Here is a 56,914-nt window from a genome sequence, read left to right on the forward strand (position 1 = left end):
CGACATCTACATCGACGCCTATGCCGGCTGGTATTCGGTGCGCGACGAGGCCTATTACGCCGAGGACGAGACCACGGTCGGCGAGGACAGTGTGCGCCGCGGGCCGCAGGGCACGCCGGTCGAATGGGTCGAGGAGAAGAGCTATTTCTTCCGGCTCTCGGCCTATCAGGACAGGCTGCTCGCGCTCTATGAGAGCCAGCCCGATTTCATCGGGCCGGACGCGCGCCGCAATGAGGTGATGAGCTTCGTCAGGCGCGGCCTGAAGGATCTCTCGATCTCGCGCACCACCTTCGATTGGGGCGTCAAGGTGCCCAACGACCCCGAGCATGTGATGTATGTCTGGGTCGATGCACTCACCAACTACATCACCGGCGTCGGTTTTCCCGACGAGGGCGATCCGAACTGGCATTACTGGCCGGCCGATCTGCACATCATCGGCAAGGACATCATCCGCTTCCACGCCGTGTTCTGGCCGGCCTTCCTGATGTCGGCAGGCATCGCGCTGCCGAAGCGCGTCTACGCCCACGGCTTCCTGTTCAACCGCGGCGAGAAGATGTCGAAGTCGGTCGGCAATGTCGTCGATCCCTTCAATCTCGCCGATCAGTACGGCGTCGACCAGATCCGCTATTTCTTCCTGCGCGAGGTGGCGTTCGGCCAGGACGGCAGCTACAACCACGAGGCCATCGTCGCCCGCATCAATGCCGACCTCGCCAACGACCTCGGCAACCTCGCGCAACGCTCGCTGTCGATGATCGCGAAGCAGTTCGGCGGCGTGCTGCCGGAGCCCGGCGCGTTCTCGGACAATGACAAGACGATCCTCGCGCAGGCCGACGGCATGATCGCGATCGCCCGCGAGGCGATGGCGACGCAGCAGATCCATCAATGGCTGAACGCGGTATGGGCCGTGGTGGCGGAAGCCAATCGATACTTCGCGGGCGAGGCACCCTGGGCGCTCGCCAAGACCGACCCGCCGCGACAGAAGACGGTGCTCTACGTGACGGCCGAGGTCATCAGGCAGATCGCGATCCTGGCCCAGCCGGCGATGCCGGCGGCGGCGGCGAAGCTGCTCGACGCACTCGGCATTGAGGAGGGCGCGGCACGGCAGTTCGACCAGCTCGGCGGCGCGGGGCGGATTGCGCCGGGCACCGTGCTGCCGGCGCCGCAGGCGGTATTTCCGCGCTATATCGAGCCGACCGCGGCCGAGTGAGCCGACGACCATGCTTGTCGACAGTCACTGCCATCTGGATTTTCCCGATTTCGCCGCCGATATCGACGGCGTCGTGGCACGGGCGGCGGCCGCAGGCGTCGATCGTCTCGTGACGATCTCGACGCGGGTCAAGCGGCTCGGAGAATTGCTTGCGATCGCCGAGCGCTTTCCGAACGTCTATTGCTCGGTCGGCACCCATCCGCATCACGCCGACGAAGAGGATGGCATCTCGCCCGACGAGCTGATCGCCCTGACGAAGCATCCGAAGGTCGTGGCGCTGGGCGAGGCCGGGCTTGACTATTTCTACGACAACGGTTCGCCGCAGGCCCAGGCGCGCGGTTTTCGGGCGCATATCGCAGCCGCACGGGCGACCGGCCTGCCGCTCGTGATCCATACCCGCGAGGCCGATGAGGATTGCGGCCGCATCCTCGAGGAGGAGGTGGCGAAGGGGGCATTCCGCGCCGTGCTGCATTGCTACACCGGCGGGCGCGAGCTGGCGATGAAGGCGATCGATCTCGGGCTGTCGATCTCGTTCACCGGCATCCTGACCTTCAAGAAGTCGGAGGCGCTGCGGGCGCTGGCGGCAGAGCTGCCGGGCGATCGCATCATGGTGGAGACCGACGCGCCGTATCTTGCGCCGGGCAAGTTCCGGGGCAAGCGAAACGAGCCGGCCTATGTGGTCGAGGTTGCCAAGGTGCTGGCGGACGCGCGCGGTGTTTCGCTGGAGGAGATTTCGCGCCAGACCACGGAAAACTTCTTCCGCCTGTTCTCCAAAGTGCCGGTGGCGAAGGCCTGATGACGCTGACCCTGACCATCCTGGGGTGTGGCTCCTCGGCCGGCGTGCCGCGCCCCGCGCTGGGCTGGGGCAGGTGCGATCCCGCCAACCCGAGGAACCGGCGGCGGCGCTGTTCGCTGCTGGTCGAGCGCACCTCGGAGCACGGCACCACGCGCGTGGTGATCGACACCTCGCCCGACCTGCGCGAGCAGCTCATCGACGCCGATGTCGACCATATCGACGCGGTGTTCCTCACCCATGAGCATGCCGACCAGACCCACGGGATCGACGATCTGCGTTCGGTGGTGCTGCATCAGCGGCGCCGGATTCCGACCTATTTCAACCAGTCGACGGCCAAGGACATGATGGCGCGGTTCTCCTACTGCTTCATCTCGCCTGAGGGCAGCGACTATCCGCCGATCCTGACCCGGCATGGGATCGAGGCCGGCGAGAGCCACACGATCGAAGGCAAGGGCGGCGCGGTGACGCTGAAGGCGTTCATCATGCAGCACGGCAAGATTCCCGCGCTCGGCTACCGGATCGCTGATGCGGCCTATACGCCCGATGTCAGCGACATCCCGCCCGAAAGCTGGCCGGCGTTGGAAAATCTCGATCTCTGGATCATCGATGGCTTGCGCTACGCGGCGCATTCCAGCCATTTCAGCGTCGATGACGCGCTGTCCTGGATCGATCGCTTCAAGCCGAAGCGCGCCGTCATCACCAACATGCATTCCGACCTCGACTATGAGGTGCTGCGGCAGAGCCTGCCCGAGGGCGTCGTGCCGGCCTATGACGGCATGCGGCTCGTGGTAGGGTAGGCGGGTCAGATATCGCTGGAAGGGAACACGGAGCCGGTTCGATGATGTCCTTGTTCTTCGAAGTCGAGATCCGCCCGGGACGCAAGGATCAGTATCTGAATCTTGCGGCGTCGCTGAAGCCGTCGCTGGAAGCGATGGGCGGCTGCCTGTTCCTCGATCGCTTCAGGAGTCTTTCGCGGGACAATTTGATCCTGTCCTACCAGATCTGGCAGGACGACGGCGCCATGACGGCCTGGCGCGTCGATGGAAAGCATCACGATGTCCAGACGCTTGGCCGGACCAAGGTCTTCTCCGACTACCGTCTGCGCATCGCGCAGGTGATCTGCGAAATGAAGCCGGGCCAGCCGGTCTGGCGCGCCGAGCAGCGCTCGTCCTACAACGATCCCGCGCGGCGGCCGCCGACCTATGTGCTGGTCACGGAATCCAGGCGCGCGCAGCTTGCCGTGCCAACGGAATGGCGAAGCGACGCGTTCGAAAGCGTCTATCGCGAAGGCCAGTTCGCGCATCTGGTCGACCTGCCGGACGATCGGTCCGGGCTTGCCTTCGGCGAGCGGCTGTTGGCCGAGCCGACCACCGAATACGTCAGGATCGTCGAGGTCGTCCGCGACTACGGCATGTATGACCGGACCGAAGCGCCGCAATATTACCCGCCGGTGAGCAGAGACCCGTAGCCACCGCGATAACGGAGTGCCTAGAACTCCGCATGAAAGCGACCCGCGACGACCGACACCGGTCCACGGTCGGCGTTGTAGGCGGGGTTGGTGATGAGCTGGTAGTCGAGCGTGAACGTCGTCCATTGGTTCAGGCTGTAGGCATAGTAGGCCTCGAACACCTTCTCGTTCGCATAGTTGAGCTTGCCGTCCCCGATCAGGATGCCGAGGCCGCCGGCGGCGAAATAGGCGCGCGCCTGCGCCGACAGGCCTTCGATCACCCCGCCGATCCCGATCCGGTCGTCGGGACGGCCCCATGAGGTCCCCCGCAGCACGGCGCCGAGCGACAGGCTCGCGTCGCAATCGGTCCAGCCGATCTTCTCGGTCTGGCCGGCGTCCCAGCTCGCCCGGGAAAACATGCCGAGATCTTCGGTGATGGCCTGTTCGAGATTGACGACGAATCCGTAGTTGGTGCGCCCCTTGCGCGTAAGGGTGATATCGGGAGCGCTCGCCGAGGACTGCGCCAGCGCGACCGCTTCGGCATAGCTGCCGGCATTGGCGCGGTTCGCCCATCCCATCAGGCGCAGCTTGCCCGGCTGCGAGAGCAGCGCATAGCGCAGCTCGACCTCGCCGATATATTCGCCGCGGTCGGGGATGCGGGTGTCGAAGGTGTTGACGTTAGACTCGGTCGGAACCAGGAAGTAGCCGAAGCGGACCGCCCAGTGCTTCTGGTTGAGCTCGGCCAGCGCGCCCCAGGTGTAGCTGATCTTGTCCATCGTGAAGTCGTACGAGCCGCAGCAATACATGTTCCAGTTCAGGAAATCGCGGCGCGGATCGTGCGCGTAGGCGTTGCCGTCGAAGAAATCGATCACCGACAATTTGCCGGCGGTGACGGTGATACGCGAGATGTCCTGCTTGCCGCCGAGCTGGTTCGGACCGTCCGCAATCGCCTCCTGTTCGCCGCCGAGACCGAAGGTCTGCCGCACATAGGCGCGCGCAATGTTGACCCGCGGAATCGGGAAATCCGATTTCTGCGCCTCGCCGTTCGGAAAGCCCGCGACGCCATAGGTGTCGGCCAGGCCAAAGCCCTGCATCAGCTCCGGATTGACGTAGATCTCGCCGCCTTCCCACGGCCGGACGCCGACGAAGGCGGTCGCGCTCGTCGTGTTCTTCAACTGGCTCGCGCCGGAAAGGCTCTGTGGACCTTCATAGGGCGAGCGAAACGACGGATAGCCCTGGCCGATCAGGGTGAACTGCCCATGGACGTTCCAGTCGTTCGACGCGATCGGCCAGCGATCGGCAGAAGCAACCCTGGCGCCTGACAGCTCGCGCCCGCCATGGTCCAGCTTGTAGTTGAGCCCGAGGCGCAGCAGGTGCAAGTCAACCGCCGCACTGTGGCGCGTGCCGGAAGGAAAGGCGGCGCTCACGCTGCCGAAGCGATCGTAGAGATATTCGAGCCGCGCCGTCCAATCCGGCGCAAGCGCGACCTCGCTCCCGATGCCGGCGACCCAGCCGATGCGGCTCGGCAGAGCCTTGTCCTGGTCGGCGCCGATGCCTGGTGACTCCGTCAGACGCGCCAGCGACCATGCCCATCCGCCGGTGCCATAGACCATCCAGCGATTGAAGGCGTAGCCGATGCGGCCGCGAAAGCTGGCGACATGCTCGATCCGATCGGCGACGGACGTGCCCCTCACAGTTGCGCGCTGTGCGGCGAGCCCATCTTCCAGAAAGTTGGGGAAGGAAACGTCCGCCTCCGCACCCAGCAGCAGCCGTGAGGGGAGGAGGTAGTTGTAGCCGGCCTGCAGGCCGGCTGAGAGGCTGCCGAAGGAGTTTCCGGTTGGCCGAAAACCATCGAGCGTGCCTGTGAGACTCCCGCGCCCGTAGGCGAGGTGCCCTCCGACATAGGCTCCCGACCAGTCGAAAGCAGAAACTTCCGCCGCAGCCGCCGGCATGCCGATCGTCCCCCAGAACAAGCCCGAAACAAGCACCCCCAGCAAACGCACGCCGTCGCCCCCATGAAATCAATCGCGAAATCAATCGCGCCATCTGGGTGACCTTATGCAAATGCAAATCATTCGCAACAGACCAATGGTCGCAGCCCCGGGCGGGTCAGGGGATGGGGCCTCCTGAATTTCGTGAAACCGAGCTGCGCTTCGCCACAGGCCTCGGCGATGCACGAGCTAGGCCGGGCAGCGCGGGATTTCGTCGACGATCGCGCGTCCCGGCACCAGCGAGCGCAGATCGACGTCGCGGGTGAGGGCGACGTAGTCGCCGGTCTCAGCGGTTCGCAGATAGGTGGTCAGGTAGACCGGACCATCGGCGAGGTCGGCGGTCTTGCAGCCACGGGTGTGAACCGCGATCGAGATCGATCCGCCGGGGCTGCCTGCGCCTTTCCTCGCGATCAGTTCGGAGCGGAAAGCGAGCAGGCGCGGCAGATCGGCTTCATCGATGCGGTAGGCGAAGACATGCGTGCCGGCGCCGGCTTCGGACGCCAACTCCGGGGGCGTCGGCAGTTCGCGCAGCATGAATTCGCGCATGTCTTCCGGGGAGCGACCGACCTTCACGGCGATCCGCAGCACCACGCCTTGCGGCAGTGGCTTGACGGCAAGCGGCAATTTCACCGCGGCGCGCAATTGCGCGGGATCGGTGCTCTCGAAATCGACACGCGCGAGTTTTGCCAGCGACATCACCGGCATATGACCGCATCCTGCGGCGAGCAAGCAGAGCGCGAGCCACAGCGCGCGCGAGGACAGGAGAGGGGACCGCATCGGGTGAATGGATATTGACGATGATTATTTATCGTATTACGATAATTAAATCTTGTGTCAATAGGATCTTCCCATGACCGCTCCCAATCCGTCGATCCGCCTGCGCCGCCTCTGCCGCGCGATGAAGACCCTCACCACGTCCGGCATGCTGTTCATCGCCATCGGCATGGTCGCGATCTTCTGTGTTCCCGACTGGACGCGGAATCTGCTGGTGGCCCGGCTCGGGCTCATGGGTGACGTGCTGCCGCTCGCGCCCGCGCGCGTGATTGCTGGTGCTGCGATCGCCGCGGTGCCGGTCGGCGTGCTGCTCTATGGCCTGTGGCAGGCACGGCAATTGTTCGCCGATTTCGCTGACGGCTTCGTGTTCATGTCGAGCAGCGCCCGGCGCTTGCGCGATTTTGCGCTGGCGATCCTGGCACAGGCTGTGCTGCAGCCGATCGCGGCGACCGCCATGCTGCTGGTTTTCACCTACGACAACCCGCCGGGCAACCGGCAGCTCGTCATCGCGCTGTCGTCCAACGACTATCTCGCGCTCATCATTGGCGGCATGCTGCTGGCGATCGCCTGGGTGCTGGTCGAGGCAACCCGCATCGCGGACGAACATGCAAGCTTCGTCTGAGGGGAGGCGGGCATGCCAATCATCGTCAACCTCGACGTCATGCTGGCGCGGCGCAAGATGCGCTCAAAGGAGCTTGCCGAGCGCATCGGCATCACCGAGCAGAACGTCTCGCTACTGAAATCCGGCAAGGTGAAGGGCGTGCGCTTCGACACGCTGGCCCTCATCTGCGAGACACTCGCCTGCCAGCCCGGCGATATCCTCGAATATCGCCCCGACGTCGAGGCGATCCCGCTGCGCCGAGCGCGCGCTTAGCGTCTATGCCGAGATCGCCTTCGCCGATTCCACCTGGTTGCGCAGCAGGAACTTCTGGATCTTGCCGGTCGAGGTCTTCGGGATCGGCCCGAACACGACAGCTTTGGGCGTCTTGAAGCCGGACATGTGGCTGCGGCAGAAGCTGATGATGTCGGCCTCGGTCGCCTGCGCGCCGTCCTTCAATTCGATGAACGCGCAGGGCACTTCGCCCCATTTCTTGTCGGGCTTTGCCACCACGGCCGCGAACAGCACGGCCGGATGCTTGTAGAGGATGTCCTCGACCTCGACGGAGGAGATGTTCTCGCCACCGGAGATGATGATGTCCTTGGAGCGGTCCTTGATAATGACATAGCCATGCTCGTCGAGCACGCCGAGATCGCCGGTGTGGAACCAGCCACCTTCGAAGGCCTCCTTCGTCGCCTTCTCGTTCTTCAGATAACCCTTCATCACGATGTTGCCGCGGAACATCACTTCGCCGATCGTCTCGCCGTCGCGCGGTACCTCGCGCATCGTCTCGGGATCCATCACGGTGATGGCTTCCTCGAGTGGGTAGGACACGCCTTGGCGGCGCTTCATCTGCGCGCGCTGGTCGGCCGGCAGATCGCTCCAGCCCGGCTGCTCCGCACAGACGGAGGCGGGGCCGTAGGTCTCGGTCAAGCCGTAGACATGGGTCAGCCGGATGCCGATGCTCTCCGCGCCTTCGAGCACGGCGACCGGGGGTGCCGCGCCCGCGATCAACCCCACCACGCTCCGCGCCGCCTTGCCTTTGGGCGCATCGGGCGCGTTGATCAGGGTGTTGTAGACGATCGGCGCGCCGCACATGTGGGTAACGCCGTGCTCCGCAATCAACGCGAAGATCTTGGCGGGATCGACCTTGCGCAGGCAGACATTGACGCCTGCGGCCGCGGCCATGGTCCAGGGGAAGCACCAGCCGTTGCAGTGGAACATCGGCAACGTCCAGAGATAGACCGGATGCTGGCCGAGCCCACCGGCAAGGATGTTGCTGACGGCGTTGAGGTAGGCGCCGCGGTGATGGGTCACCACGCCCTTCGGATTGCCCGTCGTTCCCGACGTGTAGGAGAGCGCGATCGCATCCCACTCGTCCGCGGGCTTCTTCGGCACGAAGGCCGGATCGCCTTGCGCCACCGCAGCCTCATATTCGATCGTGCCGATCCGTTTTCCCCCGGCGAACGCGGCATCATCGACATCGAGCACGTCGGGCTTCGGCCCCTGCATCAGGGTGAGTGCTTCCGCAATTACGCCGGAAAATTCCGGATCGACCAGGATGATGCGGGCGGCGCCGTGGTCGAGCTGAAAGGCGATGGAAGCCGCATCGAGGCGGATATTCAGCGTGTTCAGCACGGCGCCCGCCATCGGCACGGCGAAATGCAACTCGTTCATCGCGGGCACGTTGGGCAGCATCGCCGCCACCGTGTTGCCTTCGCCGATGCCCCGGCCTGCCAGATAGGACGCAAAGCGCCGGCAGCGCGCATAGGTTTCCGACCAGGTGAAGCGGCGGCCCTCATAGACCGCGCTGACATGATCCGGATAGACCGCGGCGGTGCGCGTGATGAAGCTCACCGGCGTCAACGGCACGTAATTGGCGCCCGTCTTGTCCAGACCGAGATCGTATTGATTCTGCTTGCCACTCATCGGTCATCTCCCGTCAAAGGAACCCGATCGAGATCCATGGAAATATCGCAACGATAATCAATCCGATCAGAAGCGCCAGCATATAGCCCCAGATCGGCCGGATCCCTTGCGCCGGATCAACCCGGCCGATGGCGCAGGCGGCGTAATAGCCGACCCCGAATGGCGGGGCGAACAGGCCGATGCCCATGGCGAGGATGATGATCATCGCATAGTGCACCTCGTGGACGCCGACGGCGCGCGCGATCGGGAACAGAAGCGGCCCGAACAGCACGATCGCCGGAATCCCTTCGAGCACGCTGCCGAGGATCGTGAAGGCCGCGATCGAGACCGCGATGAAGGCGGCGCGGCCGCCGGGCAGGCCGGTCATGGCGGTGGCGAGCGCCCGGGAAAAGCCCGACTGCGTCAGCCCCCAGGCCATCCCGGTGGCGGTGCCGATGATCAAGAGGATCGCCCCCGACAGGCAGGCGGTCTCGATCAGCATCGGCATCAGCCGCCGCCAGTCGAAGCGGCGATAGATCAAAAGCCCCACGATCAGGCTGTAGACGATGCCGATGGTGGAGACCTCGGTCGCGGTGGCGATGCCTTCGACCACGGCGTAGCGGATCACGAAGGGCAGGGCGAGCGCGGGCAGGGCGATGACGAAGGCGCGGGCAATCTCGCCGGCATCGGCCCGCTGCACGTCGCTGAGGTCCTCGCGCCGGTAGCGCCACCACACCAGCGCCGACAGCGTGATCGCGAGCACGACGCCGGGCAGCAGCCCGCCGGTGAACAGCGCCGAGATCGACACGCCCGTCACCGAGCCGATCGTGATCAGCACCAGGCTCGGCGGGATGGTTTCGGTCTGCGCGCCGGTGGCCGCGAGCAGGGCGACGAGATCGCCCGGCTTGGCGCCGCGCTGCTTCATCTCCGGAAACAATACCGGGGCGACGGCGGCCATGTCGGCCGCCTTCGAGCCCGAGATGCCCGACACCAGGTACATGGCGCCGACCAGCACATAGTGCAGCCCGCCCCTGACATGGCCAAGCAGGCTCGCCAGGAAACCCACCATGGCCCGCGCCATGCCGGTCATTTCAATCAGGAGCCCCAGGAACACGAACAGCGGCACCGAGAGCAGGATCAGATGGCTCATGCCCTCGTCCATGCGGCCGACCAGCACCATCAGCGGCGTGCGCGTGGTCAGCGCGAGGTAGCCGAAGATGGCCAATCCGAAGCCGAATGCGATCGGCACGCCCGCGAACACGCAGAAGCCGGCGACGCCGACGAAGAAGATCACGAGGTTGAGGTTGCCGAGCGGCCTGAGCCACGGCTGCGCCAGCCAGAACAGGGCGATCACGAGGGCCACGGAGGCCGCCGCGGCCAGCACCGTGCGCATGTCGCCGAAACGGATCAGCCGCAGCACCGCGAACAGCGCCATCAGGCAGACCCCGACCGGCAGCGCGGCGGCGCGCCAAGTATTGGAGATCTGCAGCGCCGGCGTGGTGATGAAGCTCTCCTCATAGGCGTATTCGTAGGATGGCTTCACCACGAGCACGAGGAAGGCCAGCGCCGCGCAGGTCGCGACCAGGTCGAGATAGGCGCGCGTCCGGGCCTGCGCGCCCGCCACCACCGCCGTCATCCGCATGTGCTCGGAGCGCCGGAATGCCACCGCGGCGCCCAGCATCGCGAGCCACAGGAACAGCATCGACGCCAGCTCGTCCGACCAGATCAGCGGCGAATGCAGCCCGTAGCGCGACACCACGCCGGCAAACAGGATCACGATTTCGGCGACGACCAGGATCGCCGCCGGAATCTCGACCAGCATGCCGAGGCCCGCTTCGAGCGCCTCGACCAGGGAGCGGCGGCGAGGGGGCTCGACCGCCCCCTGCACCACCTCGACCACCGTCACCTCTGTTATGTGAGCCATGACGGCCCTCTGCGCTTGAGGCTTTGTGCGCTACGACAGCTTGCCGACAGCCTTCTCGAGCAGCTCCCAGGCGTGCTCGCCGTACTTGCCCTTCCATTCGGCATAGAAGCCCGCCGCGCGCAGCTTCTCGCGGAACGGCGCCACGTCGGGCTGGTTGAAGATCAGCCCCTTGCCGGCGAGTTCCTCCTTCACGGTGGCGTTAAGCTTTTCGGTGTCGGCGCGCTCCTTGACCGCTGCGGCATTGATGTTCTTCGCGACGATCGTGCGGATATCGTCCGGCAGCGCGGCCCAGGCGCGGCGGTTCATCAGGAACCAGAAGCCGTCCCACATGTGGTTGGTCATCGAGCAGTATTTCTGCACCTCGTAGAGCTTGGCTGCCGAGATCAGCGCCAGCGGATTTTCCTGGCCCTCGACCACCTTGGTCTGAAGCGCGGAATAGACCTCGCTGAAATTGATCGAGGCGGGCGAGGCGTCGAAGGCCTTGAACATCGAGGTCCACAGCGGCGACACCGGCACGCGGATCTTGAAGCCCTTGAAGTCGTCGGGTCCGTTGATCGGCTTGGTCGACGACGTGGTCTGGCGAAAGCCGTTGTCCCAGATCTTATCCAGGACCTCGAGGCCAGCCTTGTTGATCTCGCCGCGCACATAGGCGCCGAGTTCGCCGTCCATGGTCTTCCAGACCGTCGGGTAATCAGGGAATGCGAAGCCGATGCCGTTGATCGAGGCCGCCGGCACCAGGGTTGCCAGGATCAGCCCGGACAGCGTGAAGAACTCGACGCCGCCCGAACGCACCTGGCTCAGCATATCCGTATCGGAACCGAGCTGGCTGTTCGGAAAGATCTGCAGGTCGAAGCGGCCATTGGTTTCGGTCTTGATCGCGGCCGCCATTTCCCGGGCGCGCGCGACAAACGGATGCGATTCCGGAAGGTTATTGGCAAACTTGTAGGTAAATTCCGCACTCTGCGCACGTGCCACATGCGGCGCGCCGATGCCGCCCAGAACCGCCGATGCAGCGGAAGCCTTCAACAGCGCGCGTCGGGAAAAATGCATTCGATCTTCTCCTTGGGTTCTTCTTGTTGTCGGCCGCAATCCTATACGGACCGGACGGCGCCCGGTCATCTACGATCTCGCGCGCAACGCTGCTTATGGCAGCGCCGATGGAGGGCCGGCAATATCGGCTTTCGGACAGCAGGTAGCGGGACCGCGACAGCCGGTCTTGGTGCCATTCCCAAGCCGGCTCACGAAAGACCGCTCAGCGCCTTTGCTAAGGCCGTGCAGCAGGAATTTGCGCTAAATATCTGATCTAACTGTACATATAGATATTCCATAATATACCTTATGCGAATCACAGATAGCCGGATAAGGGATGCCGCTGGTGTCTCGGCCGAGCTGCCTGCACCCCAGCAAGCCCTGCAGCGAACCCTACCCGTTGCGCGCAATCAGCTTGTCGAGGACGGCGCCCAGGCTGACAGCCTCGCGGTCGGTGATTGCGCCGCCGACCGCCTCATTGATCACGCGCGCATAGACCGGCCACATGCGCTTACGCAGCGCGCGGCCCTTGTCGGTGATGACGATGAGCTGGCCGCGGCCGTCTTCCTCACGGGCACGCCTGATGACGCAGCCCGCCTCCTCCAGGCGGTCGATCAATCTGGAGATGTTCGACTGCGCGATCAGCATCCGCTGCTGGATCTCGCCCGGCTTCAGGCCCGCATCGCCCACCTGGTCGAGCTCCCACAGCGCGTCGTACCAGGTGTAAGGCGGCAGCTCCGCCTCACGCAGCGCCCGCTCGACCTTGAGCAGCGCGGCCTGCTGGGCTCGGACCAGCCGGATCCAGGCGCCGACGATGGGCTTGCTCGGTTCGTTCTGCATGCCGCCACGACATCACATCCATGCGATCGCATCAAGTCTTGACGCAAAAATATGCGATCGCATATAAATACATGCGAACGCATGAAATGGAGGTTTCGGTCATGGCAAGGCTCCTGGTTGTGGAGGCATCACCCCGCCGCTCAGGCTCACGGTCGACGGACGGCTGCCAGGTGTTTTTGGACGCACTGGCGCGCCAGCGCAGCGACCTCGTGATCGACTGGCTCGACCTTTGGGCGGCTGGTCTGCCCGAATTCGAGCACGCCACCATCGCGGCGAAATATGCCAGGCTCGCCGGCCGCCCCTTCGATGCGGCAGAAGAGAAAGCCTGGGACACGATCGGCGCCATCGTCGGTCAGCTCAAGGCAGCCGACGCGGTCGTGATCGCGACCCCGATGTGGAATTTTGGCATTCCCTACAAGCTGAAGCACTGGATCGACCTGATCACCCAGCCCGGCCTCACCTTCTCGTTCTCGCCCGACATCGGCTACCGGCCGCTGCTGTCAGCCAGGCCGACGCTCGTCATTCTGGCCAGCGCCGGCGATTATTCTGATGGCCCGAGTTTTGGGCGGCCGGATCTCGCGACGCCATACCTGAAGGCCGCGCTCGGCTTCATCGGCTTGGCCGATCCGATCTTTGTACCTATTGGCCCGACCATCGGCGCGGCCGACAAAGTCGAGGCCGGTCGCGAACGCGCCTTGGCGCCTCTCGCAGCGCTGGCGCAGACCTTCATGGGCCGGCGTGCGGCATGAGCGCAACGCTGGGATGGCTGTGCCTGGTGGCCTCGGGCCTGACCGACGTCGCCTGGGCGATCGCGATGAAGAAGGCGGCGGGCTCGGCCCATCATGGCTGGACGTTCGCCTCGCTGGTGCTGCTGGCGCTCTTTGTGCTGTTGCTGACGAAAGCGCTGCAGGTGCTGCCGCTCGGCACCGCCTATGCCGTCTGGACCGGGATCGGCGCCATCGGCACGGTCGGCGCCGGCATCATCCTGTTCGGCGAGCCGGCGACTGCCGCGCGGCTCTGCTTCATCGGCCTCGTGCTCGCGGGGATCGTCGGCCTGAAGCTGACCTGACCGTCATGCCCCTTCCCTGCGCCTTTCACCTCGAAACAGCATGTAGAGCGCCGGGAGCACCAGCAGCGTCAGCACGGTGGAGGAGATGATGCCGCCGATCACGACGGTCGCGAGCGGGCGCTGCACCTCGGCGCCCGCGCCTGACGCGATCGCCATCGGCACGAACCCAAGAGAAGCGACCAGGGCCGTCATCAGCACCGGCCGCAGCCGCGTCGCCGCGCCCTCGCGCACGGCATCGATCACGCTTTTACCGTCGCGACGCAGCCGCTCGATGAAGGCGATGATGACGAGGCCGTTGAGCACGGCGACACCGGAGAGCGCTATGAAGCCGACGCCGGCGCTGATCGACAGCGGAATGCCGCGCAGAAGCAATGCGGCGATGCCACCGGTTAGCGCCAGCGGCACGCCGCTGAAGACGAGCAGCGCGTCGGGCGCCGACCCCAGGCTCATGAACAGCAGCAGGAACACCAAAAGCAGCGCGACCGGCACCACGATGGCCAGCCGGTGCGTCGCCGAGACGAGCTGCTCGAACTGCCCGCCCCAGCCGATCCAGTAGCCCGGGGGCAGCTTGACCTTCTGCGCCACCGCGGCCTGCGCCTCCGCCACGAAGGAGGACAGGTCGCGCTCGCGGACATTGGCGGTCACCACGATCCGCCGCTTGCCGTTCTCGCGGCTGATCTGGTTGGGGCCTGGCCCCGCCTCCACCGTCGCGACCGAGGACAGCGGAACCGATCGCAGCGGCGCGGCCGGCGCGCCGGTCCAGGCCGCCTTGGCCAGATCAGCGGACGCCCCTCCTTCCACAGCAGGCAGCGGGATCGGCAGCGCGCGGATCGCTTCCAGGCTACCGCGCAGGGGTTCGGGAAGCCGGACCACGATGTCGAAACGCCGGTCGCCCTCGAACAGCTTGCCGGCGCTCTTGCCGCCGATCGCGATCTCCACCACGTTCTGCACCTCGGCGACGCTGAGGCCATAGCGGGACAGCGCCTGGCGATCGAGCTTCACGGTCAGGATCGGCAGGCCGGCGACCTGCTCGATCTTGACGTCGGTCGCGCCGCGGATCCTGCGGATCGCCGCCTCGACCTGCACGGCGCCACCTTGCAGGATGTCGAGGTCGTCGCCAAAAATCTTGATGCCGACGTCGCTGCGCACCCCCGAGATCAGCTCGTTGACGCGCAGCTGGATCGGCTGCGAAATCTCGTAATTGCTGCCGGGAATTTCATCGGCGGCCCGCTCGATCGCCTCGACGACTTCCGATTTCGGCTTGCCGGGGTCGGGCCATTCGCTGCGCGGCTTCAACATGATGTAGCCGTCGGTCTGCCCCGGCCCCATCGGGTCGGTCGCGACCTCCGCGGTCCCGATCCGGGTGAAGAACTCCCGCACCTCGGGGATTTCCAACACCCGCCGCTCCAGCGCTTTCTGCAGATTGAGCGACTGGGTCAGGCTCGTGCCGGGAATCCGGATCGCGGCAAGCGCCACGTCGCCCTCGTCGAGGCTCGGGATGAACTCACCGCCCATCCGCGTTGCCGCGACACCGCTCGCCAGCACGATCACCGCGGCGGCAGCGACGACGCTGCGGCGATAGGTGATGGCGCGATCGAGCAGCGGCAGATAGGCGCGCCGCGCCGCCCGCATGAAGATGTTTTCCTTTTCAGCGACGCGCCCCCGCACGACGATGGCGACGGCGGCCGGCACGAAAGTGACCGAGAGCAATGCAGCGCCCGACAGCGCCATCAGCACGGTCGCCGCCATCGGCGTGAACATCTTGCCCTCGACGCCGGACAGCGTGAGGATCGGCAGATACACCACCGCGATGATCAGGGTGCCGAACAGGCTCGGGCCGACCACCTCGGCCGCGCCGCGGCGGATCGTCTGCAGGCGCTCGTCGAGCGACAACGGCCCTCCCCGCGCCCGCTGCGCCTCGGCGAGCAGCCGCAGGCAGTTCTCGACGATGATGACCGCGCCGTCGACGATGATGCCGAAGTCGATCGCGCCCAGCGACATCAGGTTGGCGCTGACGCGGGCTTCGACCATCCCGGTGATCGTGAGCAGCATCGAGAGCGGAATGACGCAGGCGACCGCGATCGCCGCGCGGATGTTGCCGAGGATGAGAAACAGCACGGCGATGACGAGAGCCGCGCCCTCCAGCAGGTTGTTCTGGACGGTGCGGATGGTAGCCTCGACCAGCCGGGTGCGGTCGTAGACGGTGCGCGTGAACACGCCCTCGGGGAGCGATTTCGCGATTTCCGCAAGCCTTGTTGCGACGCGGCGGGCGACGGTGCGGCTGTTCTCGCCCATCAGCAGCATGGCGGTTCCGAGCACGGTCTCCTCGCCGTTCCGCGTCGCGGCGCCCGTGCGCAGGTCCTCGCCCTCGCGGACCTCGGCAACGTCCTTGATGCGGACCGGCACACCGCTGCGCGAACCGATCACGATCGACTGGATTTCGGCGATGCTCGCGACCTGTCCCGGCGCGCGCACCAGATACTGCTCGCCATTGCGCTCGATATAGCCTGCGCCGACATTGGCGTTGTTGCTGGCGAGCGCCGTCATCACGTCGCGGAAGCCGAGCCGATAGGCCATCAGCTTGCCCGGGTCGGGCAGTACGTGGAACTGGCGCTCGAAGCCACCGATGGTGTTGACCTCGACCAGCCCGGGCACGTTGCGAAGCTGTGGTCTGACGATCCAGTCCTGGATCGTGCGCAGGTCGCTCAGTGAAAAGTCCGCACCGTCGGGCGTCTTCGCGCCCGCCTTGGCCTCGACGGTGTACATGTAGATCTCGCCGAGACCAGTCGAGATCGGTCCCATCGCGACCTCGACGCCGGCCGGAAGCTGGTCCTTCGCCTGCTGAATGCGTTCGTTGACGAGCTGGCGGGCGAAATAGATGTCAGTGCCGTCTTCGAAGACGGCCGTGACCTGGCTCAGCCCGTAGCGAGACAGCGAACGCGTATGGTCGAGTTTCGGCAAGCCACCCATCGCGGTTTCCAGCGGAAAGGTGATGCGCTGCTCGGTCTCGAGCGGCGAATAGCCCGGCGCGCGGGCATTGATCTGCACCTGGACGTTGGTGATATCAGGCACGGCGTCGATCGGCAGGCGGGTGAAATTCCACCCGCCGAGCAAGGCGAGGCCGAGCACGACAAGCATCACCAGATAGCGCTGGCGAAGCGCGAAGGAGAGCACGGCGTCAGTCATGCTCCGCCTCGCCCTTGCCCATCTCGGCCTTCACGACAAAGCTGTTTTCCGCCACATAGCGCTCGCCGGCGGAAAGGCCGGCGCGGATCTCGACAAAATGGCTGTCGGCTTCGCCGAGCTCGACCGGCCGGGCCTCGAGCTTGTCGGAACCTTCGCGCACGAAGACGACGGTCTTGTTTTCCAAGGTCTGAACGGCACCCGAGCGCACCGCGACCGGCACGCTGCGCTTGGCGAGCACGAGGCGCGCGGTGACGAACAGGCCCGGACGAAGCCGACCGTCGGGATTGGCGACGACGACGCGCGCGAGCGCGGTCTGGGTTTCGCTGGCACCGACCGGCGCGAGGTAGGAGATGTTGGCCCTTATGTCGCCTGCACCATCGTCCGGATCGATCAGGACCTCGTCGCCGATGCGTACCCGCTTCAGGTCCTGCCGATAGATCGAGAGGTCGACCCAGATCGTCGAGAGGTCGGCGACGACGAAGGCCGGCTTCTGCTCGGAGGCATATTCGCCGAGCGAGATCTGCCGGTCGATCACAGTGCCGCTGATCGGCGCTTTGAGGTCATAGGCGGTGAGACTCTGGTTGCTCTCGATCGAAGCGAGCTGGTCGTCCTTGACGACCGCGTCGCCGATCCGCTTCCTGATCGCGCGCACGATGCCGTTGAAGCGCGGTGTGACCTGGACCACGGCCTCCTGGTTGGCGCGCAGCACACCGTTGAACGACAGCGTGTCGCTCAAGGTCGCCGCCGCGGCCTCCGCGAACACCGCGCCGGCGGCCGCGAGCTTGACGTCACTGATCAGGATGCGCTCGGCGCCATGCTCGTCCTGCTCGACATGCGTGTTCGGCTGCCGATCCTCCTTCTTGTCGACGCGCTCGGGCGCCTCGACAGGCGCGGGCGCGAGCAGGCGCTGCCCATAGGCCCCTGCCGCCAGCGCAACCAGCACCGCGATGATCGTGTTGGACGTCTTCATCGGGAACCCTCCCGAGTGAGAGAAAAGGGATTGCCGACCAGCCCCTCGATGGTGGCGACCGCGACATGGAAATTCTGCTGCGCTTCCTGCTCGCGCAGCCGCGCTTGCGCGACACTGGCCTGCGCGTCCAGCACCTCGAGCAGCGAAAAGCGCCCCTGCCCGTAACCCTCAGCGATCGCATCCGCCGCCTGGCGTGATTTCGGAATTGCCTGCTCGCGCAGAACCTTGAGTTCGCGCAGCGAACCCTGCAGCGCGTCATAGGCGCGGCCCGCGAGCACGATCAGCGCATTGCGGTTCGTCTCGCGTTCGGCGCGCGTCCTGGCGAGGCTTTCCTGTGCGGCGGCTATATTGCCCTGGTTCTGGTCGAAGATCGGGATTGGCACCGAGACCGACAGCCGCACGGCATCGTCGCGCGTCTCGCTGAAATGCCGCCATCCGGCGCCGATCCTCACGTCCGGATAGGGTTTCAGCCGCGCCAGCAGCAGTTCGGCATTGCGCTGGGCATAGACCGCGGTCCAGCGCGCGAGTTGCGGATTGGCGTCGATCGCAGCCACCACGGTTGCGAACGAGGACGGACGCCCGGTCGCATCGAGCAGTCCGCCGACGGAAGCGAATTTCGGCTGCGCGTCGCCCATCAGCACCGCGAGCTCGCGCCGCGCGCTGGCGAGCGCCGCGCGGCTGCGTTCGAGGTCCGCCTTCACCAGCGCCGAGGCCACCTCGGCCCGTCCGGTCTCGGCGGGCGACGACGCGCCGGCATCGACACGCCGCTGCAACAGCGGCGTCAGGCGATCGATGGCGGCGACCTGCTCCTCCAGGATCTGGATCCGCCGCTGCGTGCCGAGCACGCCGACGAAGGCGATGGCGGTTTCCGACAGCACTTCGAGCCGCACCGCCTGGCGCTGGATCGCGGCCGCCTCGACACCGGCTTCGCCGGCCGCAATTCGCGCGTCGCGCTTGCCGAACAGCTCGACCACCTGGCTGATCTGCAGTGTGGTCTCGGCCGCGCGGGTGCCGCGATGGATGCCGGAGCCGAAGGAATTGTCCTGTTCGTATGATAGTTCGGGGTTGATGAGCGCGCCGGCCTGCCGGCGTTGGCCGGACGCGACGCCGATATCGCGCTCGGCGGCGCTAAGCCGCGGGCTGGCCGCGAGCGCGCGCGTGAGCGCCGTTTTCAGCGTCAGGGTTTGCGCATGCGAGGTACCCGCCATGTGCGGGGCCGCCAGCACGGCCAGCACGCACGCCATGCGCGCGGCAAAGCCTTTGACAGTCATGATGGACCTGAAGTTCGAAAGCGTTCGGGCGCATTCGCGCCCGGCGGATCAAATCAGGTCAGGTGTTTTGGCGGGGGCGTATCGATCCCCACCGCATGCTCGCCCTGTTGCGCGCGCGGCTGCGGCAGCATCACTGCGTCAGGCTCGACCAGGGCCGCTGCCACAACCGGCGCCGGCATCGTCACCTGGAAGCAGCCGTGACAGTGATGCTCGGCGGCCAGCCCCCTGGCGCCATGGTCCGCATCCTTGACGGGTGACATTGCTACCGCGGCGCTGCCCAACGGACTGCTTACGTCGATCTCGCAGACGCCATGCAGCGCGCCGGCGAAAAGATACATGACCATCACGAATCCAGCCGCAATCCGGCGCAATGGGCGCAGGTGGCGGGCGCGGAATATGGTGGCGAACGGCGTCACGACGGCCCGACTAGCATGGTCCGGCGCCGCAAGTCGATGCGCAATAATGTAACATCAACAGGCCACTACAGCGTGGTGGCACTAAGTCGAATCGCTATCGCGCTTTAGCTCGTTGTTTGCGCATGATCTTTTCGGAAAGCCGCTGCGCACTTTTCCGGATCATGCGCTAGCGTCCCCTGAAGCGCGCCTTGCGCTTGCCGAGAAAGGCTTCCACGGCTTCCCTGTGATCATCGGTCTGGCTTGCGAGTGCGAACTGATCGACATCCATGTGGCTGGCCAGATCGTCGAGCGCGTGCGCGATCCGGTTGACGGTCAACTTCGTCATCGCGACCGAGATCGGCGGCTGTCGCGCCACCTTTTCCGCCAGCAGCATCGCCGCCGCGAAGGCCCCGCCGGGTTCCGCGACTTCCTCGACCAGGCCCCAGTCATGAGCCTGCTCGGCCGAAATGCGCTCATCGGCGAGGATGACCGCCTGTTTCGTCCGCGCCGGTCCCATCAAGTGCAGCATGCGCGGCACGCTCTGCCAGCTCATGTTCATGCCGAGCCCGATCTCGGGCACGCGCAAATGTGCGTTGCGCGCCATCACGCGGAAATCGAGCGCGACCGCAAGCGCGACGCCACCGCCGATGCAGAAGCCCTCGATCGCGCCGATCGTGACCTGCTCCATCTCCTGCCAGGCTCGCGTCAGCCGCGGCCCGAGCTTCAAATGCCGGCGCAAGGAGCCGATATCCATGGTCCGGCGCGAGCGGCCCTCGGGGTCCTTCAGGTCGAAGCCGGCGGAAAACGCCTTGGCGTTGCCGGCGAGCACGACCACCGAGGTGTCGCCGTCATCCTCGAAGCTGCGCGCGGCCGTGGTGAGCTGCCGCATCGCCTCCGGCGACAGCGCGTTGATGCCGTCGCCGCGGTCGAACCGCGCCACCGCGATCCGTCCCTCCGGGCCAAGCCCCTTTTCGATCGTCACGAAATCCGGCATCGGCCGCCTCCCCTGCTTTTTTCGAACGTTAGCGCACAAAGCCCGTCGCGAACATGTGTCGTGCCATGCATGGAGCGCGCCTCGACATCAGCCTGCCGTTCCGCCTATTCTTTCCAGCCATGACCGGGCACGACCACGACCATCACCACCACGACCATTCCGAACTGTCGGAGACCGAGCTTCGCGTGCGCGCGCTGGAAAGCGTGCTCACCGAAAAGGGCTATGTCGATCCGGCCTCGCTCGATCTTCTGATCGAGCTCTACGAGAAGAAGATCGGCCCGCGCAATGGCATCCGTGTCGTTGCAAAAGCCTGGTCCGATCCGGCCTATCAGGCGCGTCTCCTCAAGGACGCCACGGCCGCGATGGCCGAGCTCGACTATGCCGGCCGCCAGGGCGAGCACATGGTCGTGGTCGAGAATACGCCCGAGGTGCACAACATGGTCGTGTGCACGCTGTGCTCCTGCTATCCGCATCCGGTGCTGGGGCTGCCGCCGGTCTGGTACAAATCCGCGCCCTACCGTTCGCGCGCCGTGTCCGATCCGCGCGGCGTGCTGAAGGATTTTGGCGTGACCCTGCCCGCGACGACGAAAATCCGCGTCTGGGATTCCACCGCCGAAGTCCGCTACCTCGTGCTGCCGATGCGCCCGAACGGCACGGAAGGCTGGACCGCCGAACAGCTCGCCGAGCTCGTCACGCGCGACAGCATGATCGGCACGGGCTTGCCGAAACAGCCGGGCGAGGTCAGCTAGATGGACGGCGCGCATGACATGGGCGGCGTCAAGGGTTTTGGCCCCGTCGTGCCCGAGCCGAATGAGCCGGTGTTCCATGCCGATTGGGAACGCCGTGCCTTCGCGCTGACGGTCGCGATGGCGCGTCCCGGCGGCTGGAATATCGACATGTCGCGCTTTGCGCGCGAGAACCGGCCGCCCGCGGATTATCTCGGCAAGAGCTATTACGAGATCTGGCTCGCGGGGCTGGAGACCCTGACGCTCGAGCGTGGCCTCGTGACGCGTGAGGAGATCGAGGCCGGCAAGGTATTGGTGGCCGCAAAGTCCGGTGTGAAACCGATCGCGCCGCAGGAAGTTTCGCCGGCAATCCGCAAGGGCGGCCCGACCGAGCGCGCGCCGGGCGCCCCTGCCCTGTTTGCGGTCGGCGACACCGTGCGGATGAAGGATATCCACCCGAAGACGCACACCCGCCTGCCGCATTATGTCCGCGGCCACCTCGGGACCATCGAGCACAATCACGGCTGCCATGTGTTTCCCGATCTCAATTCGCAGGGCAAGGGCGAGAACCCGCAATGGCTCTACACCGTGCGCTTCGATGGGCCGGAGCTGTGGGGGGCGGACAGCGATCCGACGCTGAGCGTCTCGGTCGATGCCTGGGAATCCTACCTGGAGCGTCCCTGATGGCTCTCACGCCGCAACAGGCGATGCGCGCCGCCGTCGCGGTGCCCGGCGTGCCGCGCGACGCCGACGGCCCCGTGTTCAGAGAACCGTGGGAGGCACGCGCCTTTGCGATGGCGCTCACGCTGCATGAAGCGGGCGTTTTCACGTGGAAGGAATGGGCCGAGGCGCTCGGCGCTGAGATCAAGCGCGCGCAGGCCGGGGGCGACCCCGACACCGGCGAGACCTATTACAGCCATTGGCTCGCGACACTGGAGCGGCTGGTTGCGGCCAAGGGCGTCGCGACCTCTGACATCCTGCACCGCTACCGCGATGCCTGGGATCATGCCGCCGACCGCACGCCGCATGGCCAGCCGATCGAGCTGACGCCAGACGATTTTGGTTATTGACTGCTGGCAAGGTATTCCCGCCAACCCTTGGCGCGCAGGCTGCAGGCCGGACATTCACCGCAGCCAAAACCCCAGTCATGCTGCGCCCCGCGCTCGCCGAGATAACAGGTGTGCGAATGCTCTCGGATGAGACCAACGAGCCCCTCCCCGCCGAGATCATGCGCGAGCTTCCAGGTCGCGGCCTTGTCGATCCACATCAACGGCGTGTGCAGCTCGAATTGTCTGGCCATGCCGAGGCTGAGCGCGCTCTCAAGCGCGCGCATGGTATCATTGCGACAATCGGGATAGCCGGAATAGTCCGTCTCGCACATGCCGCCGACCAGATGGCGGATGCCGCGGCGGTAGGCGAGCGCCGCCGCAAAGGTCAGGAACACGAGGTTGCGGCCAGGCACGAAGGTGTTCGGCAGGCCGTCCTTGCCCATCTCGATCGCGACGTCGCGCGTCAGCGCGGTGTCGGAGACTTCGGCAAGCGTCGGGATCGCGAGCGTGTGGCCGTCGCCCAGCCTGGCCGCCCAGTCCGGCCGCAGCGCGCGGATGCCGGCAATGAGCCGCGCGCGGCAGTCGAGCTCGATCGCATGGCGCTGGCCATAGTCGAAACCGATGGTCTCGACGCGGGCAAAGCGCTCAAGCGCCCAGGCCAGGCAGGTGGTGGAATCCTGGCCGCCGGAAAACAGGACGAGCGCGGTTTCGGACTTGGCTTGATCGGTCATGGCAAGCGTTTAGCACCCCCCCGACGATCAGGCCAAGCGGTGGAAATCGCGTGAGCCGTGCGCGTTGCGCTGGGCTCGATGCGCGCGATGCGGCATAACAGGGAAAATCCCGACAAACGGTAATGGCATGAAACCTTCCCGCGACATTTCAGGGCTGATCGAGGTGATGGCGGCGCTGCGCACGCCTGTGACCGGCTGCCCATGGGACCTCGAACAGGATTTTTCGAGCATCGCTCCCTACACCATCGAGGAAGCTTACGAGGTGGCGGACGCGATCGCACGCGGCGACCTCGACGACCTCAAGGACGAGCTCGGCGATCTCCTGCTCCAGGTGGTCTATCACGCCCGCATGGCGGAGGAGGAAAAGGCTTTCGACTTCGGCGACGTGGTCGAGTCCATCACGCGGAAAATGATCCGGCGCCATCCGCATGTGTTCGGCGACGAGAACGGCGCGGTGACGTCACAGCACGTCGCCTCCAACTGGCAGCGCATCAAGGCCGAGGAAAAGGCCGAGCGCGCCGCGCGACGACCAGCGGAAGAGAGCACGCACACCTCGCTGCTGGCGAGCGTCAAGGCGGGCCAGCCGGCGCTTGCGCGTGCGCTGGAGCTGCAGCGCAAGGCCTCCACCGTCGGCTTCGACTGGAACGACCCGCGTGCGGTGCTGGCGAAGATCCGCGAGGAAGCCGACGAGATCGAGGCTGCTCTCGACCGCAATGACAAGGCCGAGATGTTCGAGGAGACCGGCGATCTCCTGTTCGTGCTGGTTAACCTCGCGCGACATGTCGGCGCCAATCCCGAAATGGCGCTGCGCGCGGCGAATGCGAAGTTCGAACGGCGCTTCGCCTATATCGAGCGTGCGCTGGCGGCAAAGGGACGGACGCTCGAGGGCGCGACGCTGGAGGAAATGGATGCGCTCTGGAACGAGGCAAAGGGGAAGGAAGCTCCCTCGTCGTCCGGGCCAGGCGAGCGATAGCGAGCGCCGAGCCGAGGCGACAATTCTTCACGTCCCGTGCGGGACGGCATCAAACCGGCTGACCACGATGTCGCGCTTGGTCTCGTCGACCCGCACCGTCATGTCGAAGCGGCCGTCCTTGAGCTTCTTGTCGAGCACCTCGGCGTTGCGATGCAGCCAGGAGATGCCGGCGCCGTCGGAGGCATCGATCGAGAGCGCAAGTGTTGCGCGCGTGGCGGCGAGCCGGTCCTCGATCGCCTGGAGCAATTCGTCGATCCCCTCCCCGGTCGCGGCTGACGCCAGGAGGCATGGCCGCTCCGGCGGCCGGCGCGCGGCGATGTTGCGCAAATTCTCGCGCTCCTCGGGCGAGAAGCGGTCGATCTTGTTCCAGACCTCGATGATGCGCGATCCGGCATCGGGATCGATGCCGAGCTGGCGCAGCACCGCCTCGACGTCGTGTTCCTGCGCCTCCGCATCCTCATGCGAGATATCACGGACATGCAGGATCAGGTCGGCCTCCAGCACCTCTTCCAGGGTGGCGCGGAAGGCGGCGACGAGCTGCGTCGGCAGGTTCGAGATGAAACCGACCGTATCCGACAGCATGGCCTTGCCGCCATGCGGCAGGCTCAGCGCGCGCAGCGTCGGATCAAGCGTTGCGAACAACATGTCGGCCGCCTGCACATCCGCGCGCGTCAGGCGGTTGAACAGCGTCGACTTGCCGGCATTGGTGTAGCCGACCAGCGCCACGACGCGGTACGGCACGCGCTGGCGGCCGGCGCGGTGCAGGCGCCGCGTCGCCTGAACCTTTTTCAACTCGTTTTCCAGCCGCGTGATGCGATCGCCGATCAGGCGTCGGTCAGCCTCGATCTGGGTTTCGCCGGGACCGCCCATGAAGCCGAAGCCGCCGCGCTGGCGTTCGAGGTGGGTCCATGACCGCACCAGGCGGCTGCGTTGATAGTTGAGATGCGCGAGCTCGACCTGCAGCGCGCCCTCCTTGGTCTTGGCGCGGCGGCCGAAGATTTCCAGGATCAGGCCGGTGCGGTCGAGAACCTTGGTATTCCAGGCCTTCTCCAGATTGCGTTGCTGGATCGGCGAGAGCGCGCAATCCATCACCACGAGCTCGACGCCGTGGCCGGCGACAAGCCCGGTGATCTCCTCGACCTTGCCTTTGCCGAGGTAGGTGGCAGGCCTGATCTGGCTGATGGGCGCAACCAGCGCATCGACCACCGCTAGATCGATGGCGCGCGCAAGCCCGACCGCTTCGTCAAGCCGGGCCTCCGCATTACGCTGGACATGGGCTTCCGTTTGCGTCTCGGCGTCGCGCGAGCGCATCCGCAAGTAAGGGCCGATGACGATCACCCGCCCGGTGTCCTTGACCCCCGCCGACCGCGGACGGTCGGCTTCCCCTTCGAAATTACGGGGTTCCAATCAGCTCACTCTTCAGGCCTGGGCGTCCTCGCCACTTTCGAACAACTGGATCGGAGCGCCCGGCATGATCGTCGAAATCGCATGCTTGTAGACAAGCTGCGAATGGCCGTCGCGCCGCAGCAGCAAACAGAAATTGTCGAACCAGGTGACAATCCCCTGCAATTTTACTCCGTTGACCAGAAAAATCGTCAGTGGCGTTTTGGTTTTACGAACGTGATTAAGGAAGGTGTCTTGTAAGTTCTGTGCGCGGTCTGCCGCCATTGTTGTTGTCCCGCTGTGATTCTTATTATTTGGAAACCGGTTCCTGCCCTTTCGCGGAGCCTGCCCCGATTGCCTGCCTCCCTTGAGATCCCCCTCCGGGAGTTCCAGACGGAACGATTAGAAGGCAGGCGCGTATATTAGGCAAGCCGCTTCGCGCCTCAGCTCGGGTAAAGAGGTCCGTGATTCTACGGAAAACGCCGGAAAGAGATCAAATTTCTCCTCGTTAACCGACCCCCAACGCCTTGAGCTTGCGGTGGAGGGCCGAGCGCTCCATGCCGACAAATTCCGCCGTGCGAGAGATGTTGCCCGAGAAGCGGCTGATCTGGGCGATCAGATAGTCGCGCTCGAATACCTCCCGCGCCTCGCGCAACGGCAGGCCCATGATGTGCTCGCCGTTGTTTGAGGTGGGCATCGCCGGCACCATGGAACCTACGTCCTGCGGCAACATGTCGGCGGTGATGATGACCTCGGGGCCGCCGGCGGCGAGAATCATCACGCGTTCGACATTGTTGCGGAGCTGGCGGACGTTGCCAGGCCAGACGTGGGACTGCAGCACCGCCATGGCATCCTGGCCGATCTGTCGCTTCGGCAGGCCGGTCGCCGCCGAAATCTGGTCCATGAAATAGTCGATCAGCTCGGGGATGTCCTCGCGCCGTTCTGACAGCGGGGGCACGCGAATCGGCACCACGGAAAGCCGGTGATAGAGATCCTCGCGGAAGCGGCCCGCGGCGATCTCCTCCTCGAGATTGCGCGCGGTCGAAGAAATGATGCGCACGTCGACCTGCACCTTGGCGGTGCCGCCCTGGCGCTGGAACGTCTGATCAACCAGCACGCGCAGGATCTTGTTCTGGGTCTCACGCGGCATGTCGCCGATCTCGTCGACGAACAGCGTGCCGCCATGAGCCTCCTCCAGCGCGCCGGCCTTGCGCGGCTGCTCGCCGTTGGTCTGCTCGACGCCGAACAGCTCGACCTCCATGCGCTCCGGGGTGATCGCGGCGGCGTTGATGACCACGAACGGTCCGTCGGCGCGGTTGGAGGCGGCATGCAGCGTGCGCGCCACCAGCTCCTTGCCGGCCCCGGCAGGGCCGACGATCAGGATGCGGCTGTTGGCCTTGGCGGCGCGCTCGATGGTCTGGCGCAGCTGGTTCATGCAGGGCGAGCGGCCCGTCAACGTGCTCGCGGTCGGCGCGAGCTGCTTCAGCTCCTTCACCTCGCGCTTGAGCCGCGAGGTCTCCAGCGCCCGCGTCGCCACCAGGATCAGGCGGTCGGACTTGAACGGCTTCTCGATGAAGTCGTAGGCGCCGCGCTTGATCGCCGCGACCGCGGTCTCGATGTTGCCGTGACCCGAGATCATGACGACCGGAAGGTCGGCATTGTCGCGCTTGATCTGCTCCAGGAGCTGCAGGCCGTCGAGCTTGCTCCCCTGCAGCCAGATGTCGAGGAACACCAGATGCGGCCGACGATTAGCGATCTCGGCCAGCGCCGAATCGCTGTCGCGCGCCGTGCGCGTGGCAAAGCCTTCGTCGTCCAGGATGCCGGCGACCAGGTCGCGAATATCGGCCTCGTCGTCGACGATCAGAATCTCACTCGCCATGGGTCCCGTCTGCCTCGTCAGTTGCCTGTTGCGGCTTGAATTTTTGTTTCACCATTGGTCGTCTCAACCTGCCCCGCGGTTTCAGCCGCAGGCTGATTTGTCGCTTCCGGCTTTGCCGAATCCTCTTTTCCGGGTTCCTTGGGCCCCTGCTCCTTCGCCTCGACCTTGGCGGCGTGGCCGGAAACCGCAAAGCGCAGGCGCATCCAGGCCCCGCGCTGGCCGGGCCGGAAATCGGCGGCATCCTTCAGCTCGATGCGGCCGCCATGGTCCTCGAGCACGCGACCGACGATCGCAAGCCCAAGGCCGGTGCCCTTGGCCCGCGTCGTCACATAGGGCTCAAGCAGGCGCGCGCGCGCCACCTTGGGCAGGCCGATGCCATTGTCGATCACGTCGATCACGATATCGTCGTTCTCGCGCGCGGCGATGACATCGATGCGACCCTTGCCGAGTTCATCGGGCGGCACCTGCTCGATGGCCTCGGTCGCGTTCTTGATGATGTTGGTCAGCGCCTGAGAGATCAGGCGACGGTCGAACTGCGCCTTCAACGGATCCTGCTTGATGTCCGCCTCGATATCGAGGTCGGGATGGCCAACCTTCATCAGGAACACGGCCTGCCGCACGGTATCGGCGACGTCCTCGCCTTCCATCACCGGCTTCGGCATCCGCGCAAAGCGCGAGAATTCGTCGACCATGCGCCTGATGTCGTCGACCTGCCGCACGATGGTATCCGTGCATTGGTCGAACACCGCCTTGTCCTCGGTGATGACCTTGCCGAATTTGCGGCGGATGCGCTCGGCCGACAATTGAATCGGTGTCAGCGGATTCTTGATCTCGTGCGCAATGCGGCGTGCGACGTCGCCCCAGGCCGAGGTGCGCTGCGCCGAAACCAGTTCCGTGATGTCGTCGAGCACGATGATGTAGCTGTCGCGTGCCTGGCTGGTCTTCTCGGCGGAAACGCGGACCGACAAATTGTGCTCCTGGCCGTCGCGGGTGATGGTGATCTGGCCCTGGACCAGGCGCTGGGTGCCGTCGCGCGCGGTCTTCATCAGTTCGTCAAGCTCGGGCAGCACATCCGACAAGGGATGGTCGAGCGTCTCCGATTCCGCGTGCCCGATCAGTTTTTCCGCCGAGCGGTTGAGGATGCCGACGCTGCCGGAGGCATCGACGCCGATGATGCCGGCGCTGGCGGAGGACAGGACCGCCTCGATGAAGCGGCGGCGGCTGTCGATCAGGTCGGAAGCGCTGACGAGCTCGTCGCGCTGGGTGCGCAGCTCCTGCGTCATCTTGTTGAAGGTTTCCGCCAACTGCGCAAGATCACCTTCAGACTTGTTGACGGGCACCTGCACATGCAGGTCGCCGGTCGAGACGACGTTGGCCGCGCCCATCAGGCGGCGGATCGGCGCCACCAGCCAGTTCGCGAAACTCAGCCCGGTGAGGACCGAAGCCATCAGGATGGTCAGCGCGATCACGGCAAACATCAGCGCGAACGCCACCTGGATGCCGAGCCGGCGCGATTCGACCTGCGCGTATTCGGCGACGCTGGTCTCGGTCTGCTTGAGCTGCGCCACCACGCGCGGGTCGAGCAGCCGCGCCACGTAGAGGAAGGTGTCCGAGAAGGCACGCAGCCGGATCACCGCCGCGACATAATTGGCTTCCGGGAACACCGCGATTTGCGGCTCGGTCTCGTTGACGTTGCTGAGGAAATCCTGCGGCGGGGTCGTGAAGTTCTGCTGGATGCCGGTTTCCGCCGTCTCCAGGACGTTGCGTTCCTTGTCGATCAGCATGGCGCCCGGCAGGTTGCGCATCTGGGCGCTCGTGGTCAGGAGCTGCCGGAACGAGCTGCGGTCCTGGTCGTAGAGCGGGCGGGCGTGCGCGATGTCGTTGGCCATCCCCAGGATGTCGCCGCGGATCAGCTGGGCGTGCTCGTAGGTATAGGCGCGCGCGATGATCAGCGAGTTCTGGATCACTTCCCGCGTCGGCCCGGAAAACAGCCGGTCGAGGCCGCGGTCGATGGTGACATTGGCGACGATGGCCACCAGCACGGCCGGCAGCACCGCGATGACGGAAAACAGGCTGACGATCTGCACATGGAGCCGCGCCGCGGCGCGGCCGCGGCGGCGGGCCTGCACCATCAGCCAGACCTCGCGGCAGATGATGCCGACGAGCAGCAGGATGGTGCCGGCATTGATGAGAAGGAACGAGCTGACCACCTCGCGGGTCGGCTCGATGCTGGTCATCCCCGTCAGCACCAGGAAGGTCAGAAGCGCCGACAGCAGCGCGAGCCCAACGGCGAACGGCGCTAGCACCTTCCGGAGGGACCAGCGCTTGGATTCGACAAGCGACGGATCGAACGGTGTGGCGGCCGAGGTGTCTGCGCTGGTCATTCCGGCTTGGTGATGCTGTGGAAGGTCAGGCCCGCCTAATAGCGGACTGATGCATTCATATCACATTGTTGCCGAATTACGACAATTCCGCGGCGCACACGCGCGCGAAAGCGCGCATCCCCAGCGAGTGCGCAGGATCGGCCGAAAGCAGCCGATTTCGGCCCAAGACCAGCCTAACCGCCGCTACGGTAGACCTGAATATCGAGGTCGCGAATCTTCTTGCGCAGCGTGTTGCGGTTCAGCCCGAGCAGGTCCGCGGCGCGGATCTGATTACCGCGGGTGGCGGCGAGCGCCGCCGTCAGCAGCGGCACCTCGATCTCCTTGAGGATGCGGTGATAGAGGCCCGGCGGCGGCACGCCGTTGGGAAAGCCCTGGAAATGCGAGGACAGATAGGCCTCCACCGCGCCGCCAAGATTGTCGACGTTGTTGGGCGTGTTGCCACCCGAGACCACCGCCGGCGGGGCGAGCTCGCCGTCGATGACGGAGGCCGTGATCACATCCTGCGGGTAGAGCGCGGAGAGCCGGCGGGCGAGGTTTTCCAGCTCGCGCACATTGCCCGGCCAGCGATGCTGCTTCAGCCGCTCCAGCGCCATGGCATCGAGCTTTTTCGGCGGCAGCCCATCCTTCTCGGCCAGCGCAAAGAAGTGCCGGACCAGATCCGGCAGGTCCTCGATCCGCTCGCGCAACGGCGGCAGCCGCAGCGGCACGACGTTGAGGCGGAAGAACAGGTCTTCGCGGAAAAGCCCCTGCTGGATCAGGATGCGCAGATCCTTGTTGGAGGCGGCGACGATGCGTACGTCGGTCTTGATCGGCGTGCGGCCGCCGACGGTGGTGTATTCGCCCTGCTGCAGCACGCGCAAAAGCCGCGTTTGCGCCTCCATCGGCATGTCGCCGATCTCGTCGAGGAACAGCGTGCCGCCCTCGGCCTGCTCGAAACGGCCGGAGGCGCGCGTGTTGGCGCCGGTGAAGGCACCGCGCTCGTGTCCGAACAGTTCTGACTCGATGAGATCGCGCGGGATTGCCGCCATGTTGACGGCGACGAACGGGCCGTTGCGCCGCTTGCCATAGTCGTGCAGCGCGCGGGCGACCAGCTCCTTGCCGGTACCGGATTCGCCCGAGATCATCACCGTAAGGTCGGTCTGCATCAGCCGCGCCAGCACGCGGTAGATTTCCTGCATCGCGGGCGAGCGGCCAACCAGCGGGATCGAGTCGAACTCGGATTCGTCCGCCGGCGACGCTGTCCGCTCCTTCGGCTCGGCGAGCGCGCGGCCGACGATTGCGATCAGCTCCTTGAGGTCGAAGGGTTTGGGCAGGTATTCGTAGGCCCCGCGCTCGGAGGCGCGGATCGCCGTCATGAAGGTGTTCTGCGCGCTCATGACGATGACGGGAAGATTCGGCCGCAGCTTCTTGATCCGCGGCAACAGGTCGAAGGCGTTCTCGTCGGGCATCACGACGTCGGTGATGACGAGGTCGCCCTCGCCCTGGCTCACCCATCGCCACAGCGTCGCGGCGTTGCCGGTCAGCCGCACCTCATAGCCGGCGCGCGACAGCGCCTGGTTCAACACCGTCCGGATGGCGGTGTCATCGTCGGCGACAAGTATGCTACCTGCGGGCATTGTCGTTCCTCATTTGGCATCCTGCGGTGCAGGCGACGGCGTACCCGGAACGTCATCGCGGTGGCTTGGTTCAGCGTGTTTGCTGGCGCTGTACATCGGCAGCAGCACGCGGAAGGTGGTCTTGCGCGGTTGCGACTCGCATTCGATGATGCCGCCATGATCGCCGACAATCTTCGCGACCAGGGCCAGGCCCAGCCCGCTCCCTGTGGGCTTGGTGGTGACGAAGGGATCGAACAGGTTCGGCAGCAGGTCCTCCGGCACGCCGGGACCGTTGTCCTTGACGCAGAATTCCAGCGGCAGCGACACCCGCGATTTCTTGCCGGGCACCGATAGCCGCACGCCCGGGCGGAAGGCGGTGGTGAGCTGGATCTCGGCATCGGCACCGAGATCGACCACGGCTTCGGCGGCGTTCTTCACGAGATTCAGGAACACCTGGATCAGCTGATCCTGGTTGGCCAGCACAGGCGGCAGCGACGGGTCGTAATCCTCGACAAAGCGGACGTTGCGGGCAAAGCCCGATTGCGCCAGCCGCTTGACGTGGTCGAGCACGCTATGGATGTTGACCGGCCCGCGCGCCACGGGGCGGTCGTCGCCGAACACCTCCATGCGGTCGACCAGCGTGACGATACGGTCGGCCTCGTCGCAGATCAGCCGCGTCAACAGGCGGTCCTCGGAGGAGGCCTGCTGCTCGAGGAGCTGCGCCGCGCCGCGGATGCCCGACAGCGGGTTCTTGATCTCATGGGCGAGCATCGCGGCGAGCGCGATCACCGAGCGCGCCGCGGAGCGATGGGTGAGCTGCCGGTCCATCTTGTCGGCGATGGTGCGCTCCTGCAGCATCACCACGATATGGCCGGGGCGCTCCGCAAGCGGCGCGACATGGAGGTCGACCAGGCGGTCACCGCCCATTCGCGGGGTGCCGAGATCGACCTTGTATTCGTTGACCGGGGAACCGGCGTTGCGCACCTGCTCGATCAGCGCAAGCAAGGGGCTGCCGAACGGCACCAGCTCCTTCAGCGACTGCCGGCGCAGGAACTGGGTGGAATTCTCGAAGAAGGATTCGGCGGCGATATTGGCGTCGACGATCTTGCCGTCGGGCGCGACCAGGAGCACCGGGTTGGGCAACGCATTGAGGATGGCCTCGCCGTCCGACGGTATCTGTCCGCGGTACTCGGCGGCATGCGTCATGCGGCGGCACTCCAGGCAAAATCGTCGAAGGCTTCCGACAGCGAGCGGTGCACGCCGTCCGGATCTTCCGCGGTCAGGATACGCGCCCGCCAGGCCTTCAGCCGCTCCGCAGGCACGCCGCTGAAGCGCGCCGCGGTCTCAAGCGCCCAGCCGAGGTGCTTGCGTGCGTGGCGCAGGCCGACCCGCAGGCCGTAATGGGCACAGATCTCGTCGTAGAGCGTGCGCAGGAGAGCCAGCTGGTCCGAAAGCGCGGGCGCTGCTTCCGTTGCCCCGCCGTCGAGCCGGCGCGCGATCTGGCCCGGCAGCCAGGGCGCGCCTTGCGCGCCGCGGCCGATCATCACGGCGTCGGCGCCGGATTCGTCAAGCGCCGTCAGCGCCGTCTCGTAAGAGGTGATGTCGCCGTTGACGACAAGGGGAATATCGATCGCGTCCCGCACCGCCCGAATTGCGGTCCAATCGGCCTCGCCCTTGTAGAACTGGCAGCGGGTGCGGCCATGCACGGTGACCATCCGCACGCCGGCTGCCTGCGCCCGGCGCGCCAACTCCGGTGCGTTGCGGCTCCGGTCGTCCCAGCCGAGCCGCATCTTCAGCGTCACCGGCACCTTCACGGCCGATATCGTCGCCTCGATCAGGCTCACCGCATGGTCGAGGTCGCGCATCAGCGCCGAGCCGGACTGACCGCCTGTCACGTGCCGCGCCGGGCAGCCCATGTTGATGTCGATGATGTCGGCGCCGCCCGCTTCCGCGATCCGGGCCCCCTCCGCCATCCAGCGGGCCTCGCAGCCCGCAAGCTGCACGACATGCGGGCCGACCCCGGCGGCCTCTGCCCGCAGAAGCGTCATCGGACGGCCGCCCACGAGATCATCGCTCGCGGTCATTTCGGAGACCACCAGCCCCGCGCCGAGCTTTGCGGCGAGCCGCCGGAAGGGCGCGTCGGTAATGCCCGACATGGGCGCGAGAAGAACCCGGTTGGCGAGCCGAATACCGCCTATCTCCAAAGGCTTGGAGCCAGATTTTGCCGGGCTGGTCACAGAGCTCTCGTGTCCTCGGCAGGCGCTCCATCGCGTCTGCTGCCGCAAATGTTACGCACAAATCTTGTGCAGTCAAGTTTCATGCCTACACTTTAGACAGCTGTTGGCGTCAACGCAAGTGCACTGCAACAAAATTGGCATTTCCCACAGCAATCGCTGTGTTCTTCGATCAACGCCGTGATAAGGGCTGTGCGCCGTCACCCCTCGCGCCACAGCCGTCACTTCCGATTTGTCCCATGGCCCCTTCGCCACGCACTGCCGCCATCGTCGTCGCCGCCGGCCGCGGCCTGCGCGCGGGTCACGGCGGACCGAAGCAGTACCGTATGATCGGCGGGCAGACCGTGATCTTCCGCGCCATGGCGCCGTTCTGCACCCATCCCGGGATTGCCGTCGTGCAGCCGGTGCTCAACCCCGACGACACCGCGATGTTCGAGGCCGCCACCCAGGGCCTGCGCCATGCGCGGCCCGCCAATGGCGGTGCGACGCGGCAGGCTTCGGTGCATGCGGGGCTTGAGGCGCTCGCGGCCGAAAAGCCGGACATCGTCCTGATCCACGACGCCGCGCGGCCGTTCGTGTCCCCTGCCCTGATCGCGCGCGCGATCGAGGCTGCGGCACGCACCGGCGCGGCGATCCCCGCGATTCCCGTTGCCGACACTATCAAGCTGATCGATGCCACCGGCGATATCGAGGCGACGCCGGAGCGTGCGCGGCTGCGGATCGCACAGACGCCGCAATCATTCCGCTTCGATGCCATCCTCGACGCCCATCGCCGCGCCGCGCGCGAGGGCAGAGCCGATTTCACCGACGATGCGGCGCTCGCGGAATGGGCGGGATTGACGGTGGCGACCTTTGAGGGCGATGTTGCCAACATGAAATTGACCACTCCCGAGGACTTCGTGCGCGAGGAAGCGCGGCTTGCGAGCCTGCTCGGCGACATCAGGACCGGCACCGGCTATGACGTCCACGCCTTCGGCGAAGGCGACCATGTGATGATCTGCGGCGTGCGCGTGCCGCATGCGAAAGGCTTTCTCGCCCATTCCGACGGCGATGTCGGTCTGCATGCGCTGGTCGATGCCATTCTCGGCGCGCTCGCCGACGGCGACATCGGCTCACATTTCCCGCCCTCCGACCCGAAGTGGAAGGGCGCTTCCTCCGACCGCTTCCTGAAATATGCGGTCGAGCGCGTCACCGCGCGCGGCGGCCGCATCGCCAATCTCGAGGTGACGCTGATCTGCGAGCGGCCGAAGATCGGCCCGCTGCGCGATGCCATGCGTGCTCGCATTGCCGAGATTTCCGGCCTCGACATCTCGCGCGTGGCGGTGAAGGCGACGACCAGCGAGCGGCTCGGCTTCACCGGCCGCGAGGAAGGGATCGCAGCCACCGCAAGCGCCACCATCCGCCTCCCCTGGAGCGCATGACATGACCGGAAGCGGCGCTAGTGGCAGCGAACGTCAAAACCGCTCCACTAGCGCCTTGGCCCGCTCGCTGCTCGATCTGTGCCGGAGCCGCAAGCTCACCATTGCGACCGCGGAATCCTGCACCGGCGGACTGCTTGCCGGCGCGCTGACCGACATTCCCGGCTCGTCTGATGTCATTGACCGCGGCTTTGTGACCTACTCCAACGAGGCCAAGCGCGCCATGCTCGGCGTCAACGCCTCGACGCTTTCGACCTTCGGCGCGGTTTCCAAGGAGACCGCGACCCAGATGGCGGTCGGCGCGCTCGAGCGCGCCGGCGTCGATCTCGCGGTCGCCACAACAGGCATTGCCGGACCCGGCGGCGCGACCCCCGGCAAGCCGGTCGGGCTCGTGCACTTTGCCGCCGCCGCGCGCGACGGCCGCATCATCCACCGCGAATGCCGCTTTGGCGCGATCGGCCGCAGCACGGTGCGCGAGCGCTCGGTGATCGAAGCCTTGCGCATGCTGATGGAATTGGCACGCGGGCCGCAGGCGGCCGCAAAGCCGCGCCGCGCCGCAGTCAGCCGCTTGCGCCCGCGCGTGGTGCGCACGCCGCGCCGACATGCCGCGAAGGGGCGGCGGCCGCCAAGAGGCTGAGCTGCATCCCGCCTTCAAAGACGAGTTCGCGCGCGGACCGCAAGACCAGTTGCGTCCGCGCGCTCACTCCGAACTTGTCAAAACAGGGCCGATCAAGATCTCACGAAGCGAGGATCTTCACGCCCCACCACATTACGGTCGCGAACATCACCAGGGATGCCGCGACCAGAATATTATCAATGGAAGCGAATTTCATGGTGCTCTCCGCTTCCTACCCCTTCCAGCAGGCTACTTGATTCGCAGCCGGGCGACATCAGGCCGCCCCCGTCTATCCATCCGATCAAGTTTCGCCCCTTCCCTTGCGAGCAGCCGGAACCGGCTGCATCGCCGTCGATCGCGCCGGCCGCGGACGATGCGATGTCATCGTCCGCAAAGACCGTGCTGCGAGGAATGCCGGCTCAAAACGCCGCGTAGGCCGTCCGGAATGCAATGGCTCCAGCCAACGATCGCGGCCGAACCCGAACGCCGTGCCCGTCATTGCCGCTTTGCACGATCCATTGGCCATTCTCCTGGCCAACGATTTTTCCGACATGGTGGGGCCAGACAACGATAGCCCCGACGGACGGACCACCGGCATTGCTGCCGTAACGAGCCCAGGAGCGCGCCAGATTGTATTGCGGGCCCGGGTCCTGGCCTACCTGCGTTCGCATGTACCAACCGCACCACGCGGCGGGACGCCCGGCATAGGAAGAGCCGTGACCATGCCGGTGATGATGATACGAATGATGACGGTGCGTTCTGGCTTCTGCATGTGAGACGCAGGCAAAAGTCAACGCCGCGGCCATAGCGATTTTACGCATTACTCTGTCCTTCACTGCTGGGGAAAAAACCGGCCGCCGGAATGGACGCGGCCGGTCAGCCACCGCCGGCGCGATGTGCACCAAGCGTTGCTGTCTCTGTTATTCGAGGGAAACGCGAACGACGCCCGATCGCATCATGCCGAGCGCGCGCGCCGCGCTCATCGAGAGATCGATGACCCGGCCGCGCACGAACGGGCCGCGGTCATTGACGCGACACTGAATGGAGCGGCCTTCATGCCTGACAGTCACCATGCTTCCCATCGGCCTCGTCCGGTGAGCGCACGTCAATCCGTGACCGCGGCCGCCGTAATACGAAGCAAGTCCCGTCTCGGCCTGTGCGGAGGAAACGAAGAGCGGGAGAGCGGCTAGCAGAAGCGGGAGGGTGGTGATCAGAAATGTTCGATACATGAATGTCAGATGCATGAATGTGAGATACATGGGTCCTCGCAGGGTGCGTGACCCCTGCCCGAAGCCCTGAAAACGTCCAATTGTGACGCAAACTGGACGAAATCCGGGCTTTTCTAGACGCGCATGGCTGGGCTGCTTTCCCGGCCTCTCCAATGCATGGCGCAGGATCGCGCGAATTTCGTTTGCAGCGGGCGTTTGCTCGTTGATCGGCGATCCCTCGCCCGTCTCATTCTGCCGGCTCCGCAATCAGCACCTTGGCCGGCTGCGGCTCCTCCGCGGCTGGCAGCTGCGGCTCGTTTGGATGATCCGGAGACGGCCCGACGCCCTTGACCAGCCCGAAGATCGCCGGGATCACGATCAGCGTCAGCAGGGTCGAGGAGATCATGCCGCCAATCATAGGCACCGCGATGCGCTGCATGATCTCCGAGCCGGTCCCCGTGCTCCACATGATCGGTAGCAGTCCCGCCATGATGGCGACCACCGTCATCATCTTCGGGCGGACACGCTCGACCGCGCCCTCCATGATCGCGTCGCGAACATCGGCATGGCTCAGCGGCCGCCCCTCGGCGACGCGGCGGTTCCTGAGCGCGGCCAGCGCCTGATCAAGGTAGATCAGCATCACGACGCCGGTCTCGGCGGCGACGCCGGCGAGCGCGATGAAGCCCACGGCGACGGCGACAGAGAGATTGAAGTTGAGCCACCACATCAGCCAGAGCCCGCCGACGAGCGCGAACGGCAGCGACAGCATGACGATCATCGTCTCCGTGAGCGACCTGAAATTGAGGTAGAGCAGCAGGAAGATGATGAGCAGCGTCGCCGGCACGACGATCTTCAGGCGCGCCATCGCCCGCTCCAGATATTCGTACTGGCCGCTCCAGATCACGTAATAGCCCGGCGGAAACTGGATGCTCGCCTGCACCGCGCGCTGCGCCTCCGTGACGTAGCCGCCGAGGTCGCGGTCGCGGATGTCGACATAGATATAGGTCGCAAGCTGTCCGTTTTCCGTCCGGATCGAGCTCGGCCCGCGCGTGAGCGCAACCGTTGCGACCTCGCCGAGCGGCACAGCCCCTCCCGCCGGCATGGCAACGAGGATGTCGCTTGCAATCGCTTTCGGATTGTCCCGGAGGTCGCGCGGGTAGCGCATGTTCACGGTGAAGCGCTGCCGGCCCTCGACCGTGGTCGTAACGGTCTGGCCGCCGAGCGCGGTCGCAATGCTGTCCTGGACGTCCTGGACCGTGATGCCGTAGCGCGCGAGCGCCGAGCGGTCGGGGCTGATTTCGAGATAGTAGCCGCCGAGCCCGCGCTCGGCGTAGGCCGACGAGGTGCCGGGCACGGTCCGCAGTACCTGCTCGATCTGCCTGGCCAGCCGGTCGATCTCGACGAGGTCGGTGCCGATCACCTTGACGCCGACGGGCGTGCGGATGCCGGTCGAGAGCATGTCGATGCGCGCCTTGATCGGCATGGTCCAGGCGTTCGAAACGCCGGGAAACTGCAACGCCTTGTCCATCTCGGCGATCAGGCCGTCGATGGTGAGACCCTCGCGCCATTGTGCCTTCGGCTTGAGGTTGACGACGGTCTCGAACATCTCCGGCGGCGCCGGGTCGGTCGAGGTCGAGGCGCGCCCGGCCTTGCCGTAGACGGACGCGACCTCGGGAAACGAGCGAATGATCCGATCCTGGGTCTGCATCAGTTCGGCGGCCCTGGTGACGGAGATGCCAGGCAGCGTGGTCGGCATGTAGAGCAGCGTGCCTTCGTTCAGGCTCGGCATGAACTCGGTGCCGAGCTGCCGCGCCGGCCAGATCGTGACGGCGAGCACGCCGATCGCAAGCAGCACGACGAGGATTTTCGCGCGCAGCACGCCCCTGATCACGGGACGATAGATCCAGATCAGGAATCGGTTGATCGGGTTCTTATGCTCCGGAACGATCCGCCCGCGAACGAAGATCACCATCAGCGCCGGCACCAGGGTGACGGAGAGCAGCGCGGCGGCTGCCATCGCGAAGGTCTTGGTGAAAGCGAGGGGGCTGAACAGTCGCCCCTCCTGCGATTCCAGCGTGAAAATCGGCATGAACGAGACGGTGATGATCAGCAGACTGAAGAACAGTGCCGGCCCGACCTCCGATGCGGCCTCGATCAGGATCGCGATCCGCGACTGGCCGGGCTTTGCGCGCTCGAGGTGCTTGTGGGCGTTCTCGATCATCACGATCGCGGCGTCGACCATGGCGCCGATGGCAATCGCGATGCCGCCGAGGCTCATGATGTTGGAGCCGATGCCAAGCAGCTTCATCGCCCCGAACGCCATCAGCACGCCGACCGGCAGCATCAGGATGGCGACCAGCGCACTGCGCACGTGCAGCAGAAAGGCGATGCAGACCAGCGCGACGACCAGGCTTTCCTCGATCAGCGTGTGCCTGAGCGTGTCGATGGCGGCGTAGATCAGGTTCGAGCGGTCATAGACCGGCACGATCTCCACCGATTTCGGCAGGCTGGTCGCGATCTCCTTGAATCGCTTCTTGACGTTCTCGATGACGTCGAGCGCATTGACGCCGAAGCGCTGCAGGACGATGCCGCTTGCGACTTCTCCCTCGCCGTTGAGCTCGGTGATGCCACGCCGCTCATCCGGTCCCAGCTCGACCCGCGCGACGTCGCGCAGCAGCACGGGCGTGCCCTTGTCCGTCTTGAGCACGATGTTGCCGAGGTCATCGATGCCCTTGAGGTAACCCTTGCCGCGGATGACGTATTCGAACTCCGACAGCTCGACGGTGCGCCCGCCGACATCCGCATTGCTGGCGCGGATCGCGTCCCGTACCTTCTGCATAGTGATGCCGAGATCGCGCATCCGCTGCGGGTCGAGGATCACGTTGTACTGTTTGACGAAGCCGCCGACGCTCGCGACTTCGGCGACGCCTTCCGCCCGGGCAAGCGCGAATTTGAGATTCCAGTCCTGGATCGTGCGCGTCTCGGCGAGGTTCAGCTCCCGGGACATCAGGGCGTACTGGTAGACCCAGCCAACGCCGGTGGCATCCGGGCCGATGGTCGGCGTCACGCCCGCGGGCAGCCGCGACGCGGCGCCGTTGAGGAATTCGAGCACGCGCGAGCGAGCCCAGTAGATGTCGGTGCCGTCCTCGAAGATCACGTAGACGAACGAAACGCCGAAGAAGGAGAAGCCACGCACCACCTTCGATTTCGGCACGGTCAGCATGGCGGTCGTGAGCGGATAGGTGACCTGGTCCTCGATCACCTGCGGCGCCTGCCCCGGATACTCCGTATACACGATCACCTGCGTGTCGGAGAGATCGGGAATGGCATCGAGCGGCAGATGGATGAGCGCGTAGATTCCAGCCGCGGCGGCGAAGCCGGTGCCGAACAGCACCAGCAGCAGGTTGCGGGCCGACCAGGCGATGAGGCGGGTGATCATGGCCGCGCCTCCTTGCCGACCGGCTGGCTGGACAGCGTGCCATCGGCCTCGGCAAATCCCTTCAACGCCGCCTTCAAATTGCTCTCGGCATCGATCAGAAAGTTGGCGGAAGTCACGACCGCTTCGCCTTCGCTGACGCCCTCGGCGATTTCGACGTAGCCGCCGCCGCGACGGCCGAGCTTGACCGCGCGCGGCTCGAAGCGGCCTGCTCCCTTGTCGATCAGGAGGGCCTGACGTGCGCCGCTGTCGAGCACCGCGCTTTCGGGGACGGCGAGCACCGGGCCTGGCGTGCCTGTTTCGATCTCGGCGTCGACGTACATCTCGGGCCGCAGCACTTCGTCGGGGTTGGGCACTTCGATGCGGATGCGCGCGGTGCGGGTCTGGGCGTTGAGATGCGGATAGATCAGCGTCACCGCACCGGTGAAGGTCTGGCCTGCGAGGGCGCGCGGACGGATCGTCACTTTCGTTCCGACGGCGACCTGAGGGAGGTCGCGTTCCGCCACGTCGACAACCACCCAGACAAGTTGATGGTCGGCGATCCTGAACAGGACATCACCGGGTCCCGCCCGCATTCCGCTCACCGCGTTGCGCTCGAGGATTTCGCCATCCTGCGGCGCGAGCCAGGGAATCGAGAGCGAGATATCGCGGGTGCGTTCGAGCTCCCTGATCGCCGGTTCAGGTGTCGCGAGATTCTCGAGCCTGCGGCGTGCGCCCTTCAACTCCTTTCCGGTCGCGCCGGCGTTGATTGCGGAGAGATATTCGGCGGCGGCGCTGGAGAGCGCCGGACTGTAGACGTTCATCATCGGCTGCCCCTTGTGGACATGATCGCCGGTCGTGACGTTGGCGACGCTTTCAACGAATCCTTCGAAACGCAGGGCGACAACCGAAACGCGCCGCTCGTCCTCCTGGACGGTCCCCGGCGCCCGGATCACCGACCTGATCGCTTGCCGCACGACCGGCTCGGATTTCGCGCCGCTGCGCTGGATCTTGCCCTGCGAGAGCTTTACGGTCCCGTCGTCGCTGTCCTCGCCTTCGTAGACCGCGATGTAGTCCATCCCCATCGAGTCCTTCTTCGGCACCGGCGAGGTGTCCGGCAGTCCCATGGGGTTGCGGTAGTATTTGATCTTGCGTTCGGGCTTCGCTTCAGCCGCTTTTGTGTCGGCCGGCGGCTCCTCAGGCTCGTCGAAGCTCACATCGGCGCTCGCCGGAACGGCGCGCCAGAGGCGTCCGTCCGGCGTCTTCTTTGGCGTGAGGGAGTAAAGCGGCTTCCCATCGGGGTCCTGGTAATAGACGGCCGGACCGCCCTCACCGGCGGCAGCCGCCGACACCACGACAGGTGCGGCGACGAACGGATTGGCACGCGGGATCGCCCCCGCGAGCACGGCGGCGCCGGCCGCTGCGCCAATCGCAGCGGCCGCGCCCATGGCGAAAGCGCGGTTCATTTTTGTGCCGTGACGACGAGCTTGCTTTCGAGCGTCCCGGTCTCGCCCTGCACCTTGGCACCGAGCGACAACTGCCAACGGCCGGCCATGCCGAAATTGGCCTTGAAGCGGTACGTGCCCGGCTCCGTCCCCGGCATCGACGTCACCTTGGTCGCCATCTCCTGCATGCCGTCGGGCGCCATGTCGAGACGGGAGGCGAAGATAACGGCATCGGGCACGGGCTTGCCGGTCTTCTTGTTGACCAGGCGAACGGTCACGATCTTGTCGGCGCCGGCCTGGACGGTCGGCTCGACGAGCTGGAATTCATAATCCTTGATGTCGGCAAGCGCGAGCTTCGGCGCTCCCGTCACGGAAAGGCCGATCAGCGCGGCGGCGAGCGCGCGCGCGATAGTGGAAGTCTTCATGATGTCTTTGTCCTCGAAACGTCTGATGAAGCCGCGTGAACGGCATGCGAAGACGCGCGTCCGGCGCTGGCCGCGCGTCAGCGTTCCGGCACTGAAGTGCCGGTCAGACGATGTTTCGAGGTGGTTGGTCGGGCGGATGCTCGCCCAAGCCGTCGATCAGACGATCGTCCGGCAGGGCAAAGGCGCGGCGCGAGGGCTGGCGATCGGCCAGCACGGCAGCGTCCGGCAGCGGCAAAGCGACATTGAACACGCACAGCGCCATCAAGGCGCAGACCCCGCAATCCCTGGCTTTCTGCTCCTGCTGGTCCGGGCAGCAGGGCATGTCGTCAGCCATCATCTGCATGTCGCCCATGGTGGCGACAGAATGCGCTGCAGCGATCGCCGGCCCGGCGAGGGGCGCCGCCAGCAATCCCGCCGCGATGGCGAGAGCGATCAGCCACCTGAAGAAATTCTTCGGACTCATGCGCCCTTTTCCCATGTTCCGGCTCATGGCGCAAATAGGCCCGATATCACGATCGCGCCAGATTGCGGATGGTCGACGCCCTCATTTGCCGGCCACACGGTTGCCGGCGCGCCACGACTCAGGTCGAGGAAATCGCCTTCTTCCCGTAGATCGCGTCCGCCCGTTTCTCGAACGCAGAGGAAAAGCGCGCGAATGCCGCGTCGAACATCGAGCCCATCAGCATCGCGAGCATACGGCTCTTGAACTCGTAGGAGAGAAAGAAGGTCACGTCGCAAGCCTCCTCGCCTTTCGGCTCGAACAGCCAGCGGTTCTCGAGATTCGAGAACGGCCCGCGCAGGTACTCGACCAGGATCTTCAGGTTGGGGCGGTCGAGCGTAACGCGGCTGGTGAAACTCTCCTTCACCAGCTTGAACGATACCGTCATGTCGGCGACCACGACCTCGGTGCCGTCGCCCCTCGACGTGCGCTGGCGGACCTTCAGCGCCTGGCACAGCGGCACGAATTCCGGGTAGCGCTCGACATCGGCGACAAGGTCGAACATCTGTTCGGCGCGGTGCTGGACGTGGCGCTTGCTGGAAAATCTCGGCATGGCGTTCGCTTAGCGCGATGCCGCTGCGCGCGCCGCCTTGAGCCGGGCGAAATCCTCCCCGGCATGGTGGGAGGAGCGTGTCAGCGGGCTCGCCGACACCATCAGGAATCCCTTGGTGTAGGCGACCTTCTCAAGACCCTTGAACTCGTCCGGCGGCACATAGCGCATCACGGCGTGATGCTTGCGGGTCGGCTGCAGATATTGACCGACGGTGAGGAAATCGACCTCGGCCGAACGCAGGTCGTCCATCACCTGCAGCACCTCGTGGCGCTCCTCGCCCAGGCCCACCATGATGCCGGACTTGGTGAAGATCGTGGGATCGATCTCCTTGACCCGCTGCAGCAGGCGAATGGAGTGGAAGTAGCGCGCGCCTGGACGCACCGAGAGATAGCGCGAAGGCACGGTCTCGAGATTGTGGTTGAAGACGTCGGGCTTGGCGGCAACCACGGTCTCCAATGCGCCGTCCTTGCGCAGGAAATCGGGCGTCAGGATCTCGATCGTGGTCTGCGGGCAGCGCGCGCGGATGGCGCGGATGGTCCGGGCAAAGTGCTCGGCCCCGCCATCGGCGAGATCGTCGCGGTCGACGGAAGTGACCACGATATGCGCCAGGCCGAGCTTGAAGGTCGCTTCGGCCACGTGCTCGGGCTCGCTGACATCGAGCGCGTCGGGCATCCCGGTCTTCACGTTGCAGAAGGCGCATGCCCGCGTACAGGTGTCACCCATGATCATGAAGGTCGCGTGCTTCTTGTCCCAGCACTCGCCGATGTTGGGACAGCCCGCCTCCTCGCACACGGTGACGAGGCCGTTCTCCTTCACGATGTTGCGCGTATCGGCGTAGCCGCGGCTATTCGGCGCGCGCACCCGGATCCAGTCCGGCTTCGCCGGCGAAAGCGCGTCCGGCCGGTTCACCTTCTCGGGGTGACGCGGGCGCAGCGGGGTCGCTGAAACGGTATCGATGATGACGGCCATGGTGGTCGAGAAATTCCTGTTTGCTTTAGCTAATCTGTATTCCCGAAGGCCGCAACCCGGCTCGCCTACGGTATCAGAACATGCAAGATTGGGTACCGTTCCCGCCCGTCCCCGCCGATTTCCACCCCAGAATGGCTCGAAAACCGAATCCTGCGCCCCCGCTGGGCAAGCCCCTGAAACGCGCCTTCTTCGGCCGCAGCGTGCATGAGGTCGCCCCCGACCTGATCGGCGCCACGTTGCTGGTGAACGGCGTCGGCGGCCTCATCGTAGAGGTGGAGGCCTATCACCACACCGAACCCGCCGCGCATTCCTACCGCGGGCCGACGCCGCGCAACCTGGTGATGTTCGGTCCGCCGGGCTTTGCCTATGTCTACCGCTCCTACGGCATCCACTGGTGCGTGAACTTCGTCTGCGAGGAAGAGGGCTCGGCGAGCGCCGTGCTGATCCGCGCGCTGGAGCCGACCCATGGACTGGCTTCGATGCGGCGACGGCGCGGCGTCACCGAGGCGCGGATGCTGTGCTCGGGCCCCGGCAAATTGTGCGAGGCGCTCGGCATCACCATTGCGCATAGCGGCCTGCCGCTCGACCGACCGCCGATCGCGCTGTTCGCCCGCACGTCGAAGGTGGAGATCGCTGCCGGCGTGCGGATCGGCCTCACCAAGGCGGTGGAACTGCCCTGGCGCTACGGTCTCAAGGGCTCGAAATTCCTCAGCAAGCCGTTTCCGGCCGGTCGCGGCTAGTGGTCCGATTCTAGCGCTCGCATCCCGTTTTCCCAGAATGTTCTTGCGGACGCTAGAATCGAAGGACAAACAGCAAATATGGGCTTCCGGTGGAGTTCTGAATTTGACACTCGCTTTGCGGACCCACGGTCAGATGGGTAGCGAATGTCAAATCCACTCGGTTAGTATTCGCGGCGCACGTCGACGAGATTGAGCAGCCTGCGATCTGCCAGCGTTCTCGATGCGTTTTCCAGCACGAGGTCCAGCGTCATCGGAAGATACTCCGTGAGGTCATCAGACGAGCAATGCGGCGTGATTAGCAGATTTGGCGTCTTCCACAGCGACGAGCTTCGCGGCAGCGGCTCGGGATCGAAAACGTCCAGCACGGCGCCGCCGAGTCGCCCCTTCCGCAGGTGCTTCTCAAGCGCACCATAGTCGACGACCTGCGCCCGCGCGAAATTCAGGAAGCCTGCCGTCTTTTTCATTAGCGCAAACTCGCTCGCACCGATCATCCCATCCGTTGCCGAGGTCGACGGCACCGCGACAACTACGAAGTCGGCGCGCGGCAAGCATTCGTGCAGCCGTTGCGGACCAACCACCTCATCGCAATACCGGTGCGGCTTCGCGCCGCGGCGGATTCCGATCACATGGAGGCCGACCCGCTTGGCCTCGCGCGCCCCCGCCCCTCCGAGATGGCCTGCACCGATAACGAGCAGCGTCTTGCCCTTGAGCTGGGTCGTGAAAAGCGGAAGCCATTCCCGGCGCGCCTGCGCGTTCATCAGGGCCGGTATCCGATTGTTGAGCATCAGGATACACATCAGAATGTACTCGCCAGCCTTCTGGCGATGAATTCCCTTGTTGTTGGTGATCGCGATATCCTTCGGCAGCCAGTCGAAAGGCCGCAGATATTCGATACCCGCTCCAATCAAATGAATGGAGCGCAGATTCGGCGCCATATCGCGTAGGTTCCTGCGCGGGACCTGCTGGGACGTCACGAACATCGACGCCGTCTTCAGCATCGCCGGAGCGTTGTCGAGGTCCCATCCGACGCTTGTGCGAATCCGGCTTGAGAGGTCCTTTCGCCGAAGCAGCGCGGCCTTGATGATATCCGGCGTCATGTGGAACACCGGATGAGCCTCGCGGCGCGAGTTGAAGTGTATGTGGAATTTTTCGTTCTTCATGATGTTCAGGGCTGCCCGTCGGGTTGATCGGCATAAGCGAGCACGTCGCGCGGTTCGATATTGATGAACACCCCGCCGCCGACTTCGAGCTGCGCGAACTCGCGCTCGTCGGCGAGATGTGCGGTCCACGATGTGCCGTCGTTCAGGCGAAGACCGACTTCGATATATCGGCCGAGATAGGTCTTCGAGGTCACCGTAGCGCCAAGCGATTGACCTGCATCCTGTCCTCCCGCCGTCAACGCGACCCGTTCCGGCCGCGTGAAGATCGTCACGCGCTCGCCGACGCCGATCGATTGCACCGGCGCGCGAGATCGAACGAGGCCGACCGCCGGGATCTCCAGCACCAGCGTCTGGGCGTCACGTTCCCGGCAAATCGCCGTTACCGAATTCGTGACGCCGACGAACTTTGCCACGAATGGACTGGCGGGCTGTCGATAGATATCTTCGGGCTTGCCGAACTGAAGCAGGGAGCCTTTCGACATCAGCGCCAGGCGGTCGGCGAGCCCGAGTGCTTCGTCCTGATCATGCGTCACGAAGATCGTCGTTACGCCGGTGAGCCGCTGAATCCGTTTCAGCTCGATCCGCATTTCCTCACGCAGCTTCTTATCGAGTGCACTGAGCGGTTCGTCGAGCAGCAGGACCGTCGGCTTGATCACGAGCGATCGAGCGAGCGCAACGCGTTGTTGTTGGCCACCAGACAACTGGCGGGCCATGCGTCCGCTAAACCCATCGAGGTCGACCAGCGCGAGGGCCTCCGATACCCGCCGCTCGATCTCGGCGCGGTCGACATGCCGCATCTTGAGGCCGAAACCGACATTTTCTCCGACCGTCATATGTGGAAACAGCGCATAGTCCTGAAAAACCATACCGATGTTGCGGCGGTGCGGCGGTACGTCCGTCATGCGCCGCGAACCGATATGGATATCGCCCGAGTGTGATACGAAGCCAGCCACGCTGCGCAGAAGCGTGCTCTTGCCGCAGCCCGACGGCCCGAGCAGCGCGAGAATCTCCCCGGCCGGCAAATCCAGATTCAGTCGATCGACCGCGACGAGATCGCGATATCGCACGCTCACGTCGTCGAGCCGAACCGATTCCGATTGAAGCATCGAGATACTCATCCCGTGACCATTTCCAGACCGGCCCACCGCTCGATCGCGAGTACCACCACTGTCGTCAGAGCAATGAGCATCGCCGAAATCGCGCAAACAGTCGGATCGGTTTCAAGCATCGCGTAGGAATAGATTTCGACAGGCAGCGTCGTCCGGTCCCATACGAGAAACTGCGTCGCGGTGAAGTTGTCGAACGACGTCACGAAAGCGAAGATCGCGGCCGCGACCATCGCCGGCTTGACGCAGGGTATGGTGACGCGGACGAAGGCGGTAACGGGATGCGCACCGTGAATGATGGCTGCATCCTCCAGCGATTGCGGAAATCGAAGGAGCGACGCGCTCAGGACCTTCACCGTGTAGGGCAGCGTCAGGATCAAATGCAGGATGCCGAGGCCCAGGAAGGAGCTCGCCAGCCCCGCATTTGCAAGCAGAACCAGGAGCGCCATGCCCATGACGACCTGCGGCACGATCAACGGGGAGTTAATCAGCGCAGCGACCAGTTCCCTTCCGGGAAACCGATGCCGCATCAACGCTACCGAGCACATCAAGCCGATGATCAGCGACAATGCCGTTGAAATCGCCGCAAGCACGAGGCTGAACTGGAGACTGTGGAGAAAACGTTCGCGCTGGAATGCATTCGCATACCACCGCAACGAGAACCCATGCGGGGGAACTGCGATCTCCGTGCCGTCATTGAAAGACGAGACAACCACGACGGCAAGCGGCACTGCCATGCATATCACGCCGACGGCGGTCAGAAACCACGCGAACCATCCGGGCCGATTCATGTCCTAAGCCCCCGGAGCTGGGAACTCAGCCGCTGAATCACGATCAGCGTGAGCAGCGCGATCACCAGCAGAACGACCGACATCGCCGCGGCAAACGGCGTATCCAGCACCGCCATCGCCTGCTCCTGAATGATATTCGCAATCATGTTGAAATAGCCGCCGCCCATCATGCCCGGCATGATGTAGGCGGTCAGGTCGAACAGGAAAACGAGCACGATTCCGGCAAGGACGCCTGGAAGGCTCAACGGAAGCGTCACGTGGACAAACGTTCGCAGACGGCTTGCCCCGAGCGAAGCGGCAGCAGCTTCCAGGTTGCGCTCAAGGTTTTTCAGTACGCTATAGATGGGAAAGATCATGAACGGCAGCGGCACCAGGATCAGACCGATCGCGACGCCCGCCTCGTGGAACAGCAGTGAAACCGGCCGCTCGATCAGCCCAAGCTGAAGCAGCGCGCGATTGATGATGCCATTGTTGCCCAGCACCAGGATCAGCGCGTAGGTGCGCACGATGTAGCTGGTGAAGAACTGCACCACGAGAAGTAGCGTCAGCGTCAGCCGAACAGCCTGCCCCGACCGCGCCATCACATAGGCGAAGGGATAGCCGAGCAACAGCGTAATCGGCGTGCAGTACGCCGCGACCCTGAACGACCGCCACATGAAGCCGAGATAGAACGGGTCGGAGAGGAAACGTCTGTATTGCGCGAGGCTGACGTTCCCCTCCGGGTCGTGCAGGCTTATGAGGCCCGCAACGACCAGTGCAGCGAGAAAGATACCGATCAGCAGCGCGCCGGGCGCGAGCAGGACAAAGATCGCTCCATTCTTCCGCAGCGTCGCATCCGGTTGCATCGACGACCATCACCTATCGCGTGGAGACCAAGAGGCGGAACGCGCACACCTGCCCTTATCTGGTCAGGATTTCGCGATTCCAGCGCTCCACCCAAGCGCCATAGTGGGCATTCACATAGTCCCAATCAGGCGTAAACAGATCGCCCAATGGCGGGATGACATCCCGAATGCTGGACGGTGCCTTCGCATTCCTGTTCGATGGGATCGAGCCAAGCTGCTCGACGATGCGCTCCTGAATGCCCGGATCGAGGATCGCATTGAGCACCTTCGCCGCCTCCGCCTCGTTGGGCCGGCCCTTCAGCATCGTGATAACGTTGACCGACAGAAATTGAGGCTTGGCCGGCATCACAAACCGGTAGTTTGAACCGGGCCCCAGCAACTTGTAGACCACCCCGAGAACGCCGTAGCCCGCGACATTGGCTTCGCCAGCCTGAACGAGCTTGAGCGCCTCGGCATCCGCCTTGTAGATGACGCCGAGATTGGCTTTGAGCGCCTTCAGTTTCTCAAAACCAGGGTCGATGTTCTTTTCATTTCCGCCGGCGAGCAACGCGGCGATCATGATGAACATGCCTTTGTCCTGATCGATCGATGTCGTTATCATCCCTTTCAACCGAGGATCCCAAAGATCCTCCCAGGTCTTGATCTCGAAAGGCGTCCGGTCGGCGCGATAGAAAATTCCGCGCGGCGATGACCACATGGTCGGCCCGCTCGGAAAGATCAGCTGCTCGGGAATGTCCTTCAAGTTCGGAACGAGATCGGCCGGAACGGGCCGGATGACGCCGCTCGCCAGCGCTTTTGCGGCGGTCGCGTCAGCCGTCATCCAGAGGTCGACCTGCGGATTGGCCTTCTGCGCCTCAAGGCGCTGCAGGCCGGCCACCGAGCTTGCCTGAGTGACGAACTCGATCTTCGTACCGGTCGCCTTTTCCAGGTCGGGCTTGACGCTGTTCATCGCGTCGATGAACGCGCCGGCCCACGTCTGAATGACGATGGTTTTCTGAGCGAACGCTGGCGACAAGAGCACGACCTGCAATGCGACTGCACAAAAGCAGGATCTCAATATCCACCTCATCGTGACCACCCCCCTCGTTGCTACGATCGGTCCGATCGCAAGTCACCCTGTCATCCGCATCGCCTCAATACTCGCGACTGACATCGACCACGTTGGTCAACGGCTCCCCCGCCAGATGTCGCCTAACATTATTGAAGAAGATGTCCAGCGTCCGCGGGACATATTGATCCAGGTCGTCCGAGAGCACATGCGGCGTTATCAGAAGGTTCGGCGCATCCCACAGGCTCGCATCGGCCGGCAACGGCTCGGGATAGGTGACGTCGATGATCGCGCAACCGATCTGATCGGTTCGCAGCGCCTCCTCGAGCGCCTTGGGATCGACCAGCCCGCCCCGCGACATGTTGATGAAGGCGGCACCGCGCTTCATGCGCCTGAATTCCTCGCGCGCCATGATGAAGCGAGTCGTGGACGTCAACGAGATGTTGACCAGGACGATGTCTGCGCGCGGCAAGAGCTCGTGCAGGGCGCCCGGCCCGTGCATCTCGCTCACCGCCGGATGCGGTTCCTTGCTTCTCCTGATACCGATAACGCGCATGCCGAGCTTCTTGGCCTGCTCGGCCGCTCCTCCGCCGATGTGGCCGACGCCAACGATCAGGAGCGTCTTGCCCTCCACCGTGGGCGTAAAGATGCGATTCCACTCCTTGCGGCGCTGGGCGGTTATCAGCTTGGGTATCTGTGCGTTGGCCATCAATATGGCCATCAGCGCGGACTGGGAAGCCTTCGGAACATGCGCCCCGCAGTTCGTGGTGAGTGTAAGCCCCTTTGGCACCCAATCGAACGGCAGCATGTAGTCCACGCCCGCACCGAGCACCTGCACGAGCTTCAGTCGTGGCGCCTTCTCGGCAAGGCGGTCGCGAGGAAACCGATACCCGATCATGGCGTCGGCATTCCCGATCGCCCGATCGAAAACATCGCCGTCGATGCCCCAGCTCGTTTCGGTAATCTTCGCAATATCGGGAAACCGCTGCAACGCCTCCTCGTATTGCTTCGGATAAACCGTAAATACCGGCATCAGCCTGGTTTCGTTCTCGATATGGATACGAAACGGCTTCTCTTTCGAGAATAAAGGTCTGTCCGTTGCGGGGAAGCTGCCCATCTAGCCGGAACCTCGCTTGATCCGCTCGTGGAAAATATAGCCGAGAAAATCCATCAGAACGCGCGCGGCAAGAAAAGCCGTCGTTCCCGTATGGTCATAGTCGGGCGCAACCTCGACCAAGTCGACACCTACGACGTCACCCAGTCTTGCCAGACCTTTCAGCAGGTCGATCACCTCGTAGTACTGGAAACCGCCATGGCTCGGCGTTCCGGTACCGGGCGCAATCGACGGATCAAAGCCGTCAATATCGATCGTCACATAGTAGCGCGGAGCCTTGGGGATCTCGTTCAGCGTCGCTTCGGTGCCGAGCCGTCGGATCTGCCGCACGGACAGGATTTTCGAGCCGAGCGCCCGTGCCGCATCGTAGTCGCCCCTGTTCGAGGACGACACGCCTCGAATGCCGAGATGGGTGATGCCGCGCACGTGCTTCATCTCGGATGCGCGCCGCAGCGGATTGCCGTGGCCGTAGCGGACGCCATGCCGCTCGTCGACGAAATCGAGGTGCGCGTCGAAATGCACGATATGTACAGGGGGCTGTTCGTCGAACGCCTTGATGCAAGCGGCATGCACGGCGTGGTCGCCTCCCAGCGAAACCGGCAACGCGCCGGCCTTCAGGATGGCGCGCACCGCCGTCTCGGCGTTGGCGAGGCTTTTCAGCGTATCGGTGTGCACGATGTCGGCGTCACCGATATCGACGATCCTCACCTTGTCGCGCGGCAGGTAGACGACGTCGTCCTCGTGGTCGTAACCACCGCTATGCCCGAAAGAGAACAGCGTCGAGGCCTCGCGGATCGCCCGCGGTCCGAAGCGCGCACCGGCACGGTATTGGGTGCCCATGTCAAAGGGAATGCCGAGAATCGCAACGTCGGCGTCGATCGCGTTCCAATCGAGACAGACCGGCTGCTTCCCGAAGGTGGCGTGACCCACAAAGGGCAGATTGAGCCGCCCGCTCTCGTAGCCATGTGATTCGTTCGTCATCTCCAAGCGGCCCCCGAACATCCGCTTGGCAAACCTAGGCCGCGGCCATATCATCGGTAAATATCGATGTTATGAACCTTATATCAGTATTTTTCTATGTTATGAGATCGACCCGTGATCCCGCCGAAGCTCACAAATTCGGACATCAGCCTGCTCCGCGTGTTCGTTGCGGTGGTCCACAGCGGAGGCTTCTCGGCGGCGCGAACCGAACTAAACGTCAGCCAGCCAACGATCAGCATGAAGGTATCCGACCTCGAGGCTCGGCTTGGCATGCGTCTTTGCGAGCGTGGACGCGGCGGCTTCAAGCTGACGGCGGAGGGACAACGGGTTTACGAAGCTTCGCTCAACCTGTTTCAATCGCTCGAGACATTTCGCGCGGAGATCGGCTCCGTCCGCGGTCGCATCGTCGGCGATCTCCATATCGGCATCGCCGATGCAACGATTACCAATACCGGCCTGAAACTGGATCAGGCCATCGAACGGTTCAAAAGAAAGGCGCCGGACGTTCACATCCATATGCACGTGGCTTCTGCGCTCGAACTTGAACTCGGGCTGGTCGAGGACAGGTTGCATGTGGTGATCGGACCGCTGCAGCGTCGGCGCCCCGAACTGGTCTACGCGCCGGTACTGGTCGAAGAACAGGCTCTGTATTGTGGGCGCAACCACCCCCTGTTCGAGCGAGCGCCGGACCGCATCGAGCCGTCTGAACTTAACAACATCGAATTTGTCCGACGCGGATATCTGACGCGCTGGCAGGCGCCACTCGGCGTGGAATTCAGGGCGACGGCGACCACCCTTCACATGGAAGCAACGACGCGCCTCGTTCTCAGCGGCACGCATATCGGATACCTGCCGACCCATCATGCAAGCTTCTGGGTGAAGCGCGGCGAACTGAAGCCTATCCTGCCAGCACTGTTGTCCTACGATTCCCCGTTTCTGCTGGCGACGCGACGCTCTCCGGCCAGCAGCGCGTTGCGGCGCTTTCTGGGGGATTTCCGCAGCGTCCAGCGGCATCCGCCGCCGAGTTGATGCCTGACGCTGACCACAAGAGCTAGTCTGGACACTGCAAAAATCTGCGGAGAGAAGCGATGGGTGAAACGAAAGCGAAAAGACGGCGGGTGATCGTGCCGGGCGTCAATGAACCGGGCAGCGGATTGTCGTCAAATTGCTTCGTGGTCGGCGATCTCGTCATCATCACCGGGTTGACAGCGCGGACAGATGACGGACAACCGGCAGCTTTGGGGGATGCCCGCCAGCAAGCGGTCATCGTGTTGGAGCGGATGAAGGCATTGATGCGCGCGGCCGGCGGCACGATGGGCGACATCATCAAGCTCAATTGCTATCTGACGGACATCCGTCATCGTGACGGCTTCGTCTCGGCGCGCCGCGAGTTCTTCGTCGGTGATTTTCCGCCCTGCGTTGTTCTGGGCGGCGTTGTCTTCACCGCGCCCGAACTGCTGATCGAGGTCGACGCCTGGGCCGTCCTCAATTCCGCTCCGTGACGGAATGCGAAGAGACCTGCCACGGTTCACGCCGTTCTAGCGTAGCGCCCGAACGACGTGCGCGCCGGGCCCGATCGGGATGCCTTCGCGCAGCGTGCCGTAGTAGCGATCACTGAGCGCCGCTAGGCCCAGGTCTTCGACAGCGGCGAATCCGGTTTCGCGAAGCAGAACGGAGATTGCCGAGGGATCGAACAGGCTGAGCCACGGCTCTCCACGCGCCGCCGCCCGTTCGGCCACGCCCATGATCTGCGCGCGGCGCTCGGCCGGATAATTCTCGAACGGCTCCGCATAGTCGAACACAACTTCGGCAGCCGGAACGGTCGCGATGAAGCCGAGCGTCTCGGCAATCGCCTCCCGCGACAGGTAAGGCACGACGCCGAGCCACTGGAAGAAGGCGGGCTCGTCGGTGCGAAAGCCTGCTTTCGCCAATCCTTCTGCAAGGCGCTCGTGCTCGAAATCGACCGGCGCAAAAATCAGCGATGCCGGCACGGCAATCGCGGCCTCACGCAGCCGCTCGCGCTTCCAGGCTTGCGTCGCCGGAAAATCCACTTCGAAGACATGGACACTGGCATGCGGGTTGCGCAGGGCGAAAGTATCGAGGCCAGCGCCCAGCACGACCGCCTGCCGCACACCGCGCGCCACGCTTGCCAAAAGGCAGTCTTCCGAGAAACGGCTGCGCGCGGAGACGAAAAGCCGCATCGGCCGCAGCGCCGGATCGGCGGCCACGGCATCCAGGCCCGCCCGCGTCTCTTCGTCGAGGATCGCCAGCGCAAAGGGGTCGCGGAAGATCGCCGCACGATCGAGGGTCTGATGCACGGCCCGATAGGCGGCCGCGCCGCGCGCCGTCTGGCTGGGTTGCCCGGCGCGCATCGCGCCCGCTACGGTGCCAGATGGCAGACGGCTTCGAGCCGGTTGCCGTCAGGGTCGCTCAGGAAAGCCGCATAGTAGGAAGCGTGGTAGTCCCGCAGGCCCGGCCTGCCCTCGTCCTTGCCGCCCGCCGCGACGCCGAGATGCCAGAACGCATCGACCTGCGCGCGCGATTTCGCCTTGAAGCACCAATGGCGGCCGAACGCCTCCTCCGGCTTCGCGCCCTTGCGAATGGTGAGATAGATGCGGTCGGGATGCGCCGCCCGCGCCCGCTCGCCATAGCCGAGCCAGTCCTCGCGGCGGCCGACCTTGACGATTTCGAGCGCCTTCATGATCGCATCATAGAAGCGCTCGGCCGCGGGGATGTCGGAAACCGCGATGGAAACGTGGTCGAGCATGGCTCAGCCGGCCTTCTTCAGCCGCTCCAGGGCTTCGAGAATCCTGGCCTTGCGCGCAACGGCTGCCTCGCGCTTCTCCTTCTCCTCCTCGACGATCTCCTCGGGCGCGTTGGCCACGAATTTTTCGTTCGACAGCTTGGCGTCGACGCGCTTGATGTCGGCGTCGGCTTTCGCAATCTCCTTGTCGAGCCGCGCGCGTTCGGCCGCAAGGTCGATCACGCCCTTGAGCGGCAGGCTTGCGACTTCGCCGCGCACCAGGAGCTGCACCGAACCGTCAGGCGCCTGCTCAGCAAAGGATATGTCCGACAGCCGCGCGAGCCGCTTGATGACATCGATCCAGCGCGGCGCGCGCGCTTTGGTCTGGCCGGAAGCGCCGACCAAAACCAGCGCCGTCAACGTCGCCGGCGGAATGTTCATTTCCGCGCGCACCGAGCGGATTGCGGTGACGAGGTCGACCACCCAGCCGATCTCGGCCTCCGCCTCGGGGTGGACGAAATCGTCGTCGTCGAGCGCGAGGATCACCGGCGGGATCGCCATGTCGTTCGGGCTCGTCGCGGCGAGCGCCGCGACCTGGTCCGGCGTCAGGGCGCCGGCCTTGCGCGGCCAGGGGGTGAGCGCCAGCAGGCCGTCGCGGCTTGCCGTCACCGCCCAGAGCTCCTCGGTGATGAAGGGCATGAAGGGGTGCAGCAGCTTCAGGATCTCGTCGCGCGCCCAGGCCACCATCGCACGGGTCTCGGCCTTGGCCGGGCCGTCGTCGCCGAGCAAAACGGGCTTGGCGAGTTCCAGATACCAGTCGCAATAGACGTTCCAGACAAAGCGATAGATCGCGCCGGCCGCATCGTTGAAGCGGAACGCCTCGATTGCTTCCGTCACCTCGCGCGTGGCCCGCGAGGTCTCGTGCGCGATCCAGCGGTTCAGCGTGTCCTTCGCCTGCTTCGGATCGAAGTCCGCAGGCAGCGCGCAGGCATTCATCTCGGCGAAGCGGCAGGCGTTCCACAGCTTGGTCGCGAAGTTGCGGTTGGTCTCGACCAGATGCGGCGACAGGCGGATGTCGTGCCCCTGCGCCGCCTCGCGGGTCAACGCGAAGCGCAGCGCGTCGGCGCCATATTCGTCGATCACGCCGAGGGGATCGATGACGTTGCCTTTCGACTTCGACATCTTCGCGCCCTTCTCGTCGCGGACGAGGCGGTGGATGTAGACGGTCGAGAACGGCGCCTCCTTCATGAAATGAAGGCCCATCATCATCATCCGGGCGACCCAGAAGAAGATGATGTCGAAGCCGGTCACCAGCACATTGGTCGGGTAGTAGCGCTTCACTTCCGGCGTGTCGTCGGGCCAGCCGAGCGTCGAGAACGGCCACAGCGCAGAGGAGAACCAGGTGTCGAGCACGTCCTCGTCGCGCGTGATGAAGCCTTCGCGCTTCGCCGGGTCGAGCGCCATGTCGTGCCCCTGCTCCGGCGTGATGACCTCCTGCTCGACGTAGTAGCCGAGCGCGTTGCTCACGGCTTCTTCCTCGCTCTCGGCGACGAACACCTTGCCGTCAGGCCCGTACCAGGCCGGAATCTGGTGCCCCCACCAGAGCTGGCGCGAGATGCACCAGGGCTGGATGTTCTCCATCCACTCGAAATAGGTCCTTTCCCAGTTCTTCGGCACGAAGGCGGTATTGCCAGAGCGCACCGCCGCGATCGCCGGCCGCGCCAGCGTCTTGGCGTCGACATACCACTGGTCGGTCAGATACGGCTCGATGACGACGCCGGAGCGGTCGCCATGCGGCACCATATGCGTGTTCGGCTCGATCTTCTCGAGAAAGCCGAAATCCTGCAGCCGTGCCACGATCTTCTTGCGCGCGGCGAAGCGTTCGACCTTGTCGAATTCTTCGGCGAACTGCTGCGCCCCCTCGGGCAGGCCGCGCAGATAGTCCTCGTTGCCGAGCAGGAACAGACACCCCTCCTGGTCGAGCACGTTGATCTGCGGCAGGCCGTGTCGCTTGCCGATCTCGAAGTCGTTGAAGTCGTGCGCCGGCGTCACCTTCACCGCGCCCGAGCCTTTCTCCGGATCGGAATAGGTGTCGGCGACGATCGGAATCTTGCGCCCGACCAGGGGCAGGATCACATCCTTCCCGATCACATCGGCATAGCGCGGATCGTCGGGATGGACGGCGACGCCAGTGTCGCCCAGCATCGTCTCGGGCCGCGTGGTGGCGACGACGATGAAGGTCGAGGGATCATCGGGTGAGAAATTCCTGCCGGCGATGGGGTAGCGCAGATACCAGAGGCTGCCCTTGACCTCGACCTGCTGCACCTCGAGGTCGGAGATCGCGGTGAGCAGCTTCGGGTCCCAGTTCACCAGCCGCTTGTCTTTATAGATGAGGCCCTCGCGGTGCAGCTCCACGAACACCTTGATCACCGCGCGCGACAGGCCCTCGTCCATGGTGAAGCGCTCGCGCGACCAGTCGCACGAAG

Annotated in this window: 54 protein-coding genes (2 of these 54 cut by a window edge); 17 read left to right on the plus strand and 37 right to left on the minus strand. The window is 64.9% G+C overall.

The window, feature by feature from the left end:
* The 4 genes in view from metG to QOU61_RS19190 are tightly spaced (at most 41 nt apart) and all read left to right on the plus strand, a layout consistent with a single transcriptional unit that may run on beyond the window.
* Positions 1-1,207 carry the 3' portion of a methionine--tRNA ligase gene (gene metG / locus QOU61_RS19175; RefSeq protein ID WP_289652773.1) on the plus strand. The gene continues 722 nt to the left of window position 1, outside the view, so 1,207 of the gene's 1,929 nt are visible here — the last part of the coding sequence; its start codon lies beyond the left edge, outside the window; it ends in the stop codon at positions 1,205-1,207.
* A 10-nt stretch (positions 1,208-1,217) separates the two neighbouring features.
* Entirely contained in the window at positions 1,218-2,003 is a 786-nt protein-coding gene (locus tag QOU61_RS19180) for a TatD family hydrolase (RefSeq protein ID WP_289652774.1), read from the plus strand.
* Positions 2,003-2,800, plus strand: coding sequence for an MBL fold metallo-hydrolase (locus QOU61_RS19185; protein ID WP_289652775.1), 798 nt, complete (start codon positions 2,003-2,005; stop codon positions 2,798-2,800). The genes QOU61_RS19180 and QOU61_RS19185 overlap by 1 nt, the downstream gene beginning before the upstream one ends.
* 41 nt (positions 2,801-2,841) lie before the next feature.
* A complete protein-coding gene (locus QOU61_RS19190; protein WP_289652776.1) occupies positions 2,842-3,471 on the plus strand; it encodes an antibiotic biosynthesis monooxygenase family protein in 630 nt (209 codons plus the stop codon).
* Positions 3,472-3,491: 20 nt separating this feature from the next.
* On the opposite strand, the gene QOU61_RS19195 is transcribed toward QOU61_RS19190, so the two are convergent.
* Both QOU61_RS19195 and QOU61_RS19200 read right to left on the minus strand, forming a co-directional pair.
* Positions 3,492-5,453, minus strand: a complete 1,962-nt coding sequence (locus tag QOU61_RS19195) for a carbohydrate porin (protein WP_289652777.1) — start codon at positions 5,451-5,453, stop codon at positions 3,492-3,494.
* Between the two features lie 177 nt (positions 5,454-5,630).
* On the minus strand, positions 5,631-6,218 hold the full coding sequence (locus tag QOU61_RS19200; RefSeq protein WP_289652778.1) for a hypothetical protein: 588 nt from the start codon (positions 6,216-6,218) through the stop codon (positions 5,631-5,633).
* Positions 6,219-6,291: 73 nt separating this feature from the next.
* Here QOU61_RS19200 and QOU61_RS19205 point away from each other — a divergent pair, with 73 nt between their 5' ends.
* Both QOU61_RS19205 and QOU61_RS19210 read left to right on the plus strand, forming a co-directional pair.
* Positions 6,292-6,837: a DUF2975 domain-containing protein gene (locus QOU61_RS19205; protein ID WP_289652779.1), complete on the plus strand. Its 546-nt coding sequence runs from the start codon at positions 6,292-6,294 to the stop codon at positions 6,835-6,837.
* A gap of 12 nt (positions 6,838-6,849) precedes the next feature.
* On the plus strand, positions 6,850-7,089 hold the full coding sequence (locus QOU61_RS19210; RefSeq protein ID WP_289652780.1) for a helix-turn-helix domain-containing protein: 240 nt from the start codon (positions 6,850-6,852) through the stop codon (positions 7,087-7,089).
* 3 nt (positions 7,090-7,092) lie between these two features.
* Here the strand turns inward: QOU61_RS19210 and QOU61_RS19215 are convergent, their stop codons facing one another.
* The 4 genes from QOU61_RS19215 to QOU61_RS19230 all read right to left on the minus strand — a co-directional run bounded on the left by QOU61_RS19215 (position 7,093) and on the right by QOU61_RS19230 (position 12,514).
* A complete protein-coding gene (locus QOU61_RS19215; RefSeq protein ID WP_289652781.1) occupies positions 7,093-8,742 on the minus strand; it encodes an acyl-CoA synthetase in 1,650 nt (549 codons plus the stop codon).
* Between the two features lie 13 nt (positions 8,743-8,755).
* Positions 8,756-10,645, minus strand: a complete 1,890-nt coding sequence (locus QOU61_RS19220; RefSeq protein WP_289652782.1) for a TRAP transporter large permease — start codon at positions 10,643-10,645, stop codon at positions 8,756-8,758.
* 30 nt (positions 10,646-10,675) lie between these two features.
* Entirely contained in the window at positions 10,676-11,695 is a 1,020-nt protein-coding gene (locus QOU61_RS19225; RefSeq protein WP_289652783.1) for a TRAP transporter substrate-binding protein, read from the minus strand.
* A 372-nt stretch (positions 11,696-12,067) separates the two neighbouring features.
* Positions 12,068-12,514, minus strand: a complete 447-nt coding sequence (locus QOU61_RS19230; RefSeq protein ID WP_289652784.1) for a MarR family winged helix-turn-helix transcriptional regulator — start codon at positions 12,512-12,514, stop codon at positions 12,068-12,070.
* A 101-nt stretch (positions 12,515-12,615) separates the two neighbouring features.
* Here QOU61_RS19230 and QOU61_RS19235 point away from each other — a divergent pair, with 101 nt between their 5' ends.
* Both QOU61_RS19235 and QOU61_RS19240 read left to right on the plus strand, forming a co-directional pair.
* Positions 12,616-13,263 carry an FMN-dependent NADH-azoreductase gene (locus QOU61_RS19235; protein WP_289652785.1) on the plus strand — a complete coding sequence of 216 codons (648 nt, stop codon included), beginning with the start codon at positions 12,616-12,618 and terminating at the stop codon, positions 13,261-13,263.
* Positions 13,264-13,271: 8 nt separating this feature from the next.
* Complete coding sequence (locus QOU61_RS19240; protein ID WP_502876966.1) at positions 13,272-13,583, plus strand: DMT family transporter; 312 nt, start codon at positions 13,272-13,274, stop codon at positions 13,581-13,583.
* 3 nt (positions 13,584-13,586) lie between these two features.
* Here QOU61_RS19240 and QOU61_RS19245 read toward each other — a convergent pair whose 3' ends face one another.
* The 5 genes from QOU61_RS19245 to QOU61_RS19265 form a co-directional block, all read right to left on the minus strand.
* Positions 13,587-16,769, minus strand: a complete 3,183-nt coding sequence (locus QOU61_RS19245; RefSeq protein ID WP_289652787.1) for an efflux RND transporter permease subunit — start codon at positions 16,767-16,769, stop codon at positions 13,587-13,589.
* Positions 16,762-17,739 (minus strand): divalent metal ion exporter adaptor subunit IhpB, encoded by a 978-nt coding sequence (gene ihpB, locus QOU61_RS19250; protein ID WP_289652788.1) that lies wholly within the window; start codon positions 17,737-17,739, stop codon positions 16,762-16,764. Before ihpB ends, QOU61_RS19245 begins: the two co-directional genes overlap by 8 nt.
* Positions 17,736-19,010, minus strand: a complete 1,275-nt coding sequence (ihpA, locus tag QOU61_RS19255) for a divalent metal ion exporter subunit IhpA (protein ID WP_289652789.1) — start codon at positions 19,008-19,010, stop codon at positions 17,736-17,738. Before ihpA ends, ihpB begins: the two co-directional genes overlap by 4 nt.
* A gap of 53 nt (positions 19,011-19,063) precedes the next feature.
* Complete coding sequence (locus tag QOU61_RS19260) at positions 19,064-19,354, minus strand: hypothetical protein (RefSeq protein WP_289652790.1); 291 nt, start codon at positions 19,352-19,354, stop codon at positions 19,064-19,066.
* Between the two features lie 238 nt (positions 19,355-19,592).
* On the minus strand, positions 19,593-20,399 hold the full coding sequence (locus tag QOU61_RS19265; protein WP_289652791.1) for an enoyl-CoA hydratase/isomerase family protein: 807 nt from the start codon (positions 20,397-20,399) through the stop codon (positions 19,593-19,595).
* Positions 20,400-20,518: 119 nt separating this feature from the next.
* On the opposite strand from QOU61_RS19265, the gene nthA reads away from it, so the two are divergent.
* The 3 genes from nthA to QOU61_RS19280 are packed head-to-tail and all read left to right on the plus strand — an operon-like array spanning position 20,519 to position 22,194.
* On the plus strand, positions 20,519-21,148 hold the full coding sequence (nthA, locus tag QOU61_RS19270) for a nitrile hydratase subunit alpha (protein WP_289661602.1): 630 nt from the start codon (positions 20,519-20,521) through the stop codon (positions 21,146-21,148).
* Positions 21,149-21,808: a nitrile hydratase subunit beta gene (gene nthB, locus QOU61_RS19275; RefSeq protein ID WP_289652792.1), complete on the plus strand. Its 660-nt coding sequence runs from the start codon at positions 21,149-21,151 to the stop codon at positions 21,806-21,808.
* Positions 21,808-22,194, plus strand: coding sequence for a nitrile hydratase accessory protein (locus QOU61_RS19280; RefSeq protein WP_289652793.1), 387 nt, complete (start codon positions 21,808-21,810; stop codon positions 22,192-22,194). Before nthB ends, QOU61_RS19280 begins: the two co-directional genes overlap by 1 nt.
* Here the strand turns inward: QOU61_RS19280 and queC are convergent.
* The gene (gene queC / locus QOU61_RS19285) at positions 22,188-22,904 is read right to left on the minus strand and encodes a 7-cyano-7-deazaguanine synthase QueC (protein WP_289652794.1); all 717 of its coding nucleotides are present in this window, start codon (positions 22,902-22,904) and stop codon (positions 22,188-22,190) included. The two genes, QOU61_RS19280 and queC, sit on opposite strands and share 7 nt — an antisense overlap.
* 127 nt (positions 22,905-23,031) lie before the next feature.
* Here queC and mazG point away from each other — a divergent pair, with 127 nt between their 5' ends.
* Positions 23,032-23,877, plus strand: coding sequence for a nucleoside triphosphate pyrophosphohydrolase (gene mazG / locus QOU61_RS19290; RefSeq protein WP_289652795.1), 846 nt, complete (start codon positions 23,032-23,034; stop codon positions 23,875-23,877).
* 27 nt (positions 23,878-23,904) lie between these two features.
* Here mazG and hflX read toward each other — a convergent pair whose 3' ends face one another.
* From hflX to dusB, 7 genes are all read right to left on the minus strand, one after another.
* The gene (gene hflX, locus QOU61_RS19295) at positions 23,905-25,284 is read right to left on the minus strand and encodes a GTPase HflX (RefSeq protein WP_289652796.1); all 1,380 of its coding nucleotides are present in this window, start codon (positions 25,282-25,284) and stop codon (positions 23,905-23,907) included.
* A 12-nt stretch (positions 25,285-25,296) separates the two neighbouring features.
* A complete protein-coding gene (gene hfq, locus QOU61_RS19300) occupies positions 25,297-25,545 on the minus strand; it encodes an RNA chaperone Hfq (RefSeq protein WP_289652797.1) in 249 nt (82 codons plus the stop codon).
* Between the two features lie 223 nt (positions 25,546-25,768).
* Positions 25,769-27,139 (minus strand): nitrogen assimilation response regulator NtrX, encoded by a 1,371-nt coding sequence (gene ntrX / locus QOU61_RS19305; protein WP_289652798.1) that lies wholly within the window; start codon positions 27,137-27,139, stop codon positions 25,769-25,771.
* Positions 27,140-27,156: 17 nt separating this feature from the next.
* Complete coding sequence (locus QOU61_RS19310; protein ID WP_289652799.1) at positions 27,157-29,523, minus strand: sensor histidine kinase NtrY-like; 2,367 nt, start codon at positions 29,521-29,523, stop codon at positions 27,157-27,159.
* Positions 29,524-29,696: 173 nt separating this feature from the next.
* Positions 29,697-31,139, minus strand: coding sequence for a nitrogen regulation protein NR(I) (ntrC, locus tag QOU61_RS19315; protein ID WP_289652800.1), 1,443 nt, complete (start codon positions 31,137-31,139; stop codon positions 29,697-29,699).
* Positions 31,140-31,148: 9 nt separating this feature from the next.
* Complete coding sequence (locus QOU61_RS19320; protein WP_289652801.1) at positions 31,149-32,324, minus strand: two-component system sensor histidine kinase NtrB; 1,176 nt, start codon at positions 32,322-32,324, stop codon at positions 31,149-31,151.
* Positions 32,321-33,322: a tRNA dihydrouridine synthase DusB gene (gene dusB / locus QOU61_RS19325; protein ID WP_289661604.1), complete on the minus strand. Its 1,002-nt coding sequence runs from the start codon at positions 33,320-33,322 to the stop codon at positions 32,321-32,323. The genes QOU61_RS19320 and dusB overlap by 4 nt, the downstream gene beginning before the upstream one ends.
* Positions 33,323-33,591: 269 nt before the next feature.
* Here dusB and QOU61_RS19330 point away from each other — a divergent pair, with 269 nt between their 5' ends.
* Positions 33,592-34,773 (plus strand): bifunctional 2-C-methyl-D-erythritol 4-phosphate cytidylyltransferase/2-C-methyl-D-erythritol 2,4-cyclodiphosphate synthase, encoded by a 1,182-nt coding sequence (locus tag QOU61_RS19330; protein ID WP_289652802.1) that lies wholly within the window; start codon positions 33,592-33,594, stop codon positions 34,771-34,773.
* A 1-nt stretch (position 34,774) separates the two neighbouring features.
* On the plus strand, positions 34,775-35,407 hold the full coding sequence (locus tag QOU61_RS19335; protein WP_289652803.1) for a CinA family protein: 633 nt from the start codon (positions 34,775-34,777) through the stop codon (positions 35,405-35,407).
* 398 nt (positions 35,408-35,805) lie between these two features.
* On the opposite strand, the gene QOU61_RS19340 is transcribed toward QOU61_RS19335, so the two are convergent.
* From QOU61_RS19340 to lipA, 8 genes are all read right to left on the minus strand, one after another.
* Positions 35,806-36,207: a C40 family peptidase gene (locus QOU61_RS19340; RefSeq protein WP_289652804.1), complete on the minus strand. Its 402-nt coding sequence runs from the start codon at positions 36,205-36,207 to the stop codon at positions 35,806-35,808.
* Positions 36,208-36,306: 99 nt separating this feature from the next.
* Entirely contained in the window at positions 36,307-36,615 is a 309-nt protein-coding gene (locus QOU61_RS19345) for a septal ring lytic transglycosylase RlpA family protein (RefSeq protein WP_289661606.1), read from the minus strand.
* 226 nt (positions 36,616-36,841) lie between these two features.
* A complete protein-coding gene (locus QOU61_RS19350) occupies positions 36,842-40,033 on the minus strand; it encodes an efflux RND transporter permease subunit (protein ID WP_289652805.1) in 3,192 nt (1,063 codons plus the stop codon).
* Positions 40,030-41,475: an efflux RND transporter periplasmic adaptor subunit gene (locus QOU61_RS19355; RefSeq protein ID WP_289652806.1), complete on the minus strand. Its 1,446-nt coding sequence runs from the start codon at positions 41,473-41,475 to the stop codon at positions 40,030-40,032. Before QOU61_RS19355 ends, QOU61_RS19350 begins: the two co-directional genes overlap by 4 nt.
* Positions 41,472-41,879, minus strand: a complete 408-nt coding sequence (locus QOU61_RS19360; RefSeq protein ID WP_289652807.1) for a FixH family protein — start codon at positions 41,877-41,879, stop codon at positions 41,472-41,474. Before QOU61_RS19360 ends, QOU61_RS19355 begins: the two co-directional genes overlap by 4 nt.
* A gap of 103 nt (positions 41,880-41,982) precedes the next feature.
* Positions 41,983-42,342 (minus strand): hypothetical protein, encoded by a 360-nt coding sequence (locus QOU61_RS19365; protein ID WP_289652808.1) that lies wholly within the window; start codon positions 42,340-42,342, stop codon positions 41,983-41,985.
* A 118-nt stretch (positions 42,343-42,460) separates the two neighbouring features.
* Positions 42,461-42,931 (minus strand): type II toxin-antitoxin system RatA family toxin, encoded by a 471-nt coding sequence (locus tag QOU61_RS19370; protein ID WP_289652809.1) that lies wholly within the window; start codon positions 42,929-42,931, stop codon positions 42,461-42,463.
* Between the two features lie 9 nt (positions 42,932-42,940).
* Entirely contained in the window at positions 42,941-43,900 is a 960-nt protein-coding gene (lipA, locus tag QOU61_RS19375; RefSeq protein ID WP_289652810.1) for a lipoyl synthase, read from the minus strand.
* 131 nt (positions 43,901-44,031) lie between these two features.
* On the opposite strand from lipA, the gene QOU61_RS19380 reads away from it, so the two are divergent.
* On the plus strand, positions 44,032-44,640 hold the full coding sequence (locus QOU61_RS19380; protein ID WP_289652811.1) for a DNA-3-methyladenine glycosylase: 609 nt from the start codon (positions 44,032-44,034) through the stop codon (positions 44,638-44,640).
* A gap of 161 nt (positions 44,641-44,801) precedes the next feature.
* On the opposite strand, the gene QOU61_RS37210 is transcribed toward QOU61_RS19380, so the two are convergent.
* The 7 genes from QOU61_RS37210 to speB form a co-directional block, all read right to left on the minus strand.
* A complete protein-coding gene (locus QOU61_RS37210; protein ID WP_354142541.1) occupies positions 44,802-45,800 on the minus strand; it encodes a D-2-hydroxyacid dehydrogenase in 999 nt (332 codons plus the stop codon).
* A 5-nt stretch (positions 45,801-45,805) separates the two neighbouring features.
* Positions 45,806-47,005 carry an ABC transporter ATP-binding protein gene (locus QOU61_RS19390; RefSeq protein WP_289652812.1) on the minus strand — a complete coding sequence of 400 codons (1,200 nt, stop codon included), beginning with the start codon at positions 47,003-47,005 and terminating at the stop codon, positions 45,806-45,808.
* Positions 46,915-47,697 carry an ABC transporter permease gene (locus QOU61_RS19395; RefSeq protein WP_289652813.1) on the minus strand — a complete coding sequence of 261 codons (783 nt, stop codon included), beginning with the start codon at positions 47,695-47,697 and terminating at the stop codon, positions 46,915-46,917. The genes QOU61_RS19390 and QOU61_RS19395 overlap by 91 nt, the downstream gene beginning before the upstream one ends.
* Positions 47,694-48,542, minus strand: coding sequence for an ABC transporter permease (locus QOU61_RS19400; protein WP_289652814.1), 849 nt, complete (start codon positions 48,540-48,542; stop codon positions 47,694-47,696). Before QOU61_RS19400 ends, QOU61_RS19395 begins: the two co-directional genes overlap by 4 nt.
* Before the next feature lie 55 nt (positions 48,543-48,597).
* The gene (locus QOU61_RS19405; protein WP_289661611.1) at positions 48,598-49,563 is read right to left on the minus strand and encodes an ABC transporter substrate-binding protein; all 966 of its coding nucleotides are present in this window, start codon (positions 49,561-49,563) and stop codon (positions 48,598-48,600) included.
* Positions 49,564-49,675: 112 nt separating this feature from the next.
* Positions 49,676-50,707, minus strand: coding sequence for a D-2-hydroxyacid dehydrogenase (locus QOU61_RS19410; RefSeq protein ID WP_289652815.1), 1,032 nt, complete (start codon positions 50,705-50,707; stop codon positions 49,676-49,678).
* On the minus strand, positions 50,708-51,685 hold the full coding sequence (gene speB / locus QOU61_RS19415; RefSeq protein WP_289652816.1) for an agmatinase: 978 nt from the start codon (positions 51,683-51,685) through the stop codon (positions 50,708-50,710). It lies immediately after the preceding gene.
* Positions 51,686-51,799: 114 nt separating this feature from the next.
* On the opposite strand from speB, the gene QOU61_RS19420 reads away from it, so the two are divergent.
* Together QOU61_RS19420 and QOU61_RS19425 are read left to right on the plus strand one after the other, a co-directional pair.
* The gene (locus tag QOU61_RS19420; RefSeq protein WP_289652817.1) at positions 51,800-52,714 is read left to right on the plus strand and encodes a LysR family transcriptional regulator; all 915 of its coding nucleotides are present in this window, start codon (positions 51,800-51,802) and stop codon (positions 52,712-52,714) included.
* Positions 52,715-52,857: 143 nt separating this feature from the next.
* Positions 52,858-53,187 (plus strand): RidA family protein, encoded by a 330-nt coding sequence (locus tag QOU61_RS19425; RefSeq protein WP_289652818.1) that lies wholly within the window; start codon positions 52,858-52,860, stop codon positions 53,185-53,187.
* A 36-nt stretch (positions 53,188-53,223) separates the two neighbouring features.
* Here the strand turns inward: QOU61_RS19425 and QOU61_RS19430 are convergent, their stop codons facing one another.
* The 3 genes in view from QOU61_RS19430 to QOU61_RS19440 are tightly spaced (at most 8 nt apart) and all read right to left on the minus strand, a layout consistent with a single transcriptional unit that may run on beyond the window.
* A complete protein-coding gene (locus tag QOU61_RS19430; RefSeq protein WP_289652819.1) occupies positions 53,224-54,057 on the minus strand; it encodes a class I SAM-dependent methyltransferase in 834 nt (277 codons plus the stop codon).
* 8 nt (positions 54,058-54,065) lie between these two features.
* Positions 54,066-54,452, minus strand: a complete 387-nt coding sequence (locus tag QOU61_RS19435; RefSeq protein ID WP_289652820.1) for a VOC family protein — start codon at positions 54,450-54,452, stop codon at positions 54,066-54,068.
* Positions 54,453-54,455: 3 nt separating this feature from the next.
* Positions 54,456-56,914, minus strand: the 3' portion of a protein-coding gene (locus QOU61_RS19440; RefSeq protein WP_289652821.1) for a valine--tRNA ligase. 409 nt of this gene lie beyond the right edge of the window; only the last 2,459 of its 2,868 coding nucleotides appear in the window; the start codon falls outside the window, past its right edge; its stop codon occupies positions 54,456-54,458.

The organism is Bradyrhizobium sp. NP1, assembly GCF_030378205.1.
GTDB lineage: Bacteria > Pseudomonadota > Alphaproteobacteria > Rhizobiales > Xanthobacteraceae > Bradyrhizobium.

Coding starts and splice junctions, on each gene's coding strand:
- QOU61_RS19310 (WP_289652799.1), bottom strand. CDS start 29,523: ATGACCAGCGCAGACACCTCGGCCGCCACACCGTTCGATCCGTCGCTT.
- QOU61_RS19200 (WP_289652778.1), bottom strand. CDS start 6,218: ATGCGGTCCCCTCTCCTGTCCTCGCGCGCGCTGTGGCTCGCGCTCTGC.
- QOU61_RS19330 (WP_289652802.1), top strand. CDS start 33,592: ATGGCCCCTTCGCCACGCACTGCCGCCATCGTCGTCGCCGCCGGCCGC.
- QOU61_RS19245 (WP_289652787.1), bottom strand. CDS start 16,769: ATGACTGACGCCGTGCTCTCCTTCGCGCTTCGCCAGCGCTATCTGGTG.
- QOU61_RS19360 (WP_289652807.1), bottom strand. CDS start 41,879: ATGAAGACTTCCACTATCGCGCGCGCGCTCGCCGCCGCGCTGATCGGC.
- QOU61_RS19430 (WP_289652819.1), bottom strand. CDS start 54,057: ATGCGCGCCGGGCAACCCAGCCAGACGGCGCGCGGCGCGGCCGCCTAT.
- QOU61_RS19345 (WP_289661606.1), bottom strand. CDS start 36,615: ATGTATCGAACATTTCTGATCACCACCCTCCCGCTTCTGCTAGCCGCT.
- QOU61_RS19260 (WP_289652790.1), bottom strand. CDS start 19,354: ATGGTCATGTATCTTTTCGCCGGCGCGCTGCATGGCGTCTGCGAGATC.
- QOU61_RS19400 (WP_289652814.1), bottom strand. CDS start 48,542: ATGCAACCGGATGCGACGCTGCGGAAGAATGGAGCGATCTTTGTCCTG.
- nthA (WP_289661602.1), top strand. CDS start 20,519: ATGACCGGGCACGACCACGACCATCACCACCACGACCATTCCGAACTG.
- speB (WP_289652816.1), bottom strand. CDS start 51,685: ATGACGAACGAATCACATGGCTACGAGAGCGGGCGGCTCAATCTGCCC.
- QOU61_RS19185 (WP_289652775.1), top strand. CDS start 2,003: ATGACGCTGACCCTGACCATCCTGGGGTGTGGCTCCTCGGCCGGCGTG.
- QOU61_RS19435 (WP_289652820.1), bottom strand. CDS start 54,452: ATGCTCGACCACGTTTCCATCGCGGTTTCCGACATCCCCGCGGCCGAG.
- QOU61_RS19230 (WP_289652784.1), bottom strand. CDS start 12,514: ATGCAGAACGAACCGAGCAAGCCCATCGTCGGCGCCTGGATCCGGCTG.
- QOU61_RS19365 (WP_289652808.1), bottom strand. CDS start 42,342: ATGAGTCCGAAGAATTTCTTCAGGTGGCTGATCGCTCTCGCCATCGCG.
- QOU61_RS19320 (WP_289652801.1), bottom strand. CDS start 32,324: ATGACGCATGCCGCCGAGTACCGCGGACAGATACCGTCGGACGGCGAG.
- ntrC (WP_289652800.1), bottom strand. CDS start 31,139: ATGCCCGCAGGTAGCATACTTGTCGCCGACGATGACACCGCCATCCGG.
- QOU61_RS19355 (WP_289652806.1), bottom strand. CDS start 41,475: ATGAACCGCGCTTTCGCCATGGGCGCGGCCGCTGCGATTGGCGCAGCG.
- QOU61_RS19395 (WP_289652813.1), bottom strand. CDS start 47,697: ATGAATCGGCCCGGATGGTTCGCGTGGTTTCTGACCGCCGTCGGCGTG.
- QOU61_RS19350 (WP_289652805.1), bottom strand. CDS start 40,033: ATGATCACCCGCCTCATCGCCTGGTCGGCCCGCAACCTGCTGCTGGTG.
- QOU61_RS19340 (WP_289652804.1), bottom strand. CDS start 36,207: ATGCGTAAAATCGCTATGGCCGCGGCGTTGACTTTTGCCTGCGTCTCA.
- QOU61_RS19180 (WP_289652774.1), top strand. CDS start 1,218: ATGCTTGTCGACAGTCACTGCCATCTGGATTTTCCCGATTTCGCCGCC.
- QOU61_RS19235 (WP_289652785.1), top strand. CDS start 12,616: ATGGCAAGGCTCCTGGTTGTGGAGGCATCACCCCGCCGCTCAGGCTCA.
- QOU61_RS19265 (WP_289652791.1), bottom strand. CDS start 20,399: ATGCCGGATTTCGTGACGATCGAAAAGGGGCTTGGCCCGGAGGGACGG.
- QOU61_RS19190 (WP_289652776.1), top strand. CDS start 2,842: ATGATGTCCTTGTTCTTCGAAGTCGAGATCCGCCCGGGACGCAAGGAT.
- QOU61_RS19380 (WP_289652811.1), top strand. CDS start 44,032: ATGGCTCGAAAACCGAATCCTGCGCCCCCGCTGGGCAAGCCCCTGAAA.
- QOU61_RS37210 (WP_354142541.1), bottom strand. CDS start 45,800: ATGAAGAACGAAAAATTCCACATACACTTCAACTCGCGCCGCGAGGCT.
- QOU61_RS19205 (WP_289652779.1), top strand. CDS start 6,292: ATGACCGCTCCCAATCCGTCGATCCGCCTGCGCCGCCTCTGCCGCGCG.
- QOU61_RS19335 (WP_289652803.1), top strand. CDS start 34,775: ATGACCGGAAGCGGCGCTAGTGGCAGCGAACGTCAAAACCGCTCCACT.
- QOU61_RS19220 (WP_289652782.1), bottom strand. CDS start 10,645: ATGGCTCACATAACAGAGGTGACGGTGGTCGAGGTGGTGCAGGGGGCG.
- QOU61_RS19370 (WP_289652809.1), bottom strand. CDS start 42,931: ATGCCGAGATTTTCCAGCAAGCGCCACGTCCAGCACCGCGCCGAACAG.
- lipA (WP_289652810.1), bottom strand. CDS start 43,900: ATGGCCGTCATCATCGATACCGTTTCAGCGACCCCGCTGCGCCCGCGT.
- QOU61_RS19215 (WP_289652781.1), bottom strand. CDS start 8,742: ATGAGTGGCAAGCAGAATCAATACGATCTCGGTCTGGACAAGACGGGC.
- ihpB (WP_289652788.1), bottom strand. CDS start 17,739: ATGAAGACGTCCAACACGATCATCGCGGTGCTGGTTGCGCTGGCGGCA.
- QOU61_RS19280 (WP_289652793.1), top strand. CDS start 21,808: ATGGCTCTCACGCCGCAACAGGCGATGCGCGCCGCCGTCGCGGTGCCC.
- hfq (WP_289652797.1), bottom strand. CDS start 25,545: ATGGCGGCAGACCGCGCACAGAACTTACAAGACACCTTCCTTAATCAC.
- QOU61_RS19210 (WP_289652780.1), top strand. CDS start 6,850: ATGCCAATCATCGTCAACCTCGACGTCATGCTGGCGCGGCGCAAGATG.
- QOU61_RS19225 (WP_289652783.1), bottom strand. CDS start 11,695: ATGCATTTTTCCCGACGCGCGCTGTTGAAGGCTTCCGCTGCATCGGCG.
- mazG (WP_289652795.1), top strand. CDS start 23,032: ATGAAACCTTCCCGCGACATTTCAGGGCTGATCGAGGTGATGGCGGCG.
- queC (WP_289652794.1), bottom strand. CDS start 22,904: ATGACCGATCAAGCCAAGTCCGAAACCGCGCTCGTCCTGTTTTCCGGC.
- QOU61_RS19410 (WP_289652815.1), bottom strand. CDS start 50,707: ATGGGCAGCTTCCCCGCAACGGACAGACCTTTATTCTCGAAAGAGAAG.
- ntrX (WP_289652798.1), bottom strand. CDS start 27,139: ATGGCGAGTGAGATTCTGATCGTCGACGACGAGGCCGATATTCGCGAC.
- nthB (WP_289652792.1), top strand. CDS start 21,149: ATGGACGGCGCGCATGACATGGGCGGCGTCAAGGGTTTTGGCCCCGTC.
- ihpA (WP_289652789.1), bottom strand. CDS start 19,010: ATGACTGTCAAAGGCTTTGCCGCGCGCATGGCGTGCGTGCTGGCCGTG.